The 56,384-nt window shown below is 62.6% G+C and carries 54 protein-coding genes (2 of these 54 running past the window's edge); 26 read left to right on the forward strand and 28 right to left on the reverse strand.

Going from position 1 to position 56,384, the window contains the following annotated elements; all coding sequences use genetic code 11:
- A protein-coding gene (locus AC6H4Z_RS10265; protein WP_497547028.1) for a beta-ketoacyl-[acyl-carrier-protein] synthase family protein crosses the window boundary here: on the reverse strand, window positions 1-164 show its 5' portion. Its footprint begins 1,066 nt before the window's first position; only the first 164 of its 1,230 coding nucleotides appear in the window; its start codon is at window positions 162-164; its stop codon lies beyond the left edge, outside the window.
- Between the two features lie 10 nt (window positions 165-174).
- On the reverse strand, window positions 175-426 hold the full coding sequence (locus AC6H4Z_RS10270; RefSeq protein WP_497546654.1) for an acyl carrier protein: 252 nt from the start codon (window positions 424-426) through the stop codon (window positions 175-177).
- 97 nt (window positions 427-523) lie between these two features.
- Between AC6H4Z_RS10270 and AC6H4Z_RS10275 the strand changes: the two genes are divergently transcribed.
- The 3 genes from AC6H4Z_RS10275 (at window position 524) to AC6H4Z_RS10285 (ending at window position 3,077) form a co-directional block, all read left to right on the forward strand.
- On the forward strand, window positions 524-985 hold the full coding sequence (locus AC6H4Z_RS10275; RefSeq protein ID WP_497546655.1) for a DUF2147 domain-containing protein: 462 nt from the start codon (window positions 524-526) through the stop codon (window positions 983-985).
- Window positions 970-2,235 (forward strand): MFS transporter, encoded by a 1,266-nt coding sequence (locus AC6H4Z_RS10280; protein WP_497546656.1) that lies wholly within the window; start codon window positions 970-972, stop codon window positions 2,233-2,235. The genes AC6H4Z_RS10275 and AC6H4Z_RS10280 overlap by 16 nt, the downstream gene beginning before the upstream one ends.
- A 131-nt stretch (window positions 2,236-2,366) precedes the next feature.
- Window positions 2,367-3,077 (forward strand): hypothetical protein, encoded by a 711-nt coding sequence (locus tag AC6H4Z_RS10285; RefSeq protein WP_497546657.1) that lies wholly within the window; start codon window positions 2,367-2,369, stop codon window positions 3,075-3,077.
- A gap of 114 nt (window positions 3,078-3,191) precedes the next feature.
- Here the strand turns inward: AC6H4Z_RS10285 and AC6H4Z_RS10290 are convergent, their stop codons facing one another.
- The 3 genes from AC6H4Z_RS10290 to AC6H4Z_RS10300 form a co-directional block, all read right to left on the reverse strand.
- Entirely contained in the window at window positions 3,192-5,078 is a 1,887-nt protein-coding gene (locus AC6H4Z_RS10290) for an LVIVD repeat-containing protein (RefSeq protein ID WP_497546658.1), read from the reverse strand.
- A 48-nt stretch (window positions 5,079-5,126) separates the two neighbouring features.
- The gene (locus tag AC6H4Z_RS10295) at window positions 5,127-5,747 is read right to left on the reverse strand and encodes a DUF305 domain-containing protein (RefSeq protein ID WP_497546659.1); all 621 of its coding nucleotides are present in this window, start codon (window positions 5,745-5,747) and stop codon (window positions 5,127-5,129) included.
- 348 nt (window positions 5,748-6,095) lie between these two features.
- Window positions 6,096-6,563: a hypothetical protein gene (locus AC6H4Z_RS10300; RefSeq protein ID WP_497546660.1), complete on the reverse strand. Its 468-nt coding sequence runs from the start codon at window positions 6,561-6,563 to the stop codon at window positions 6,096-6,098.
- 330 nt (window positions 6,564-6,893) lie between these two features.
- On the opposite strand from AC6H4Z_RS10300, the gene AC6H4Z_RS10305 reads away from it, so the two are divergent.
- Window positions 6,894-7,478, forward strand: coding sequence for a hypothetical protein (locus AC6H4Z_RS10305; protein ID WP_497546661.1), 585 nt, complete (start codon window positions 6,894-6,896; stop codon window positions 7,476-7,478).
- A 24-nt stretch (window positions 7,479-7,502) separates the two neighbouring features.
- Window positions 7,503-8,570, forward strand: a complete 1,068-nt coding sequence (locus tag AC6H4Z_RS10310) for a DUF4331 family protein (RefSeq protein WP_497546662.1) — start codon at window positions 7,503-7,505, stop codon at window positions 8,568-8,570.
- A gap of 25 nt (window positions 8,571-8,595) precedes the next feature.
- Here AC6H4Z_RS10310 and AC6H4Z_RS10315 read toward each other — a convergent pair whose 3' ends face one another.
- Complete coding sequence (locus AC6H4Z_RS10315) at window positions 8,596-9,780, reverse strand: serine hydrolase domain-containing protein (RefSeq protein ID WP_497546663.1); 1,185 nt, start codon at window positions 9,778-9,780, stop codon at window positions 8,596-8,598.
- 81 nt (window positions 9,781-9,861) lie between these two features.
- On the opposite strand from AC6H4Z_RS10315, the gene AC6H4Z_RS10320 reads away from it, so the two are divergent.
- Complete coding sequence (locus AC6H4Z_RS10320) at window positions 9,862-11,310, forward strand: amidohydrolase family protein (protein WP_497546664.1); 1,449 nt, start codon at window positions 9,862-9,864, stop codon at window positions 11,308-11,310.
- 10 nt (window positions 11,311-11,320) lie between these two features.
- On the opposite strand, the gene AC6H4Z_RS10325 is transcribed toward AC6H4Z_RS10320, so the two are convergent.
- A complete protein-coding gene (locus tag AC6H4Z_RS10325; RefSeq protein ID WP_497546665.1) occupies window positions 11,321-13,495 on the reverse strand; it encodes a multicopper oxidase family protein in 2,175 nt (724 codons plus the stop codon).
- 17 nt (window positions 13,496-13,512) lie between these two features.
- The gene (locus tag AC6H4Z_RS10330; protein ID WP_497546666.1) at window positions 13,513-14,055 is read right to left on the reverse strand and encodes a GNAT family N-acetyltransferase; all 543 of its coding nucleotides are present in this window, start codon (window positions 14,053-14,055) and stop codon (window positions 13,513-13,515) included.
- Between the two features lie 48 nt (window positions 14,056-14,103).
- On the opposite strand from AC6H4Z_RS10330, the gene AC6H4Z_RS10335 reads away from it, so the two are divergent.
- The 3 genes from AC6H4Z_RS10335 (at window position 14,104) to AC6H4Z_RS10345 (ending at window position 16,960) form a co-directional block, all read left to right on the forward strand.
- Complete coding sequence (locus tag AC6H4Z_RS10335; protein ID WP_497546667.1) at window positions 14,104-15,099, forward strand: DUF6242 domain-containing protein; 996 nt, start codon at window positions 14,104-14,106, stop codon at window positions 15,097-15,099.
- 123 nt (window positions 15,100-15,222) lie between these two features.
- Window positions 15,223-16,227: a PI-PLC domain-containing protein gene (locus tag AC6H4Z_RS10340; RefSeq protein ID WP_497546668.1), complete on the forward strand. Its 1,005-nt coding sequence runs from the start codon at window positions 15,223-15,225 to the stop codon at window positions 16,225-16,227.
- An 82-nt stretch (window positions 16,228-16,309) separates the two neighbouring features.
- Window positions 16,310-16,960: a YoaK family protein gene (locus AC6H4Z_RS10345; protein WP_497546669.1), complete on the forward strand. Its 651-nt coding sequence runs from the start codon at window positions 16,310-16,312 to the stop codon at window positions 16,958-16,960.
- A 12-nt stretch (window positions 16,961-16,972) separates the two neighbouring features.
- Here AC6H4Z_RS10345 and AC6H4Z_RS10350 read toward each other — a convergent pair whose 3' ends face one another.
- Together AC6H4Z_RS10350 and AC6H4Z_RS10355 are read right to left on the reverse strand one after the other, a co-directional pair.
- On the reverse strand, window positions 16,973-17,755 hold the full coding sequence (locus AC6H4Z_RS10350; protein ID WP_497546670.1) for an alpha/beta hydrolase: 783 nt from the start codon (window positions 17,753-17,755) through the stop codon (window positions 16,973-16,975).
- Window positions 17,756-17,802: 47 nt separating this feature from the next.
- Complete coding sequence (locus AC6H4Z_RS10355) at window positions 17,803-19,026, reverse strand: cupin domain-containing protein (protein ID WP_497546671.1); 1,224 nt, start codon at window positions 19,024-19,026, stop codon at window positions 17,803-17,805.
- A gap of 183 nt (window positions 19,027-19,209) precedes the next feature.
- Here AC6H4Z_RS10355 and AC6H4Z_RS10360 point away from each other — a divergent pair, with 183 nt between their 5' ends.
- Both AC6H4Z_RS10360 and AC6H4Z_RS10365 read left to right on the forward strand, forming a co-directional pair.
- Window positions 19,210-20,670, forward strand: a complete 1,461-nt coding sequence (locus AC6H4Z_RS10360) for an alkaline phosphatase family protein (RefSeq protein ID WP_497546672.1) — start codon at window positions 19,210-19,212, stop codon at window positions 20,668-20,670.
- Between the two features lie 118 nt (window positions 20,671-20,788).
- Window positions 20,789-21,112 carry a hypothetical protein gene (locus AC6H4Z_RS10365; RefSeq protein WP_497546673.1) on the forward strand — a complete coding sequence of 108 codons (324 nt, stop codon included), beginning with the start codon at window positions 20,789-20,791 and terminating at the stop codon, window positions 21,110-21,112.
- A 32-nt stretch (window positions 21,113-21,144) separates the two neighbouring features.
- Here the strand turns inward: AC6H4Z_RS10365 and AC6H4Z_RS10370 are convergent, their stop codons facing one another.
- Window positions 21,145-21,882 carry an NAD(P)H-binding protein gene (locus AC6H4Z_RS10370; protein WP_497546674.1) on the reverse strand — a complete coding sequence of 246 codons (738 nt, stop codon included), beginning with the start codon at window positions 21,880-21,882 and terminating at the stop codon, window positions 21,145-21,147.
- A 153-nt stretch (window positions 21,883-22,035) separates the two neighbouring features.
- Between AC6H4Z_RS10370 and AC6H4Z_RS10375 the strand changes: the two genes are divergently transcribed.
- The gene (locus tag AC6H4Z_RS10375) at window positions 22,036-22,740 is read left to right on the forward strand and encodes an alpha/beta fold hydrolase (RefSeq protein ID WP_497546675.1); all 705 of its coding nucleotides are present in this window, start codon (window positions 22,036-22,038) and stop codon (window positions 22,738-22,740) included.
- A gap of 20 nt (window positions 22,741-22,760) precedes the next feature.
- Here the strand turns inward: AC6H4Z_RS10375 and AC6H4Z_RS10380 are convergent, their stop codons facing one another.
- The 5 genes from AC6H4Z_RS10380 to AC6H4Z_RS10400 all read right to left on the reverse strand — a co-directional run bounded on the left by AC6H4Z_RS10380 (window position 22,761) and on the right by AC6H4Z_RS10400 (window position 27,204).
- Window positions 22,761-23,198, reverse strand: a complete 438-nt coding sequence (locus AC6H4Z_RS10380; RefSeq protein ID WP_497546676.1) for an META domain-containing protein — start codon at window positions 23,196-23,198, stop codon at window positions 22,761-22,763.
- Between the two features lie 76 nt (window positions 23,199-23,274).
- Window positions 23,275-23,916 carry a hypothetical protein gene (locus tag AC6H4Z_RS10385; RefSeq protein WP_497546677.1) on the reverse strand — a complete coding sequence of 214 codons (642 nt, stop codon included), beginning with the start codon at window positions 23,914-23,916 and terminating at the stop codon, window positions 23,275-23,277.
- 59 nt (window positions 23,917-23,975) lie between these two features.
- Entirely contained in the window at window positions 23,976-25,457 is a 1,482-nt protein-coding gene (locus AC6H4Z_RS10390) for an arylsulfatase (protein ID WP_497547029.1), read from the reverse strand.
- Between the two features lie 102 nt (window positions 25,458-25,559).
- The gene (locus AC6H4Z_RS10395; protein WP_497546678.1) at window positions 25,560-26,792 is read right to left on the reverse strand and encodes an MFS transporter; all 1,233 of its coding nucleotides are present in this window, start codon (window positions 26,790-26,792) and stop codon (window positions 25,560-25,562) included.
- Window positions 26,785-27,204 carry a MarR family winged helix-turn-helix transcriptional regulator gene (locus AC6H4Z_RS10400; protein ID WP_497546679.1) on the reverse strand — a complete coding sequence of 140 codons (420 nt, stop codon included), beginning with the start codon at window positions 27,202-27,204 and terminating at the stop codon, window positions 26,785-26,787. Before AC6H4Z_RS10400 ends, AC6H4Z_RS10395 begins: the two co-directional genes overlap by 8 nt.
- Window positions 27,205-27,320: 116 nt before the next feature.
- Here AC6H4Z_RS10400 and AC6H4Z_RS10405 point away from each other — a divergent pair, with 116 nt between their 5' ends.
- Both AC6H4Z_RS10405 and AC6H4Z_RS10410 read left to right on the forward strand, forming a co-directional pair.
- Window positions 27,321-27,857, forward strand: coding sequence for a cysteine hydrolase family protein (locus AC6H4Z_RS10405; RefSeq protein ID WP_497546680.1), 537 nt, complete (start codon window positions 27,321-27,323; stop codon window positions 27,855-27,857).
- Between the two features lie 90 nt (window positions 27,858-27,947).
- Window positions 27,948-30,401: a TonB-dependent receptor domain-containing protein gene (locus AC6H4Z_RS10410; protein WP_497546681.1), complete on the forward strand. Its 2,454-nt coding sequence runs from the start codon at window positions 27,948-27,950 to the stop codon at window positions 30,399-30,401.
- Between the two features lie 31 nt (window positions 30,402-30,432).
- Here AC6H4Z_RS10410 and AC6H4Z_RS10415 read toward each other — a convergent pair whose 3' ends face one another.
- The gene (locus AC6H4Z_RS10415; RefSeq protein ID WP_497546682.1) at window positions 30,433-30,789 is read right to left on the reverse strand and encodes a hypothetical protein; all 357 of its coding nucleotides are present in this window, start codon (window positions 30,787-30,789) and stop codon (window positions 30,433-30,435) included.
- A 120-nt stretch (window positions 30,790-30,909) separates the two neighbouring features.
- On the opposite strand from AC6H4Z_RS10415, the gene AC6H4Z_RS10420 reads away from it, so the two are divergent.
- Together AC6H4Z_RS10420 and AC6H4Z_RS10425 are read left to right on the forward strand one after the other, a co-directional pair.
- The gene (locus AC6H4Z_RS10420; protein ID WP_497546683.1) at window positions 30,910-31,377 is read left to right on the forward strand and encodes a carboxymuconolactone decarboxylase family protein; all 468 of its coding nucleotides are present in this window, start codon (window positions 30,910-30,912) and stop codon (window positions 31,375-31,377) included.
- The gene (locus tag AC6H4Z_RS10425; RefSeq protein ID WP_497546684.1) at window positions 31,374-32,258 is read left to right on the forward strand and encodes a sigma-70 family RNA polymerase sigma factor; all 885 of its coding nucleotides are present in this window, start codon (window positions 31,374-31,376) and stop codon (window positions 32,256-32,258) included. Before AC6H4Z_RS10420 ends, AC6H4Z_RS10425 begins: the two co-directional genes overlap by 4 nt.
- A 397-nt stretch (window positions 32,259-32,655) precedes the next feature.
- On the opposite strand, the gene rph is transcribed toward AC6H4Z_RS10425, so the two are convergent.
- The 5 genes from rph to AC6H4Z_RS10450 form a co-directional block, all read right to left on the reverse strand.
- A complete protein-coding gene (gene rph / locus AC6H4Z_RS10430; RefSeq protein WP_497546685.1) occupies window positions 32,656-35,178 on the reverse strand; it encodes a rifamycin-inactivating phosphotransferase in 2,523 nt (840 codons plus the stop codon).
- 180 nt (window positions 35,179-35,358) lie between these two features.
- The gene (locus AC6H4Z_RS10435; protein WP_497546686.1) at window positions 35,359-35,748 is read right to left on the reverse strand and encodes a hypothetical protein; all 390 of its coding nucleotides are present in this window, start codon (window positions 35,746-35,748) and stop codon (window positions 35,359-35,361) included.
- 41 nt (window positions 35,749-35,789) lie between these two features.
- A complete protein-coding gene (locus tag AC6H4Z_RS10440) occupies window positions 35,790-38,270 on the reverse strand; it encodes an ADOP family duplicated permease (protein WP_497546687.1) in 2,481 nt (826 codons plus the stop codon).
- 109 nt (window positions 38,271-38,379) lie between these two features.
- On the reverse strand, window positions 38,380-39,012 hold the full coding sequence (locus tag AC6H4Z_RS10445; protein WP_497546688.1) for a response regulator: 633 nt from the start codon (window positions 39,010-39,012) through the stop codon (window positions 38,380-38,382).
- Window positions 39,009-40,274 (reverse strand): sensor histidine kinase, encoded by a 1,266-nt coding sequence (locus AC6H4Z_RS10450; RefSeq protein WP_497546689.1) that lies wholly within the window; start codon window positions 40,272-40,274, stop codon window positions 39,009-39,011. The genes AC6H4Z_RS10445 and AC6H4Z_RS10450 overlap by 4 nt, the downstream gene beginning before the upstream one ends.
- Before the next feature lie 115 nt (window positions 40,275-40,389).
- Between AC6H4Z_RS10450 and AC6H4Z_RS10455 the strand changes: the two genes are divergently transcribed.
- From AC6H4Z_RS10455 to AC6H4Z_RS10465, 3 genes are all read left to right on the forward strand, one after another.
- The gene (locus AC6H4Z_RS10455; protein WP_497546690.1) at window positions 40,390-41,631 is read left to right on the forward strand and encodes an ABC transporter permease; all 1,242 of its coding nucleotides are present in this window, start codon (window positions 40,390-40,392) and stop codon (window positions 41,629-41,631) included.
- Between the two features lie 85 nt (window positions 41,632-41,716).
- Window positions 41,717-42,136, forward strand: a complete 420-nt coding sequence (locus tag AC6H4Z_RS10460; RefSeq protein ID WP_497546691.1) for a DUF3830 family protein — start codon at window positions 41,717-41,719, stop codon at window positions 42,134-42,136.
- A 74-nt stretch (window positions 42,137-42,210) separates the two neighbouring features.
- Window positions 42,211-42,579 (forward strand): hypothetical protein, encoded by a 369-nt coding sequence (locus tag AC6H4Z_RS10465; RefSeq protein WP_497546692.1) that lies wholly within the window; start codon window positions 42,211-42,213, stop codon window positions 42,577-42,579.
- A 13-nt stretch (window positions 42,580-42,592) separates the two neighbouring features.
- Here the strand turns inward: AC6H4Z_RS10465 and AC6H4Z_RS10470 are convergent, their stop codons facing one another.
- Window positions 42,593-44,341, reverse strand: coding sequence for a methyl-accepting chemotaxis protein (locus tag AC6H4Z_RS10470; protein WP_497546693.1), 1,749 nt, complete (start codon window positions 44,339-44,341; stop codon window positions 42,593-42,595).
- 179 nt (window positions 44,342-44,520) lie between these two features.
- On the opposite strand from AC6H4Z_RS10470, the gene AC6H4Z_RS10475 reads away from it, so the two are divergent.
- The 3 genes from AC6H4Z_RS10475 to AC6H4Z_RS10485 are packed head-to-tail and all read left to right on the forward strand — an operon-like array spanning window position 44,521 to window position 48,249.
- Window positions 44,521-45,981, forward strand: a complete 1,461-nt coding sequence (locus AC6H4Z_RS10475) for a PhoX family protein (protein WP_497546694.1) — start codon at window positions 44,521-44,523, stop codon at window positions 45,979-45,981.
- Window positions 45,982-45,989: 8 nt separating this feature from the next.
- Window positions 45,990-47,813, forward strand: a complete 1,824-nt coding sequence (locus AC6H4Z_RS10480) for a cytochrome c peroxidase (protein ID WP_497546695.1) — start codon at window positions 45,990-45,992, stop codon at window positions 47,811-47,813.
- A 4-nt stretch (window positions 47,814-47,817) separates the two neighbouring features.
- Window positions 47,818-48,249 (forward strand): QcrA and Rieske domain-containing protein, encoded by a 432-nt coding sequence (locus AC6H4Z_RS10485; protein ID WP_497546696.1) that lies wholly within the window; start codon window positions 47,818-47,820, stop codon window positions 48,247-48,249.
- Window positions 48,250-48,325: 76 nt separating this feature from the next.
- Here AC6H4Z_RS10485 and AC6H4Z_RS10490 read toward each other — a convergent pair whose 3' ends face one another.
- Together AC6H4Z_RS10490 and AC6H4Z_RS10495 are read right to left on the reverse strand one after the other, a co-directional pair.
- Window positions 48,326-49,948 (reverse strand): inorganic phosphate transporter, encoded by a 1,623-nt coding sequence (locus tag AC6H4Z_RS10490; protein ID WP_497546697.1) that lies wholly within the window; start codon window positions 49,946-49,948, stop codon window positions 48,326-48,328.
- Window positions 49,949-50,399: 451 nt separating this feature from the next.
- On the reverse strand, window positions 50,400-50,855 hold the full coding sequence (locus AC6H4Z_RS10495) for a hypothetical protein (RefSeq protein WP_497546698.1): 456 nt from the start codon (window positions 50,853-50,855) through the stop codon (window positions 50,400-50,402).
- A gap of 163 nt (window positions 50,856-51,018) precedes the next feature.
- Here AC6H4Z_RS10495 and AC6H4Z_RS10500 point away from each other — a divergent pair, with 163 nt between their 5' ends.
- Both AC6H4Z_RS10500 and AC6H4Z_RS10505 read left to right on the forward strand, forming a co-directional pair.
- Window positions 51,019-52,617 (forward strand): bifunctional metallophosphatase/5'-nucleotidase, encoded by a 1,599-nt coding sequence (locus AC6H4Z_RS10500; RefSeq protein WP_497546699.1) that lies wholly within the window; start codon window positions 51,019-51,021, stop codon window positions 52,615-52,617.
- 49 nt (window positions 52,618-52,666) lie between these two features.
- Window positions 52,667-53,368: a hypothetical protein gene (locus AC6H4Z_RS10505; protein WP_497546700.1), complete on the forward strand. Its 702-nt coding sequence runs from the start codon at window positions 52,667-52,669 to the stop codon at window positions 53,366-53,368.
- A 14-nt stretch (window positions 53,369-53,382) separates the two neighbouring features.
- Here the strand turns inward: AC6H4Z_RS10505 and AC6H4Z_RS10510 are convergent, their stop codons facing one another.
- The 3 genes from AC6H4Z_RS10510 to AC6H4Z_RS10520 form a co-directional block, all read right to left on the reverse strand.
- A complete protein-coding gene (locus tag AC6H4Z_RS10510; protein ID WP_497546701.1) occupies window positions 53,383-53,655 on the reverse strand; it encodes a hypothetical protein in 273 nt (90 codons plus the stop codon).
- 136 nt (window positions 53,656-53,791) lie between these two features.
- On the reverse strand, window positions 53,792-54,310 hold the full coding sequence (locus tag AC6H4Z_RS10515) for a DUF3761 domain-containing protein (RefSeq protein WP_497546702.1): 519 nt from the start codon (window positions 54,308-54,310) through the stop codon (window positions 53,792-53,794).
- A gap of 91 nt (window positions 54,311-54,401) precedes the next feature.
- Window positions 54,402-55,313 (reverse strand): diacylglycerol/lipid kinase family protein, encoded by a 912-nt coding sequence (locus tag AC6H4Z_RS10520; RefSeq protein ID WP_497546703.1) that lies wholly within the window; start codon window positions 55,311-55,313, stop codon window positions 54,402-54,404.
- A 95-nt stretch (window positions 55,314-55,408) separates the two neighbouring features.
- Between AC6H4Z_RS10520 and surE the strand changes: the two genes are divergently transcribed.
- Together surE and AC6H4Z_RS10530 are read left to right on the forward strand one after the other, a co-directional pair.
- Complete coding sequence (gene surE / locus AC6H4Z_RS10525) at window positions 55,409-56,128, forward strand: 5'/3'-nucleotidase SurE (protein WP_497546704.1); 720 nt, start codon at window positions 55,409-55,411, stop codon at window positions 56,126-56,128.
- Window positions 56,129-56,300: 172 nt separating this feature from the next.
- A protein-coding gene (locus tag AC6H4Z_RS10530) for a ferritin-like domain-containing protein (protein ID WP_497546705.1) crosses the window boundary here: on the forward strand, window positions 56,301-56,384 show its beginning. The gene runs 735 nt beyond the window's last position; the window shows 84 of its 819 coding nt (coding positions 1-84); its start codon is at window positions 56,301-56,303; its stop codon lies off the right edge, out of view.

Below are 56,384 nucleotides of genomic sequence, written 5' to 3' on the forward strand. Positions count from 1 at the left end.
TTGAAGTCGACCTGTCCGGCGACAAGTGCGCTCGGTCCGGTGTACAGGCTCGGCGATATCGGGCGAATGCCCGACCGCTCGTGGACGAGATTGTCGAAGAGCTCGTCCACGGCTTGTCCCACGGGGCTCACAACGCCCATACCTGTTACGACGACGCGCGACACAGTCTGCCAATCAGCCTTGAGCGACAGCCTTGCTGGCAATCACTCCGTCGATCGCTACTGCAAGTTCTCCGAGCGTGCGGACGGTCGCCACTGCTTCTTGCGGAATCGAAAGGCCGAACGCGTCCTCGAGTTCGAACAGAAACTCGAGAAAACCCAGTGAGTCGATTCCGAGCTTGTCGACGGGAGCGTTCTCGTCGATGTCGCCGACCTCACCGCCGAATTGTTTGGCGGCAAGTTCCTTGATGGTGAGTAGAGTATCCATGATCTCTAAATCGCGAGCGGGTAAATATTTGATGGCTCGATGGTATCATATACTCGTGCGCGCCTGCCGCGTGCCCGAGTCATGCAAAGGTCTCTTAGTGCCACCTTACGCGAAGCTTTCACGCGGATCCGTTCCTCTGCTCGTTGGTGCGCTGCTGCTCTTCTCGGCGGTAAGCGTTCGGGCGCAAGCCACGCCGGTCGGATCGTGGAAGACCATCAGCGATTCCGACGGCCGGCCGACGGCAACGGTCGAGATTCGCGAAGTCGACGGACGGTTCTTCGGCATCGTCCGCGAGTTGCTCGTACCGGCAACGCACGAAGACAGCGTCTGCGGAAAATGCTCCGATGAGCGGAAGGGACAGCGAATCATCGGAATGGAAATTCTGCGCTACATGCGCGCCGACGGCGACGAGTGGAGCGGCGGCGAGATCCTCGATCCGGAGAACGGCAAAACCTATCGAGCGAAAATGAAGCTGAGCGATGGAGGAGCGAAGCTGATCGTTCGCGGCTACATCGGCATCTCACTCCTCGGCCGATCACAGACGTGGATTCGCCGATAGAGCCGGCGACTATACCCGCAACTCCCAAAGGATCGCGTCCCACGCTTTCTCCCAAGCCGTGGCTCTTTGGACTCGCGGCAATGCCCTATGGCGCGTTCAATGGATTGATCGCCGTGGCGCTTCCGTATCTGCTGCGCCAGCACGGCCTATCCGTTGACCGGATCGCATCGATTGGCGCCATCGTGGCGTTGCCGAGCGTTTGGTATTTCCTCTGGGCGCCTGTCGTGGACGTGAGGTACCGGCGCCGGACGTGGGCGCTGTTCTTGAGTATCGCGAGTGGCGTCTGTGTCGCGCTCGCGCTGACACGGGACGTGTCGGTTAATGAGCGATCTCTCATGGTGCTGCTCGTCATCGCGTCCGTGTTCAGTCAGCCTGTGTCGAGCGCCGTTGGTGGCCTGGTCGCGGCGGTCGTGCCGAACGAAGTGCGTGGCCGCACCGGCGGCTGGTCTCAAGCCGGTATTCTTGGCGGCGGCATTCTCACGGGTGGGCTCGCAGTGTGGTTGAGTGATCGCGTCTCGACTGCGGTAGTGGGGCTCGTTGCGGGCCTGCTGATCATCGCGCCCGCATTCGCGGTGCTGACGATCAACGAACCGGTGACCTCGAGGGAACCTCTTCGCGAGCACGTCACTCGGATGCTTCGCGAAATGCGGACGATGCTCAAACGTCGAGACGTGTGGCTGGGACTCGCGTTTTTTCTGAGTCCCATCGGCGCCGGCGCGCTAATGAATCTTTTCACCGCCGTGGCGGTCGACTTCCACGCCGCGTCGACGCTCGTGATCTGGGTGATCGCACTAGCGGGGTTGTTGACACCGGTCGGCGCGCTGCTGGGTGGGGTCGTTTGCGACCGCTTCGACCGCTGGCGAGTGTATCCGATTGCCGGCCTGACGGCCGCCGCGGCGGCGGCGCTGACGATGATTGCGCCCCTAAAACCGGTCAATTTCATTGCCGGCGCGGCTGCGTATGCTCTCGCCACGGGTTTCTCGTACGCGGCGTTCATGTCGCTCGCCTTCGAACTGCTTGGCCCGGGCAGCGCGTCGAGTGGGACACAATTCACACTGTTCATGGCCGCGGTGAACGTCCCCATCGTGTACATGCTTCGGTTCGACGGGCTCGGACACGCACATTATGGGGTCCGCGGCATGCTCGCCGTGGATGCCACCGCCAATGCGGTGTTCGGGCTCGTTTTTCTTCTCGGTGTCCAGGTCTATCGAAAGCGCGAGGCAATGGGTTCGCCTGCCCGTGCGGCGTGAGCATGGCCCGCGGGGGAGCAGCGAGCCAGCCGTTCCCCGTGTTATCGTTCAGACTTCATCCCAACACACGACTGGAACCGATCTTCATGCGAATCGCGCGACTTCTTTGCTTGGCGTCTGTCGGCGCCGCTATGCTGTCAGCCTCCGTTGCCGGAGCACAGGACTCCCACGAAGTGGTGATCCGCCTGCACCGTGCGGGTGATACCGTGTCCATCCGCGGCGCGGTCGTGACAATCGATCATACAATCGAAGCTGGAAACACCGATGCCGCCGGCATTGTGCGCATTCCCGACCTCGAGGATGGTGGGCACATCATCGAAGTGGTGGCTCGCGGCTATCAGGCGTATTTCGACAACTTCATGACTGGCCCGTCGATCAAGCAGCCCATCCAGCTCGAGCTTCTCCCCGTCATGGCGGCGGACACGGCGAAGGCGAAGGGAAAAGCGACGAACTTGACGTTCGCCGGATTCGACGCTCGCCGAACCAAAGGGCAGGGCAAGTTCTTCACGCGCGCGCAGCTCGACGCGGCCTCTGGTCGTCCGCTCGCCAATTTCCTCAAGACGGATGCGGGTGCGTTTATGGCATCGGGACCGCACGGCGAGTCCCAACTTGCGTTGCGGGCGCCGGCGAGTGGGGCAGCGCCTTGCTACGCTGCGGTGGTTCGCGACGGCCTTCGACTCTATCCGTACCCGGGTGCGAGTCCGCTGGACCTCGACAAGGTCTTCGCCGAGCAGCTCGTGGGGATCGAGCTGTATGCGCGACCGGCGATTGTGCCCACGGAGCTTCGTGATGCTGCGAACTGCGGAGTGCTCGTTCTCTGGACTCGCGAAGGGAACCGCTAGCGGCGACGAAGCGCCGAAGTAGTCGAAGTACGGTCAGCGTAAACGAACGAAAGGCGCCCGGGATCCGGGCGCCTTTCGTTTTCCAGCGTAGTGCTGTCTGCGTGCTGCTTGCAGTTACTTCGAGACCGCTGCCAAGCGACGGATCTCAGAGGCCAGCGTCTTCACGCGTGCCGAGTCCTTGGCGCCGGTCGCATCCTTGTCGACTTCTGCCGCCAACTTGGTCAGCGCCGCGCCACGCGCTGCGCCGGTCTGCTTCTCGGCGGCGTCGAGCGCGCTGCTGATGGCAGTCGTGCGAGCGGCCGCGAGACCGTTGTTGCGCACGAGCTGATCGACGTACGAGCGCACCACCGGGAACGCCGCCGGCCAGACGAGCTTCGGCTGGCTCTGCGGATTGTACTCCTTCATCGTGACCAACTTGGCCGCGGCGATTTCATTCGCGGTGAGCTGGGCGCTCGGCGTCAGCTCGAAGATGTCGAAGCCGCGGTCGAGTTCCGACGAGTAAATGTGGCCGTTCCAGTAGTACGCGCCCCACGAACCGCCGATCGTACCGCGGCTTCTCGCTGGTGCTGCGCCACGTCCTGGTGCGACTGCGCCCGGCAGCTCAACGCCACGAGCGGAATCGGCCGGCGGCGGCGGATCGATCGAACCACGATCGAAGTAGCCGATTTCGGTCGGATGGCTGGCATCCGTGAAGTCCATGATGTCCACGCCGCCCTGGTACCAGCCCTGCACGTAGAGGTCGCGGCCTGGAACCGGGATAAGACCACCGTTGTGCGACACGCAGTTCTCTTCCGCGGACTGCGCGGCGGGGAGCTTGAAGTACGAGCGCTGCGTCTGCTTCTTGGCGTCGGCGCTGAGCGAAATGATGGTGTTGCCGCCGAGTTCCATGATGCTGCCGGCCTGACACATCGGACCCGTGCCGCCGCCCCACTCATCCGTCATGATGATCTTCTTGCCATCGTTGCTGAAGCCAGCGGTGTGGCGGCCCTGGAAATTGTTCGTGTCGGTCAGGGCGGACAGACGGACCGGCTTCTCGGGGTTCGAGATGTCGACCATGATGGAGTGGCTCGAGCACGCTGCTGCGAGCAGGTGCATGGCCGGGTACGCCGTCACGTCGTGACAGTTGCGCGGGCCCGTGTGGACCGGGACAGCGACTGGAGCGCTTCCGGCAGCCGGGTCGCCAGGACGTGCACCACGCGGCGGACGGCGATCGCTCGCCGGTGCGCAGAGGGTCTTGCACTCTGGTGCTGCATCGAGGCCCGTGAAGATTCGCGCGCCCGGGATCACCGCTGCCTGCTCGGGATGGTCGAGCGGAACCCGGATGATGTCGAGCTGGAAGAGCGAGTTGCTGACGTCCGCCGGATCGTCGCCGTTCTTGCAACCGGCAAGCTCCGTCTCGGGACGGGCAGCCTGCTGTCCCGACACATAGAGGTAGACGACCTTGGGGTTCGTCGGGCTCGGGATGACGGTGTGCGTGTGCGAGCCTTTGCAGGTCTGCACGTTCTTGATCAGCTTCGGCGCCTTCGGGTTGGATACGTCGAAGATGCGGATGCCGGCCATGTGGTCCTTCGGATCCTGCACGCCGCCCTTGCCGCAGTCATTGCGGTTGCCCGCGCCTTCAGCGGAGACGAACAGCAGGTTGCCAAGGATCGTCGGGTCGCCCTGCGACGTGATGCACTCCACGACCGACTGGAGCACCGGCTTCGCTGGGTTGCTCACGTCCCAAATCGTGAATCCGGCAAAGTTGCCCTGGTAGGCATAGTGGCCGTTGCCGAAAGCCACGTCGGAGTTGATGAAGGTCAGGCCGCGCACGGTGTCGAACTGCGCCGGTTTCGGCGAGAACGAGACCAGGCGCATGTTTTTCGCCGCGACTCCGGCGTCGAGCCGGCCCGGCTTGAGGTTGCTCCGCGGATCCGCGGCGCTGGGGTAGGTCTGCGCCGGCAGGATGGCCGGTGCAACGAGGAGAGCGATTAGACCGATCAGCCTGCTTGGACTGCGCATCGGGGGGGACTCCGGTGTGTGGTGTAGGGCGGGAAAATCGCGGCGGGTTTACTTCGCCGGGAGCTGCGTGAGCAACTTCTGCATGATGCCGATCTCGGTGGTTTGCGCCGTGACGACATCATTTGCGAACACGTTCACGTCCACTTCCTGTCCGGCCTGTTTCACGTTGAAAAGGTCGTCCACCATTTTCAGCGCTCCGGCGTGGTGCTGGATCATCATTTGGAGGTACGCGCGGTCGAAGGCGACTCCCTTGGCGGCGTCGAGCTCCTTGAGCTGTGCGGGCGTCAGCATGCCCGCCATCGTCATCTTGCGCCACGACGACGTATCGGGGGCGTACTGCTTGTAGCGCAGGAGCCACCCCTGCATGATGCGAATTTCTGGCACCTGCGACTGATCGATCTTGTTCGAGAGCTTCAGCACCTGGGGATTGGCGCCGTGCGACTCGGCCATCCGGGACATGACGATCGCCTGCGCATGGTGCGCGATCATGCCCTGCATGAACTCGACGTCGGCTTTGGTATACAGTGCGCCCTTCGGAATCACGATCTCGTGGCCCATGTCCATGTGGTCCATGCCTGCCATGGAGGCACCCTGGGCGTGCGCGAGCGATGGGCCGCCGATCAATGCGATAGAGAGCACGAGCGTACTGGCAACTCGTTTGGTCGTCACGATGACCTCCTTCAGTCGGTCTGCTCGACGAGAGAGTGTGTTGGATCGGCTCCAGGGGAACTGGAGGTACAATAACGCCGTGTCGGCCCCGCGCACTAGAGAAGGAGCCCCGATTCTCGTCGCGGCGATCGAGCTTTGTGCCGCGAGGCAGAAGGGGCGTGCAGGGCGGGGGACTGCGTCCGGGGGCCCGGGGCGGGAGGCTGGCCGGTTCGGCTGATCGGCCCCGGCGTGCCGACGACTCGTCGCCTGGGCCGCGGCCGTGAGCACGGCCGGCAGCCTCGACGGTCATCGGGCTGGTGTGTCTGCGGCGCCGAACGCCGCCGCCTCACTGCCACATCGACAGCGGGTTTATAAATCTCGAAGTAGTATTGTTGGAATGATGGTAATGCAGTGGTAGATGCAAATCGTGCCAATGGAGAGTGGCGGTGTGGGCGGACCGGCGGGCTCGCAACCTGCGAGGAAGCAGATCTGCCCGAAGCTGAACATGATCGATTTGCAGTCCATGCATGAACCCCCGCCGTTGCCGCCCCCGATCTGCCGTTGCCTCCGCGTACGCACGCGAATGTCGTTTCTCCCCGTTTTTTCGCGCCATGCTTCCACGGACTTCTTCAGTTTGGCGAGAGCTGCCTGTAACTCGGGCGTTGCAGAATCCGCCGCGAGGTACGCCAGGGTCAACGCCCCGAGCCTGCGGGTGAGTTGCGCAAGCTCCGCATCGCCGGGCGCCTTGCTCGCGCGCGACCGAGTGGGCTTTGCAGTGGCAGCCCGTTTGGACTTTTTGGCGGCGGTCTTCGTACCACGTTTTGAGCGGGCGGCCATGGGCACCTCCGTAGCGAACACGCCAGGTTCGCGATAGGGACGACGGCAGGATGCTACATCGAGGGAGGAATCGTGTCGCCACGTTGCAGACACGCCGGTTGGTTGCAACCCTGAGAAAATGAGAAAATCCACACAGGGGCGCCAACGTGCCTTAGCGTACTCCGCCTAAGGCGACGTGTAAATAGCACGCTAGAGAATTTGTAACCAGGACACGTCGGCAATCCTCACGATGCGCGGCAAAAACCCAACGCCGGTCCGTCCAATACCAAACGGCCACCTGCGGCAATCCGCTCGGGCGTTGCCGTCCACGCACGCACAGGAGACGCGATCATGGGAGCGCCTAACGTCTACGAACTGTTCGGCGCGCACGCCGTTCAGGAACTCGGCACCGTCCTCACCAGTCCGTCGCCCAGAGATCGACTGTTGGAGCTTGGCCTTCGCCGAACGCCACAAAGCGATTTAGGGGATCTCAACGTCGGGTCGATTACCTGGAAGCGCATCGTCGGAAAGCCGACGACGGTGCCCATGTGCAATGCGTTCAACATCGACTGCGGCATGTGGGACGATTTGGGCGTCGACCGTATCACGCGACGGAATGTGTTCGGCAAAACGCCGCACGCCGCGACATTCTGGGATGATCCGGGCGATGACGAGCACTATCGTGTCGGATTCATCATCAGACTTCCGGTAAGTCCGCCGTTCGATCCAGCCCTGCCGAAGCGTGGTGTCTACGATTTCACGCTCACCTTGAAAGACCCGCATGCCTGGCACACCGACGCGCTCTCGGAACTGCACCATGTTCGCGCAATCACACCGGGCCCGTCGTCATTCAGGGTGGATGCCGGTCAGCCGAGAAGTCTGGCCTACCATGTCGTGTCGCGAGACCGCGCGGAACTGAACGCCATCGGTCCGTGAGGACGTGCGTGTAGAGCTCGCCGCGTGAATACAGCGCGCGCTGGTCGCCGGTGGAATGGCGTGGAGTATGCCGACACCGGCGCCAACTGCGAACCCCGCGAGCAAGGAGAATCGATCGTGTCGCACCACTACTCTGGCCCCGACTTTGGCTTTCCGCATGGCGATGCCCGCTTGGACTTCACCGATTTGTACGCGTTCCCGAAGCCGGGTGACGATCGAGTGTCGATCCTGATCATGAACGTGCACCCGTCGGTTGGTGTGAAACCGGCCGGACCGACCACGGGCGACGCGTTCGCGCCCGACGCACTGTACGAACTCAAGATCGACACGGACGCGGACGCAGTCGCGAATATCGCGTATCGTGTGCGCTTCTCGCCGGGCAAAGACGGAAAACAGACGGCGACGCTGCGACGCGTCGAGGGCGCGGACGCAGCGGGGACCGGTGAGGAGGGAACGCTCATCGTCGAGAATGCACCAGTCTCAACGGGCTCACAGGCACTCGTGACGGAGGGGAAGGGCTGCCGATTCTTCGCTGGTTGGCGGAGCGATCCGTTCTTCTTCGACGTCGAAGGCGCGCTCAACAACTTGCAGTTCACTGGGAAGGACTACTTCGCGAACAAGAACGTCTGCAGCATCGCGCTCGAAGTTCCCAACACGGACTTGGGATCGAAAAAAGTCGGGCTCTGGGTTCGCACACTCGACCGGACGAGCGGGAGTTTGGTGCAGGCCGACCGCGGCGGACGACCGCAGATCGCGGTCTTTCTCCCGGGCGACCAGAGAGATGCTTACCTCGCAGCGGAACCGGCCGACGACGCGCGGTTCGTTCCGGCGTTCGCCCATTCGTTGGAGCACGCCGGTGGCTACAAGCCCGACGAAGCACGACGCGTGGCCGAGACGCTCCTTCCAGACGTTCTGACATACGAGCCGGCGCGTGCGGTGGCGTATCCTAGCAACGGACGTGCGCTCACTGATGACGTCGTCGACTACTTCTTACCGCTTCTCACGGGCGGGAAAGTAAAGGAGGACGGCGTGGGGACCCATCGCGATCTGCTCACGGAGTTTCCTTATGTAGGACCTCCGCACGCGATGTGACTGAGTACGCGGCGCTGGCCGAAGCTCAGTGAGGCGCCAGCGCCCGTACGAGTTCGCGGAAGTTCTCGAAGCTGTCGCCTGGAACAATGAAATGGTCTGTCGCCTCGACCATTCTCACCGCGACGAGGTGTTGATCGGGGTAGATCACGATGTACTGCCCGAACGAACCGTTTGCTTCATAGCCGATCATACGACCGTACTCGCGACGCTCCAGAGTTATCTGCGTGCGAGTACGGGCTTCGCCGATCGGCTCCCAGTACTTCTCGCCGAACGCCGTGCGCAGCGCAGCCTCATACGCTTCGACCGATTCGTACCGTCCTCGCGCGGTCGGGGCCCTGCGGATGAATGCCGTATCGGCTCCCGCCGCGGCGAGTGAGCGAATGCGCTCGTCATCGACGATGAACGAGGTGTGTTCCGGAATGAGCCACCAGAGCAGTCCGACGCGAGGTTCGCGTGGCGAACCACGCATGATTGCGTCGAACCACTCGGGCGCGATCAGTTGCTTTCCGTTCCAGCGTCCTCGGTTCAGCGCGAGCTGTCCCAACTTCGCCATATCCTCGGGGAGAATCTCGAGCCGCGCATACGAGTAGGGATTTCCGGCGCTGTCTCGCACCCACACAAAGTCCGTGATGCCGAGCGGGCCGAAGACGTCGCTGCGGAGGAGCGCATCCATCTTCTTGCCCGATGCTTTCTGTATAATGCCCGCGAGGAGGTTTACCGCCTTGTTGTTGTAATAGAAGTGCGTTCCCGGTTCGTCGGTCAGTTCGGCCGCGAGCGCGAGCTTCACGACGTCAGGGCTCGCCTCTACCTCGTTGGCGCCATCGCTCTGCATTCCAGAGGTATGGTCGAGTAACTGTCTGATCGTGATCGCCTGCTTTTTTCCCTGCTTCCATTCGGGGTAGTACTTCGACACCGGGTCGTCGATCGACCGGATTGCGCCGGTCGTTACGAGCCGGCCGATCGCGAGGTTGACGATGGACTTCGTGGCGGACATCGCCTCGATGCGCTTTGGCTTTTTCCCGAAGTACCAAGCCCCGGCCTTGCGGCCGTCCTTCCAGACGACGATAGCGTCGGAGTGCGCGGCTTCGGCGGCACGAAGGAGCTGTTGGAGTGCCGATGCGTCGAGGCCTGCAGAAGGACGCTGGCAGGATCCGCGAGACGCCGCAGATGGGACGAGAAGTGCGAGTGCCATCAGGCGTCGTAGATTCATGGCGGATATATTGAGCCGCGTACCGCCCGTCGCTAGAGCTGCTGTGAGCTCCAACCACCTCGTCGTCCGGGAGCAGTCGCCATGAGTAGCCTTCGAACATTCGCGCTTGGCCCTCTCGCCGGAGCGCTGGCCATCGCCGGCAGCGTCGGCGCACAACGTCCGACGATCGGTCCCAACGTTCGCCCGTATGTGAAGGTCGATACGGCGATCGTTGCGCTGACGCACGCACGTGTCATCGACGGAACAGGCGCACCAGCACGAGCCGGTCAGACGCTCATCATTCGCGACGGCAAGATCGCTGCCCTCGGCAACGACGGCTCCGTGCAGATTCCGGCCGGCGCTCTCACTATCGATCTGACTGGAAAGACACTCATTCCCGGCATCGTCGGGCTACATGAGCATTTGCTATATCCGGTCGGTCCGGTGCGCGCGTACACCGGTGAATCGTTCTCGCGACTCTACCTCGCCGGCGGCGTGACGACGATGCGAACCGCCGGCACGAATAACGGCTTCGCGGAAATCCGGCTTGGCAGCGACATCGAAGCCGGAAAGAAGCCCGGCCCGTGGATCGACGCGACCGCACCGTACCTCGACGGCAATGGTCCGCAGGCGTTGGCGCACGTGCTCCAAGGACCGGAGGACGCCGAGAAGTTCGTGAACTATTGGGCGGATGCGGGGGCGAAGTCGTTCAAAGCCTATACGACCATCTCTCGCGCGGAGTTGGCGGCGGCGATCAAGGCGGCGCACAAGCGCGGGCTCAAGCTGACGGGACACATCTGCTCCGTGACGCATCACGAAGCCGCGGAGATGGGCATCGACAACATCGAGCACAGCTTCTACGCCATCAGCGATTTCGCGGCGAACCGAGTGCCCGATCAGTGCCCGCGTGGGGCCAGCGTCGCCGACATGGACATGACGAGTGCGCCGGTCCAGGCGTTGATCAAAGAACTGGTGGCGAAGCACGTCTCGTACACGTCGACGCTTCCCGCGCCTGAGACGCTGACGCCCGGACGGCCGATGCCGAAGGGACTCGAGGTGCTCGTGCCGTCGCTCAAGGCGGATTTCGAGAACAATTATCAGCGAATGAACAGCGGCAACGGACGCCCGGGTGTGAAGGCGGCCGGCCCGAACGGAAATCTCGAGGGCACGCTGCTCGGAAAGGTGATCCAGGGCGACTTGATGTTCTATCGCGCCGGCGGCCTGCTCGTCGCGGGTACCGATCCTACGGCTGGCGGCGGCGTCATTGCCGGCTTCTCGAACCATCGCCAGTTCGAGCTCATGGTCGAAGGCGGTTTCACGCCGCTCGAGGCACTCAAAGTCATGACGCTGAACGGCGCGGTCTACATGGATCGCGATAAGCTCGTCGGCTCGATTGCCACTGGAAAGCAGGCAGACCTCGTCGTCATCGCCGGCGATCCATCTGTCCGCGCCTCGGACATCAACAACGTCGAGACCGTGTTCAAGCAGGGCGTTGGCTACGATCCGGCGAAGCTGATCGCGTCGGTCATGGGTAAGGCCGGGCTCTGGTAGCCTGGCGTAGTCAGGGCACGACGTCGAACATCATGTGCATACCGCTCTCCATGTGCTCGGCGATATGACAGTGCAGCATCCACGTGCCGGGGTTCGACATCTCGACCAGCAGATCGACTGTCGACCCGGCCGGGACCAGCGCGGTATCCTTCCATAAGAGATTGTGCATAGGGTCGCCGTCCACGGCGACGACGAGGAAGCGCTGGCCGTGAATGTGAATCGGATGCTGCATCGGATGTAGAATGCGCGCGTCGTTCACCAGCCGAATGCGAACGAGGTCGCCCGTGTGAAAGCGCCACCCGACCTTCATGTTCTCGCGACGCGTCGCGGAGTCACGTAGCACCCAACGCAGTTGGCGTGATGTCGCGAGCCAATCCATCATCGGCATCGTACCCGTCCACTCGACGGGACTTCCGGGCCAGACCTCGTTGCGCAGCACCTGCCACAGCTCGAACGGAAGCGTCTGCGCGGTATCGAGCGTCAGTTGCAGCGTGTAATCGGGCGGCGCGGCGATGCGCGATCGATACCGCTCGATGTCGCGCGCCACAGTCGTATTCTCGCGCAGACGCTCGAACGCCGCGGCCGCCGGTGCCGCCGCAGGCGCAGTCCTCGGCTTGACGGTGACGACGCCTAGCGTGTCGATCTCGTCGAAAAACGCGCCGCGATAGCGATCGACGCCCTGCACGTGATTGAGCAGCGGCGCGCGTCCGATCGAATCGAACCGCACGTCGACGATATACCGCTCCGCCGGCGCAATCACGACGCTCGATACCCATGTTTCGTGCGCGATGAGCCCATCGTCGCCGCCGACGAGCTTGAGGCGCGCGCCGGGAATCGAGACGTTGAACACGCGGGTGCTCGATGCGTTCGTGAGAAACAAGCGAACGACGTCTCCCTGCGAGACGTTGAGCGCGTATTCCGGCGACCCGTTCACCAGAAAGAGGTTGCCGAACCGGCCCATCAACGCGTGCGTTGCTGCGTCGGCGCCGTAGGGAACGGGGGCGCCTTTGCCATCGACCAGGAAGTCGTCGAGAATGAGCACTTCCTCACGGTCCGCCGGCGCGAAGAAGCCAGCGTCTGGCGATCGCACGAACAGATTGCCATAGAGGCCGAGGTCCTGCTGGCTATCCTCGCGCACGTGTGGATGGTACCAATAGATGCCGGCGTCGGGGAAGTTGATGACGTAGCGGAACGTGCCGCCCGGAGCCACCGCGGATTGCAACGTCATCGGCGTGCCGTCGTAGCGGTTGTCCAACCGTACTCCGTGCCAATGGATGCTCGTCGGCTGGTCGAGCGCGTTCGTGAAGTTGACGACGATATGAGAACGCTGATCGACGCGAATCATCGGGCCGGGGCTCTGGCCGTTGAACCCGTACATCGTCACCGGGTGGCCGGCGATCGTTCGCCGCACGAACCCGGCGACGAGCGAGATCGAATCGCCGTCTTTGAGCGTGATCACCTCACGCGGCCGCATGGCGGCGACAGTCGGGGCAGTCGTCGGCATCCATGGCGCGACGCTCGGCATGAGGCCTTCGAGCCCGGGTGCCATCTGCGGAACTTGTCGGTGCATCGGCGGCATCACCCAGCGCGCTGAGCCGGAATGTACGTCGCCATTCATCACCATTCCCCCGTGCGCCGTATCAGGCGTGATGGGTAGCGCGTCATGCGGCTGTAGCGCCCAACTCGGCGACGTTCCGTTGAGCAACGCTGGACCAGAGGGTCGGGTGACATCGAGTGAGCGCTCGGCCGTGATGGTGAGAACGAACTGATTGAGCGCGACGACACCGACCTCGGTGCGGCCATTCTTTACGGCGCCTAACTTCACTTCGTGCGCTAGATCGGGCGTCACTGCCCACGCGACGTACGTGGAGTACGGGCCGAGTGTGTTCGGCTCGGGCAGGTTGCTGAGTGTGATCACGGGCGCGAACAGCTGATGGCCACTCTCGTCCACGCTCACCGTGAACGGCGACGACGGCACACGATGAAGCTCGGCGAATCCGGTCGCGGTGCTAGTGTCTCGCGCGATCAGACGAATGCACGCCGGCGCACGTCCCGTGATCTGCGGTGCGTCGACGACGTTGGCGTCGCTGCAACCGTTCGCGGCGATGGAGTTCGGCAGCGTCCCGCGCTTGGAACACGCGAGCACAAAAGCGAGCGCGATGAAAGAGCGCCAGCTGCTATTCACTCCATACCTCGATCGCCTCATGCGGGCCGATTGCGAGCCCAGTCCTCACGACTCTGTCCCCAGAGATCGACCGTTTCATGATCGAGCGGCGGCGGCATCGTCGCTTGGCCTTGAATCGTTGAACCAAGCCGCCGTGCAAGCGCCTGCGACCGCGCGTTCTCCGGATTGATGCAGTGGATGACGGCGGTCCAGCCGAGTGAGTCGAACGCGAAGTCCATGGCGGCGACGGCGGCCTCGAGTGCGTATCCCTTGCCCGCTGCGTCGGGGTGAAGCGCCCAGCCGACCTCGCGCCCAGGCCACGCGTACGGTTGCCACGGACCCACACGACCGATCCACAGGTTGCGCGCCTTCTCGATCACCGAGAACATCGAAATGCCGGTGAGTGCCCACGCACCGCGAACCTGCGTGACCATTCGCCACGCGACTGGCTTGGGGGCGACGCCGCCGATGAAGCGCGCGGTGTCTGGGTCGGCCATCATCTCGGCCCAGCGATCGAAATCGCTCACCGTAGGTGGTCGAAGGATCAGACGTTTGGTTTCGAGGATGGGCTCTGCGGTCATTGACGATGAGGATAGCGACAGGACGTCGTTCATGACAGTTTCTGTCTAATGAGTGTAAACCGCGTCGTCATTGTCGCCGCGCTGATAGTCACTTTTGTCCGGGAAGTAGCCGGGCAATCGCCGGCGAGTGCCCGCAACGCCGCACCGTACATCTGGTCTCGTGTCACCGATGCGGCCGCGTTTGACGGTGCCTACAACTTTCCCGTCTTCGTCGTACGCGGCGAAATGTGGGCGTTTCATCCGCGCGGACACTGGTCGTCCTCCGACGGAAAGGTGTGGACGCAATCGAGTCTTCCGGCGTCGGGGCTGAATTCCGGATACCAGAAGTATGTCGCGTTCCACGACGCGGTCTATGCGCTCGGCACCATGCATGGGAACTATCTCGATCTCCATCTCACGTCGCGGATTGCGCGCACCCGCGACTTCAAGCAATGGGAAGTGCTGGCCGCGGAGTCGAACCTGCCGCCGAGAGTGTTCTATGGGGCGTTCGTCTATCGAGACAAGATGTGGCTGCTCGGCGGCTTCGATGGACACGACTACTACAACGACGTTTGGAACTCTGCCGATGGAGTGCATTGGACGCGCGTCGCCGAACACGCCGCGTGGAGTCCGCGCGACGTCGACATGACGGCGGTGTTTCAGGGCAAGATGTGGATCATCGGCGGCGGCGTCATCGACGGCCAACGCGAAATCAATCCGAACTCGAAGCGCGAAGTATGGTCGTCCACTGACGGCGTTAGTTGGACCAAGAGTCCGGACCGGTCGGGTTCTGCGTGGGGCGGATCACCCGTGGTGTTCGACGATCAACTCTGGCTGATTGCAGCGAATCGAAACTCGACGTTCGCGCCGGCAATGTTGACGACGGCCGACGGAAGCACGTGGCATGAGGCGGCTGCACCCTGGTCAGCGCGCGGCGCGCCAGCCGTGTGGGTGTTTGGCGATAAGCTCTTCATGGCCGGCGGAAAGTATTCCGTAACCGAGAACGGAGCGCAGCGATTCATTTATCGAAACGACGTTTGGGCGCTCAGTCGATCGCCGAAGTAGTCTGTCTCGATGCGGCGCGGTATGAGTGATTGTGATTGACCCGTTACTGTACGCGCGGTGCGTGGCGTCGGTGCTCACATCATCTTGTGCGATGAGACTCTCACCGCCAATGACACTCCGAGCATGAGCTTTCGCGCCAATCTCGTCGTCACCGTCGCAACGTGCATCCTCTCGAGCGCGACGCTCGCACAGCAGGGCTTCGGCCCAGGCCAGCGCGTGCTGCTCGATGCGCACAACGCATATCCGCAAAATGATCGTTGGACCGATCGCATCGATCGCGCGCTGTCGACCGGTGTGCCCGTCGCGATTGAGCAGGACCTCTATTGGGTGAAGAATCCCGGGAGCGATCGTTTCGAGATCCGCGTCGCGCACGACAAGTCGGAACTCGGCCGCGCACCGACGCTCGAAGCGTATTTCTTCGACAAGATTCGGCCGATCATGGAACGCGCGCTTGCCGAGAACAAGCGCGATACGTGGCCGCTGATCGTGCTCAACCTCGACTTCAAGCAGAACGACGCACCATTGCTCGACGCGGTGTACACGTTGCTCGGGAAATACGAGCCGTGGTTGACGACTGCGACCAGGACAGCGACGCCCGACGTGGCCGAGCCGCTCACTGTTGGGCCGTTGCTCGTTCTGTCCGGATCGAGCGAAGCGCAACGCGCACGCTTTCACGATGCCGTTCCCGTTGGACAGCGCTTGCGCGCCTTCGGTGCGATTCCGTCGGCGCCGGCGCCGGGCGCGAACGCGGATGAGCGCGCGGTGAACCTGAGTCGCATGCCCGCCGAGCAGATCATTGCGCCCGCGGCGTCCAACTACGCGCGCTGGGTGAACTTCCCGTGGGGCGTAGTGGAAGCAGGAGGGCAGACGAACGCTGGAGATTGGGACATGGCCGACAGGGCGCGGCTCGACGCCTTGGTAAAGCGGGCGCACGCGCAGCATCTGTGGATTCGCTTCTACACGCTCGACGGATTCCTGAACGGCGATGGCGACGGGCTCACAAAGTCCTACGACTTTGGAAGCGATGCCGCGGTAAAACTGCGATGGCGAGCCGCGATCGAGGCGGGCGTCGACTTCATTGCGACCGACCACTACGAACGGTTCGACAAGGCGCGTCGGGAACGATAGATGCGCTGATCGCCCCAAGGAGCCGACGTCCTGAAGGCGAAAAAATGCAACACTGCCAATCGATCGTTCGTCGAGCGTTCGCATGAGCGCGACGGCGCGCCTTGCCGCGTCGTTGGCGATGATCGCCGGGTACATCGATGCGTACGGCCTCATGACCTACAAGACATTCCTGTCGTTCATGAGCGGCAACACGACGATCACGGGCAGCAGCCTAGGGCAAGCTCACTTCGCGGATGCGTTTCCTTCTCTCGTTGCGATTGTCGGATTCGTGATCGGCTCGAGCGTCGGAACGGTTCTCGTTACGACGACGCAGCGTCAGCGACGGCCGATCGTGCTGGCACTGGTCGCCGCGCTGCTGCTGCTGACGACGCTTCTCGTGCGCATCACGGGCGTTACGGTCCTAACTCAGATAGCGACCATTGCCTTTGCGATGGGGATACTCAATACCACCGCGACGCGCATCGGCGCGCAGTCGGTAAATCTCGCGTTCGTAACCGGCACGCTTGCCAGGCTTGGCAGCCACGTTGCGCTGGCCTGGCGTCGAACACCGTTGGCCGACGCCACTGGACCGTCGGACACGCACGTGCATCGCGCCGCGGAGCTGGCGGGGATGTGGACATCGTTTCTCGTCGGCGCTCTCATTGGCGGATTGGTGACGCCGCGCCTGATGACGTGGACACTCGTGCCGCCTACCGCCGCACTGCTCGGCCTCGCGTTGGTCGATCGAAAGTGAGCGCAGTGATGGTTACGGCACCGCGTGCTGTGCCGCGTCCTTGATGACGGCCGCGACCTCCTTCGGTCGCGCTTCATAGACATCGTGGCCCACGCCTGGCACGACGGTCATGTGACTCCGGGCGCGGACGTACCACATCTTCTCGACGTCTGGATTGATGATCTTGTCGTCGCCAGCGACAATCGCCCAACTCGGCTTCGTCGTCCATGCGGCGACTGTGAGCGGAGTGCGAAATACCTTCGCCGATGCCATCACCTGCGAACGCGACGCGAACGCCGCACGATCCGGCGGGAGATCAGGCGCAAAGAGCGTGAGGAATTCTGCGGGCTTCAGAAAAGTGAATCCGTCAGGCGTCACGACCACAGCGCCTTTCGTCTTGCCAAGCACGCTCGGCATCTTTTCTTCGTCTTCGACTTCATAGTGGCCGACCGACGGCGCCGCCGCCGCGACGTACACCAAGCCGACGACGCGCGGATGTACGCCCGCCTCCGTGATCACTGAGCCGCCGTAGCTGTGCCCCACAAGGATGCAAGGTGCGGTCTGAAGATCGAGCACGCGCTTGGTCGCGGCGACATCGTCCTGAAATGACGTTTCCGGGATCTGCACGATGGTCACGTCGTAGCCGTCCTTGACGAGGATGTCGTAGACGGGCTTCCAACCCGAGCCGTCGACCCATGCGCCGTGAACGAGCACGACGCATTTCACTGGCGCGGCAGCGAGCACCGGGGCGGAAACAATAGCAAGCAACAACGCGGCGACCTTCCAACCGCGAAGCAGCGAAGCGTTCTCGATCATCGAGCGGCTCCGGAATGGTTCGGGTGTGCTTGACGCGTGCGCCGACCTCACGCTGGAACGATGCCGTGACTCTCTTTCGGCAGCGTCTCGAAATCTTCGCGGGAGAGGTTCAAGTGCTGCATGACCAGTTCAGGCGGAACGTGGCCTAACCATTGGGCCAGAGAGATCTCTTCGTATCTGGGCGCGCGAAACACGCCCACGAACTGAAGCACCTCGTTGCCGGTGTTCTCGACGTAGTGGCCGAGGTTCTTGCGCACAACGCCGACATCGCCGGCGCGGAAGTCGGTGGTAGTCGCTTTCGGTCCGGTGTTGAAGACCGTCATCCGGGCCTGGCCGCGGAGATAGTACTGCCACTCGTCGGCGTTCGGGTGCCAGTGCATCTCTCGCATGCCGCCGGGCTCAATGGTAATCAGGGCCGACGCCACGGTTTTAGAGATCGTGAAATTGCTGCTGTCGGCGAACTGAATGCGGCCGCTACGAGTCTCCTTATGCGGTTTGGAGCGCGAAAGCCGAAACACGACGGACTCCGTTCCCGGTTGAACGCCCGCCGCGGTCCTGTCGGCGGCGAGATCTCCCGGCTCCTCGCCCTGAAAGATCCAGAGGTTGTTGAGCGGAATGTTGTCGAAGAGTTCGCGAGGCGCGCCGAAGTTCTTGGCCAGGACGTCGGGTGGCGTGTGCGCGATCCAGTCGGTCACGAGTAGCGTATTGCTCTCGGACTGTTCGCCATCGTCGAACGCGAGCACGAACTCGGTGCCGTCGGGGCCGAGGCCCTGCAGCGAGTGCGGCAGGCCGGCCGGAAAATACCAGAGGTCGCCCTCCTCGACGTCCTCGACGCTGGGTCGTCCCCGAACATCGATCGTCGTGATGCGACACTTTCCGCGCGTGACGATGGCCCATTCGGCGGTCTGGTGCCAGTGCAACTCGCGGATGCCGCCGGGCGCGAGATGCATGTTGACGCCGGCGATCTCATCGGAGATAGCGAAGTCTTTCGACGTCAGCTCGCGCGCCCAACCTCCATCTTGAATTCGCTTGGGCGAGATGTTGAACGATGACCAGAAGAACGGCTGTGTGCTGATGTCAGTGGCTGGCGGGTCCATCTGCGAGGGGAACTGACTTTCAATCGCCTCGTTGTGCGGGCCGTCGCTGCGAAGACTCTCGGGATTGTCGGTGGTGTTCAGCTTGCCCTCGGGAGGCAAGTCAGGATTGCCGAAGCTCGGCGCTGGACGACTCTGATTATTTCTCGCCTTGATCGTCCGGCGGGTGTTGGGCATCGCTCGTCCTCGCGCGAAGTGGGTTCGTTCGCGTTGACGATAGACACGCACTCACGCCGTACCATTGGACCATGGTCAAGCGGCGCGATTCTCTCTACCGTTGCGCCAGACGGGGCGTCGTGTCACACAATCGTTGCGTGCTCGTGGGTTGTCTGGCGTACGGCGTACGCGCACCGTGTAGCCATGTCGACCAACACTCCAGAGCACCCGCTGAATCAGCCGATCACACGCCGCCGCTTGCTGAGCGCATCTGCGCGCGCGGCCGCAGCGTCACTTGCCGCCTCACTAATGCCCGCGAACGTTCGGCGTGCGCTCGCGCAGCCGGTACGCGGGGGCCAACTGAGCGATATCAAGCATATCGTTCTGCTGATGCAGGAGAATCGATCGTTCGATCACTACTTCGGCACGATGGCCGGCGTGCGTGGATTCAACGATCCCAACGCGCTGAAACTCGCGAATGGTCGCTCGGTCTTTCATCAGCCGGATGCAGAGCATCCGGACGGCTACATGTTGCCGTTCCACCTCAACACACGCACGACGAACGCGCAGAAGATTCCATCGACGAGCCACGCGTGGTCGGTGCAGCACGAGGCGTGGAACAACGGACGGATGGACCAATGGCTCCCGGCGCACCGTAAGGCGGATGGACCGAACGGCCCGTACGTGATGGGCTACTACACCCGCGCCGACATTCCTTTTCAGTTCGCGCTCGCCGAAGCGTTCACGATTTGCGACGCGTCGCACTGCTCGGTGTTCGGACCGACGTGGCCGAATCGCATGTACTGGATGACGGGTACGATCGATCCAGACAGCCTCGCCGGTGGTCCGCTGTTGAGCAATACGATTCCGCCCGATCGATACTTTCACTGGACGACGTATCCCGAGCGACTCGAGCAAGCCGGTGTGAGCTGGAAAGTGTATCAGCAAGCTGATAACTACGGCACGAACATGCTCGAAAACTTCGAAGCGTTTCGCACGGCTCCGCCCAAATCGGCCCTGTATCGCAAGGGCGTCGTGCGCGGGCCGGAAGGCGACTTCGAAAGCGATGCGATGAATGACCGTCTGCCGACGGTGTCGTGGATCATGCCGACGGCCGCGCAATCAGAACATCCGAACTACATGCCCGCAGACGGTGCGGCGTTTGTGGCCAGCAAGATCGACGCGATCGCCGCGAACCCCGAGGTGTGGGCGAAGACCGCGTTCATTCTCACGTACGACGAGAACGACGGCCTGTTCGATCACGTCGCTCCGCCGGTGCCGCCCGAGGGCACGCCGCAGGAATTCGTCGGCGGCCTGCCGATCGGCGCCGGCTATCGCATTCCCACGATCATCGTGTCGCCCTGGACCGCGGGCGGATGGGTGTCGAGCCAACTGTTCGACCACACATCGTCGCTTCGGCTGCTCGAACGTATCACCGGCGTGAAGGAGCCAAACATCAGTGACTGGCGGCGCGAGACGTTCGGAGACTTCACGTCGGTGTTTCGCTTTGACGACGCGAAGTCAGCGCCGCCAACATTGCCAGATACGACCGGACAGCTAGCGCTAGCGCGGCGCGAGGCGGCGTCATTGCCCAAGCCAAATCTCGCGGCGCAGCCCCAGGCCGAGCCGTCGCAGGAGAAGGGAACTCGGCGACGGTTGCGTTAAGGGCCAACGGCGACCGAGATCGCGGGGATCCCGTCCGCAGACAATTCTTAGTGACAGCTCGGTCGCCGACTCTGCGCAATGCGTGAGTGAGAACTCACACTAACCGCGGAGGAGTACCATGGGCCTGATGCCAGCGGGGGGAGCGAATCCCTTCACCAGAGTGGATGCGCGCAGCGTCGTTGGCACGTTCAGAATGGCGGACGCGCGAGATCCGGACGTGCTGCACGCGCAACTGCAGACGCTTCTTGCGCCGCCAAAGCAGCTCAAAACGCTTGCCGTGCTTCTCATCGGAATCGGCGCGTTCCTCACCGTCACGGTGGTGTTGGCCATCGCCGGAATTCCGAGCATACTCTTCGGGATCTGGGTGTGGCGATTCGGAACCAAGAACATCGCTGCTATCGAAGCTGGATACGCGGAGTATTCCGCGTCCATTCGCGGCTAGATAGTCGAATCGACGATTGCGCCGAGCGAGGTCTATACCCCTCGCAACGATCGATTCAGCGCGATCATTTCGGGGAAGTGGTAGACGTCCGATTTCGCCGGCGTGTTCAGTGACGTCGCTATCATCGCCTTCGAGATCTGCTCGACGGTGATCGATCGGTAGTTCGCCGGCGTCACGAACGAGAACAACGGAAGCACTTTCCCGAGCAGCCAGGGTGTGTGTTGCGATCCGATGATCATCGCCGGGCGAAAGATGCTCACAACGGCCGGACCAGCCGCTTTCACCGCTTCTTCGGCCTCACCCTTCACGCGAGCATAGCGCGCCATCCCCGCAGCGCCCGATCCGGTCGCTGCCGCTGTGGGATCGGCGCCCGCGGCGGACATAAACGCGAAGTGCTTCACTCGCCCGGAAGCCTTCAACGCTCGCGCAAAGGCAGCATTCAACTTCACGTCGATTGCGCGATGCTCGTCGATCGTGAGTTTCGCGGTTCCCGCTCCGATGCCCAGCACACTCAAGCCGACGACGTCGCTGTCGAGCGAGCGAATCGCATCTGCGGTCGCAGCTTCGAGACCGGGTGGATCCATTGTGGGAACGAGCGTTTCGCGCAGTTCGACGCCCGCGTTGCGTGCCATTGCGACCTGATCCGGTTGCGAACGACGCACCAGCGTCACGATGGGTTTGAAGGACCCACTGAGAATCAGTTCCTTGATCAGCGCGTTACCCACCGATCCCGAGGCGCCGAGGACAACAGCCGCGTGCTTGTTCGACATAGAGTGCCCTTGGTCGATGTGCTCATCAGCGACTACCCACTCGTTCACAAGAATAGCGCAGGCCAAAGTCCAATGCGGTCAAATCTCACAACGCACATTCATTAGGGCGAGGCGCGGAGGTATCGGCATTCATCGAAGAGGTGTATCGTGGCAATGAAGACCAAGCCAAGCATCGTGTTCGCGCACGGCCTTTGGGCAGATGGTTCGTGCTTCAACAAAGTCATTCCGGCCCTGCAGGCCGCAGGGTACGAGGTCGTTGCTGCTCAGAACAGCCTCGACACATTGCAGGGCGATGTCGCGGCGGTTCACCGCGCGCTGGGGCAGGTGAGCAGTCCCGCAATTCTTGTCGGGCACTCGTATGGTGGAACCGTCATTACCGCCGCGGGAATCGACGATCGCGTCGCCGGCCTGGTATACATCGCCGCGCTTGCACCGGACGAGGACGAGACATCGCAGAGCTTGCAGGACAAGTTTCCAAAGACGGATGTCTTCAGCCAAATCGAAGCGGTGGACGGACGGATCTGGCTGCGCGCCGAGGGGACGAAGTATTTCGCGGGAGATCTCTCGGAGTCAGACCAGAAGCTCGTTTGGGCGGTTCAGGGCGTGCCTGCAGCGGATCTCTTCAACCAGAAGGTGAAGGGCACCGCATGGAAGTCGAAACCGAGTTGGTACATCGTCGGAAAGAACGATCGAACGGTGAATCCTGAACTGGAACGCTTCGTCGCAAAGCGGATGCGCGCGACCGTCACCGAGTTGGATAGCAGTCACGTTCCGATGTTGTCCCAGCCGCAACGAGTGATCGAAGTGATCCTGGCCGCCGCGGCTGCGATTCAGAGTACGACCGCAGTCGCAGCATAAGCGAGTCTGCGCCGATCACGTCACGGCAAGGCGAACACCGCTGGCACGCCGCCTAGAACCGACGCCGTGAGTGTGGTACCGAGTACGACGCCAGTGAATGTGCGACCGCAGTCCGTTGATGGCGTCGTCTCGACGAATTGGAAGACGGTCCCTACGACGGTGTAGGGACCTGTGCACCTTACAGTTCGCGTCGAGGCGACTCCGTTCAGCGTTTGCCGAATCGTAGTGAGGTCGCCAAACGTGTGGTCCGCGTTGATGATGATCGCGCCCGAGAGCGCGTCGATTCTCAGCGCTGGGTTCGCGGAATCAATGACGACGGCGGGCGATGCTGCGCCGTTCACCGACTGTAGAACGAAGGTACCAACCAGGACATTCGGAACGACAGTCACGTCGCCGCTGTCGTTGCAGGCCGCGAGGCCAATCGTGCCGAGCAAGAGTGCGATTGCTGTGATGCGCATGGGCGCGTCCATGAAGCGTGGGGAACGCGTCAGCGGAAGTTCCGCGCCACGTAACAACGACGAGCTCGTGCGCGATCTACAGCGCGTTGATCGCTCGCGCGACGAGAACGACTACCGTGGCCAGCGAGATCACGGCCTGGATCATCGTCAGCACCTTGGCCCAGCGCGACAGGATCGGCACGTCGGTCGGCGAGAACGCGGTGCTGGTGTTGAACGAGACGAACAGATAATCGATGAAGTGCGGGCGCCAGCGTTCGTCCTGTCGCTGGGTGTCCATCATCTGCGGAAAGAGGAATGCTCCGTCGTGGCGTCCCGGTCGATGTGCCCGCGCGAGCGGACCGCCGGCGTCGAGTCGCCAATACCACAGGGCGAACGTGATGACGTTCGACGGCCAGAGAATCACCGCCGACTGGAGTAGGACAAGTGGCGGCTGGCTTTTGGCGAGCACGGCGAGAATGAGCCTGGTCACGCCTGTGATCACGCCGCCCGTGAGTAGCGTTACGATCAGATAGCCGACTCGCTGATTCAGCAGCCGGTTGTCGGTCACCGCTGCGCGGTAGGCCACCGCGGCAAGCGCGAGCACCACTCCGGCGCCGACCCACGGCGGCCCAGTGCGCATCGATGGCGGAAGCGCGAAGTGCAGGGCAACTGCCACGATGACGCCAGCCAAAGGCGGCCAACGCGGCTCGTGAAGGTCGGACGCTGGAGTTGTCGGCATACCGCGAAGCTACGCGCGCGGCTGCCACTCCGATACGATCATCGTGTTCGAATGCTCACTCAGCCGGTTTTCGGCATGAAGTGTTCGACCACGTCCCCGACGCTGAAGCTCGAAGGCTTCTGACGGATCGGGAATTCCTTCAACGACTCCAGCCACTGAGCGACGACGGCCTGCGCAGGCACGAGCAAGAACGCGCGGTCCGCCATCCACTTGTCGTAGAACAGAGAACTGTCGGTGCCTTCCTCGAACGGATCGCTCCGGAGATTGTAGAGCTTCGGCGCGCGAAGGTTGGAGAAGTCCTCGCGCCAGACATCGAGTCCCTTGGCGCGCTGCTCCATGAACACCGCTTTCCAGTTGCCAACACGAACGGCGAGCAGATCGCCGTCATCGCTCCAGTAGAGAAAGCCCGGACGCGGACTCTTGTCCACGTCGCCTCGCAGGAACGGGAGCAAATTGTAGCCGTCGAGATGGACCTTGAAGGTCTTTCCGTCGGCGGCATAGCCCTTCTTCGTTTTCTCCACGAGATCCGGTTCGCCCGCCGCGGCGGCGAACGTCGGAATCATGTCCTGGAGCGAGCACACATCATTGATGACGCGACCCGGTTCGATGACACCGGGCCAACGCATCACGAATGGCACACGCCATCCGCCTTCGCCCTGCGTGTCCTTTTCAGCATGGAACGGTGACGTTCCGCCATCCGGCCACGACATCTTCTCGGCGCCGTTGTCAGTCGTAAAGCAGACGATGGTATTGTCCACGACTTTCAGCTCCTCGAGTTTGGCGAGCAGCTGTCCGACATAGCCGTCCAACTCCACCATGCCATCCGGATACACACCGAGTCCTGTCTTGCCGACCGACGACGGTTTGAGATGTGTGAAGATGTGCATGCGAGTCGTGTTCATATAGCAGAACCAAGGTTTGCCCTCCTTGGTCTTCCGCTCCATGAAATCGAGCGCGGCGCCAACGAACTCTTCGTCCACCGTCTCCATCCGCTTCCGGGTGAGCGGGCCGGTGTTCTCGATGGTCTGCTTACCCACCTTTCCGAACTGTGCGTCGATCGTAGTGTCGTCCTTATCGATTGCTTTGCACCGGAGCACGCCGCGCGGACCGAACTTCTTCTTGAATGCGGGATCTTTCGGATAATCGGGATTCTCGGGTTCCTCTTCGGCGTTCAGATGATAGAGGTTGCCGAAAAACTCATCGAAGCCGTGCACGGTCGGCAGAAATTCGTTGCGGTCGCCAAGATGATTCTTTCCGAACTGCCCCGTGGAGTAACCGAGCTGCTTCAGGAATTGAGCGATGGTCGGATCCTCGGCGCTGAGGCCGATGGTCGCGCCCGGAAGCCCAACCTTGGTCAAACCCGTTCGAATCGGTGTCTGCCCGGTGATGAAGGCTGCGCGGCCGGCGGTGCAGCTCTGCTGGCCGTAGAAGTCCGTGAAGAGCGCGCCCTCTTTGGCTATCCGATCGATGTTCGGTGTGCGATACCCCATGATGCCGAGGTTGTACGCACTGACGTTGAACCAGCCGATGTCGTCGGCCATGATGAACAGAATGTTGGGCTTGGTCTGCGCGGCCACATGTCACTCCGGCGAAGGTGCCCGGAGTGTGCGCGTCGGTCCTCATGCGTCACATTGGACAAAGGGCTACGCGTTACTCGATATGATGTACCGGCGATTTGCCCACCAACCGATCGCCGCGGTAGCGAACGCCGCAACACCACCGAGAATCATCGGAGCGCGACCCCCGAACGTATCCGCCACCCAGCCGAGGATTGGCCCACCCACAGCCAACGGTCCGCCGATGAGCACCGTCTGCAACGCAAGCACTCGACCGTGCATTTCCGGTTTGGCTTCGACCTGAGCGATCGCCGTCGTCGCCGTCATGTAGAGAATTCCGGCCGCGCCGATGAAGAACGCGATCGGCGCAGCGAGCAGTGCCGAGGACACTGGTGCAAGCAAGAGCATCCCGACGCCGAGCAGGATGGCGCCGAGGATGATGTGGCGCATCCGAGTGAGACCGCGGTGCGCAATGAATAGCGAGCAAACGACAGCGCCAACACTCATTGTCGACGTGAGGAGCGTGTAGGTGCGCGCGCCGCCGTGTAGGACCTGCGTGACGAACAGCGGCAGCGTAACGTTGAAGTTGTACGACAGCGTGCCGAGGATCGCGAGCATCACGAAGCTGATCCAGAGCGCCGGCGTGCCGAAGACATAGCGTAGCCCGGCGCGTACGGCGCCTTTGCGCTCCATCTTCTTGCCGGAACGATGGAGTTCGTCGTCGCGCATGAGGAACAGGCAGACCAACACGGCGAGATACGACGCGGCGTCGATCGCGAAGCACCAGCCGTAGCCGACACTCACGATCAATGCGCCCGCGAGCACAGGTCCAAAAATGCGCGAGCCGTTGACGATCGTGCTGTAGAGCACGATCGCGTTCGGCAGATCCTCGGGCGCAACCATTTCGGTCACGAACGAGCGTCGTAGCGGATTGTCGAAGGCGAGGAAGATGCCGCCGGCAAGCGAGATGAAGTACAACGCGATGAGCGGCGGGCTTGGCGTGAATGCCAGAACGGCTAGACCGATGGACTGCGCCATCTCGAGGAGTTGCGTGACGATCAGCGAGCGCCGTTTGTTGAAGCGGTCGGCGACGACGCCCGCGTAGGGCGAAAGAAGCATGATCGGGCCGTACTGACATGCGGCGAGCACGCCGACACGAAGTCCGCTGCCGGTGATCTTCAGCACGAGCAACGTTATCGCAACGTTCGTCAGCCAGTTGCCGGTGTTCGACACCATCTGGCCGATGAAGTACAGGCGAAAATTGCGGTGACGAAGCGAAGAGAAGGTGCGGCCGATCACGCTGAGGCCTGGCTCAGCCATCAATCGCACCGGCGTCTGCGGATGCCAGGCGCTCGAGTAGGTCGATTGCCTTGGCGAGTGCCGCTCGTTCCTTCGCCGGTACCTGCGTGGCGATCGCGTGCATCAGCCAGGCATTGCGCGACTCGGCCACGGCATCGAACAGCTTCAGGCCGCTCTTGGTGATGCTGACGAGCGCCTTGCGACCGTCGTCGGGATCGCGCGTCGTCTTTACCAAGCGGGCGCTGCGCAGGGCGGCGACATGCTGCGCGATCGCCTGTTGGCTGACGTGCTCTGCCACCGCGAGCGTGGCAGCGGTGGTCGGCCCGTCGTCGCGCAACCGTTTGAGAATCGCGAGCTGGGAGACCGGCAGCGATTGGACGGGGGACGGCCACGTCTCTCGCAGCCGCGCACGCAGGCGCTTGACGGCGAGCACGAGACGGATCGCAAGTTCTTCCTGGGGCTTGTGTGAGGCCATACCGTAGAATCGAATACACAAGGAAGTTACACAAGTACCTTGTGTAATTAGTCGTGCCGCCTTAGACCTTCAGCATGCCAAACGACACAAGCACAACCGCCCTTCTGGTCATGGACGTGCAGCCGGGCATCATCGATCGCATCGATGACCGGGACGCCTATCTTGCGCGCGCGACCTCGGCTGTCGCTCACGCTCACACGCACGGCGTGCGCGTCATCTACGTCGTCGTGGGATTCCGTCCCGGCGCTCCCGAGGCGAGCGCATTCTTCCGTCCGTACGCCACGGCCCTGGTCGATGCGCAACCGGTGATGACGCCGCGCGAGAATGACGTCGTCGTCACGAAGCGGCGCATCAGCGCGTTCGCGGGGAGCGACCTGGAAGTGTTGCTCCGCGCGAGCGACATCCGCCATCTGGTGCTCTGCGGGATTGCGACGAGTGGCGTCGTCCTATCGACGCTCCGCGAGGCAGGCGACAAGGATTACTCGATGACGGTGCTGTCGGATCTCTGCGCAGATCAGGATCCCGAGGTCCACCGCGTGCTGCTCGAGAAGATCTTTCCGAGGCAAGCCACGGTCATCACGGCAGCGGAGTGGGCGGCGTCGGCCGATTAGCGGGGCCTGCGTCACCGAGCGGTAAGGTGCGCTCGCTAGTGTATGAAGCGTCCGTTTCGACGCTTGTACGCCTGCGCCCCCGATCAACTGATGCGCTGTTCCGCAATTCGCCGATTTCTCGACCGGCTCACCGGTCTTTTCGTTAGTCTCTTCGTTCCACTTGCCGCTCTGCACGCCCAGTCTGCCGCTGGAAGCAGTATCCGCGGTCGCGTGGTGCATGCGGCATCCAACGCGGCGATCGCCGGTGCGGCGATCGATGTAGCGAACGTTGCGACGGGAGCGCCCGCGGCTCGCGCGACCACGGCTGCCGACGGCAGTTTCCGGATATCGATCGCACGTCCTGGGCAGTACCGTGTGATTGTCCGCGCGCTGGGATTCGCACCGAAGACGCTGCCAGTCGTCGAGCTCACGGCGGCGCGGTCTGACGTCGACGTCGGTGCGATCACGCTTGCCGAAATCCCGCTGCAGCTCGAGAAGCAGGCCATCACGGCCGAACGCGACGGGGTGCAGATTCAACCCGATCGCACGACGTTCGTCGTGCGCGACATGCCGACCACCAAGGGAGGCACGGCGCTCGACGTGCTCCGCAACCTTCCGTCGGTCGACGTGGACATCGACAACAATGTCAGTCTCCGAGGAAACTCGGGCGTCGTCATTCAGATCAACGGCCGACCGAGCGCTCTCAAGGCGGCACAGCTCGGAAACTTTCTCGCGCAGTTGCCCGCCGATATGGTGGATCATGTGGAGATCATTCCCAATCCGTCGGCGCGCGACGATGCTGACGGCGTCGCCGGGATCATCAACATCGTTCTGCGGCAGAAGCCCGACGCTGGGACCACCGGCGGCCTGACGGCGGGCGCCGGTACCACGGGGCACATCGATACCGGCATCAATGGCGGCTGGCAGCGCGGCGCGCTGTCCACATATGGCAGCTACTCGCTCCTGCGCGACAATAGCCCACGCTATGACGCGATCTTCCGTCAGAATTCGTACGACACGCCGCTCACCTATCTCCGAGAGAGCGGAACACGCACGCAGATCCCACTCATCCACACCGTTACCGGCAGCGCGACATATCAGCCGAGTGACCGTGACGAACTCTCCGCCGACGCCTTGTACAGCCAGCGTCGGGAGTGGGAGACGTACGGCATCACATACCACAGCCTGGATACGTCGCTGGCCCTGACCAATCTCACGGACCGTCACTCCCGCGACGTCAATCACGAGGGCAGCGCCGAGACGGCGCTGAACTACAAGCACGACTTCGCGACGAAGGGCCACAAGTTGTCGAGCGACCTCCAGTTCGAAGAGCATTTCGAAGGCGGACCTACGGACATCCTCGACCGGGCGCTCTGGCCGACGAGCGCGTCACCAACGACGACACTGCAGCAGACCCGCACCGTGTGGACCCACTCGAGTGGCACGACGTTCAAGCTCGACTACGTGCGGCCGCTCGCCAACGGTGTGCGAGTGGAAACGGGGTACAAGGGGTACTTCCAGCGGATTCGGACGACGCAGGACGTTCAGAACTTCAATGCCTTACAGTCGGCAATGCTGACCGACACGACACAGACAAGCGACTTCTCCTACGACGAGTTGGTGCACGACGCGTACGGGATGGTCGTTGCGAGAGTCGGACGCGTGCAACTTCAAGGCGGGCTTCGTGCCGAGCATGCAGGCACCGCGTTCGATCTGCGCATTCAGGATCGGCGGTACGATAATTCGTACAACAGCCTGTTCCCGAGCGGCCTCATATCGTTTGCGGTCGACGACGCAGACCAACTCAAGTTGTCATATTCGACTCGAATCCGGCGGCCCGACGATCCGGATCTGCTCGATCCAACACCACACGCGCTCGATGCGCTGAACATCTCCGTCGGCAATCCGTTTCTCCGTCCGGAATACATTCGCGCGCTCGAGCTAGGTCTGCAGCGTACCGCCGATCGTGTGACGCTGCAGCTCACGCCCTTCTATCGGCATTCCCTCGATGCGGTGCGGAGCATTCGCACGATCGATTCGGCCGGCGTGACAACGCGCGGCTACGCCAACATTGCCACCATCGACGCCCTCGGTACCGACGCCACTATTGCGTTGCACGGCAGCCGGGTCAGCGGTTTCATTGGTGGGAGCGCATTCCACCAGCGAAGCAATGCCGGCAATCTCGATCCGACGCTGTCGGCGAGCACGTTTGGTTGGAGCGTCCGCACGAACACGGCGTTCCACATTTCGCGGAAGGTAGATGCCCAGGCGCTGGTGTCGTACGTCGGGCGCACGACGATCGAGCAGGGTTGGAACGGCGCGCGTACGCGCGTCAGCTTCGGCGTTCGCGATAAACTCGCGGCCGACCGTCTCAGTCTTACGCTACGCGTGATCGATCCCTTCAGCACGGCCTGCGAGCGATCGGGCACTCTCGATCCAGCGTTCACGCAGACCAACGAGCGCACGCGGGCGATTCGCGGCCTTCAGCTCAGCGCAACCTGGACGTTCGGTCGCCAGACCAAGAAGGGCGATGACGCGATCGATCTGAATCCCAACAGTCAGTGAGCCGTCGGTTGCGCCGAGAGTAGTCTCTCACTTACGGGCCGAACTTCGAGCAGCCCTTGTTCGCCGACCAGCCGGTGATCTTCCCATCGCGCGACACGATCAGCGATTTCACACACGGCTGCGCCTTGCGATCCGCCTTCGTCGAATCGGCAGCATGGCTCGCGTGCGCGGAGTCGTCCCAGGTGTAGACGGTCGCGCTGTCGGGTCGCACGACGGTGCGATCAGGCGTGCCCCACTGCAACTCGGCGCGTCGAATCGGTTGGCCGACGAGCGCATCGAAATCCTGGGCGTCGGTCGTGATCCCCATGCCGTTCAGCATCATCGTCGTGCACGACATCGCGGGCATCAGGACGGACGTCGACAGTACGCGAACGAGTGCTCGGTTCATCAACAACTCCCTACATATCGAGGCGGCTTCAGAGGATTCCTGAACCTAATCGCGAGTGCATGTCACACGGGTCATTTCTATCTCGTCATGGTGTCATCATCAACCATGAAGGACCTGACAATGACTGCCAGATTGAATCCTCTTGCTGCTTCCCCGGATCTCATGAAGACGTGGTTCGACGCATCGGTGAAAATCGCGTCGAGTCTCGAGCCGAGTCTTGCTGAGCTCGTTAAAATTCGCGCCTCTCAGATCAACGGCTGCGCCAACTGTATCAACATGCACACGGTATATGCGCGTGCCGAGGGCGAATCGGAGCAACGTATCTACCTTTTGTCTGCGTGGCGCGAGGCCCCATGCTACACCGATCGAGAACGCGCCGCGCTTGGCTGGACCGACGCGTTGACACGAATGTCCGAAGGACACACGCATGAGCGTGCGTACGAAGCGCTCAAAGCTCACTTCACGGACGAGGAGCAGGTGAATCTCACGCTGACGATCAACGTCATCAACGGCTGGAACCGCATCGCGGTCGGGTTCGGCGGCTTCGTCGACCCGGCAACGATCAAGGCCCGAGTAGCTGCCGCGTGATATCGAATGAAGGGGCTGACGATGCAGCGGCGGATTTCTCGCCGCTGCGTCCGATGCTCATACGCGTTGCGTATCGCATGCTCGGCTCGGTGGCCGACGCCGAGGATATCGTGCAAGAGGCGTTTCTCCGGTGGATGAAGGTGGACCGTAGTGAGGTGCGCGAGCCCGAAGCGTTCCTGCGCCGCACGGTCATGCACCTCTGTCTCGATCAGCTCAAGTCCGCACGACATCAGCGCGAGACGTACATCGGTCCGTGGCTTCCTGATCCCGTGGTGGAGGAGGAGGATGGGGAAGACGTCACGTTACCGTTGATGCTTGCCTTGGAACGCTTGTCTCCGCTCGAGCGCGCAGCGTTTCTACTGCACGACGTGTTCGGTCTTGAATTCGAGGAAGTCGCGCAGACGATTCAGCGCGATCCGGCAGCCTGCCGTCAACTCGCCGCTCGTGCGCGCGTCCATATTCGCGAGGCGAGACCTCGATTTCAGATCGAGAAACAGCGCGGGCTGGCGATCGCCGAAGCGTTTTTCGCGGCGTCGCGCGGCGGTGATATGAAGGCGCTTGGTGCGATGTTGGCGGCTGATGTCAGTGTTCACGCCGACGGCGGCGGCAGGCGTCCGGCGGCCTCGGAACCGATTCTGGGCTTCGACGCCGTCATGAAGTTCTTCACCTTCCTGGCGTCTGTTTTCCGAACCGAGCCATTCAGCCTGGTTCGTGTGGGGTTCATCAACGGCTTGCCGGGTTTCATCACGCGCGATGCCGATGGCGAGTTCTCGACCACTGCGCTGGAGATCGAGGAGGGAAGAGTCGAGGCGATTTACGTGGTGCGAAACCCCGACAAGCTGAAGCATCTTCACGCGGCTCCTGTCTCTGAGGACGTGTGACGCTGCGTGGCCCGACTGCTGCGCCTATGCGTGGGCATGTCGCGAACAATTGCCGTATTGACCGCCGCCCTGTTCGTCGCGGCCGGCTCGTGCGTAAAACACATTCCGGAAAATGCCCTCCCCGGTGTCGTGTGCACGTCGGGAGATTATCTCGAGGTCGTCAACGAAACTGGATTGCGAGTCGATGTCTACGCGTTGAGGGGCTCGAGCATGCTCTTGCTCGGGACGATTGGGGCCGGGCGTTCGACGTTCGCGCTCCCGGATAATTCCGCCTCGGGCCTCGTCTTCGCCGGCTATCGCGAAGGAACGCGAGATCCCGCCTCGCAGCCCTGGAGAGGAAATCCGTCAGGCGGGCATCTCGAGTTCAACCAGAGATGCCGGTGAGATTGCTCCGCCGTTAGCGCAAGATCTCAACGTACCCTTCCGTTCCATGCACGCGGATTCGCTGCCCATCGCGAATGAGCCGAGTGGCGTGCTCGACTCCCACGACGGCGGGCAGACCGTATTCGCGCGCGATCACTGCGCCATGTGTCATGAGGCCGCCCACCTCGGTTACCAAGCCTTTGATCGCGACGAACAGCGGCGTCCAACTCGGATCGGTGAACGTGGTGACGAGGATGTCGCCAGGCTCGAGGTCGGCCTCTGCCGTATCGAGGATGACGCGTGCACGTCCCTCGATGGTCCCGGCGGAAACCGGCAACCCGACGAACGCACCGGCTGGAAAGTCGTCGCGACGATAAGATCCCGTGATGATCTCGCCATCCGACGTGATCACGCGCGGCGGTGTGAGCGCTGCGTATGACAGGAATGCGGATTTGCGCTCGCGAATGAGCTGTTCGTCTGCCTGCTGCGTACGCACGACGTGCTGAAGCTCCTCGAATCTGAGATAGAAGATGTCTTCCTTCTCAACGAGCACACCGGCGTCGACGAGACGCTGTGCCTCGCCCATTAGAGCTTGCTTATAGACGAAGTAGCGGCTGACCATGCCGTACTTTGGGTACTCGCGGTAGCCAATGAACGTCCGAACGCGGTCGATCATTCGCTTCGTGTCTTCGGCCTTTCGCTCGCCATCGGGCAAAGCTCGCAAGCGCTCGAGCACCTCTGTCTCTTTCGTCGACGCCTCTCGCAGTCCTTGGTCGAAGTGCCGCTTAGCTGCGCCCGGGGCGAAGCTCTTGACGTTCCCGAGGAGCATGGGCAGGAGCAGGGTGGGGCGTTCAGTCCAGCGCGGTCGCGTGATGTCAATCTCGCCGACGCCACGCATGCCGAACCTGTCGAGCCAGGCTTGGATGGCATCTCGCGCCTGTCGTCCGCCCAAGAGTGACGGCAGTTCGTCGAGGAAATCGTCATGCTCGACACGCTGTAGAAACGCCACCACGTCCGGATACGGACGGATCGCGTCCGCGACGTCCATCAGCGCCAGACCCATTTCCGCCGTGACGTTGTTGGGAACGGACTGCGTGAGCGTGTCGGCCACGTTTTTCTCGCCGAGCCACGTTTGTAGGTGATCATTGAGCCACCAAGTGGCCTCCATTCCCGCCATGATCACCTGCAAGCTTCGTGGATCAAACTGGAGCCGCTTGGCCTCCTGGATGCTTTCGAGAATGAAGTCGAGGAGGGCCGATCCGGATCGCTGCCGGATTTCGCGTTTCAGCGTAGCGATCCACGCCTCGCTCTGCGCGATCGACTCAGCGGGAATGGCCGGATCGGTCTCGAGCGACGCGTGCCCGCCGCCCGGCGCCTTCCAGCCGGGCGCTGCGTCGGGAAGCGACGGGACGAAGTCACCACGGTCGACAATTGTCTGGAGCGCGTCTCCGATTAGCGGATCGGATTTTCCTAGCCCCTTCATCAGGCTATCGCGACTCGCGAGTGAGGCGAGACCCTTCGTGACGTCAACGAACAATCGACCGCCGGCCTCCGCCATCGTCGCTGGTGTCGTCAATTGCCATACGGAAAGGCCCAGCGGCTTCATCGGGTCGGTCATCATCTGCTGATGGCCGACAGAGACGTACACATGGTTCTCCGGATCGGAGGCGCCGGGGATAGGGAACAGCGTCGTGATCGGCCGGCTCTGGACGATGTGATAATCCTCATTGGCCAAACACCATTCGATATCCTGCGGACAGCCGAAGTGACCTTCAATCTGCCGGCTAAGGTGCGCGAGTCGCACGACCTGGGCGTCAGTCAGCGTCGGCGCGGAGCCAACGGTCCTGTCGACCACTTTGCTGTCGCGCACCCGATAGACGTCCGCGTTCACCGTACCGGAAACGAGCGCTTCGCCAAGGCCAAGGACGGCCTCGATAGAGCAAACCTTGCGGTTGCCAGTGAGAGGATCTGCCGTGAAGAGAATGCCGGCCACCCGCGGCGCGATCATCTGCTGTACGACCACGGCCATGCGAACCTTGCGGTGGTCGAAGCCGTTGCGAAGACGGTAGGTCACCGCTCTCTCGGTGAAGAGCGAGGCCCAGCACCGACTGACGTGTTCGAGGATCGCCGGCGCTCCCACGATATTCAGATACGAATCGTGCTGTCCCGCGAAGGAAGCCGTTGGCGAGTCCTCCGCCGTTGCACTCGATCGCACGGCATATGCGGCGTTCTCGCCCAGCCGAGCAAGCGATTCGGTGATCACGGCCACGATGTCAGCAGGGATGGTGATCCCTTCTATCGCCCGACGGACCCGCGAGCTCAGGGCGCGAATCTCATCGCGATCATCGGGCTCGAGGTGCGACAGCTGAGCGAGCAAGCCGTCGATTGGCGGCGCTTCGGCCAGGATTCGTTGAAACGTGTCCGTCGTGACGCAAAAGCCGGGCGGAACGCGGATGCCTTCTATTCGCGACACCTCGCCCAAGTGCGCGCCTTTGCCACCAACGAGTGCGACGTGCGTGTGGTCGATCGCCTGAAAACCCAAGACGTAGCTAGCCATCCGCCTCCTCCATGTGCGTTCTCTAAAGAACGCTGCAGCGCCGCATCGGTCAGGGTGTCTGGCCGAAGTCAGCCACACTACCTGAGGACCCCGGGCTTGCTGCAAGCCCACCGGCTGGCTACATATTGAAAGTGGGGAGGAAGACCGGTGATCCGCGTGTGTGCCGAGCCGCGACCGTGTCTACCTACCCGGCGCCGGCCAAAGGAAAACGCACTCGGCGATTAGGATGCGCGCCTTCGCGTTCGCGGCGAAGCGTATGCGCTGCTCGTCGCTGAGCAGTAGGTCTCGTATGCGCGCGTCACGCGACTCCACGAGTTCCTGCGCTTGCCGGCGAAATGAGCTCGTGTCCGCAGCAAGCTTGTCGCGCCGCTCTATACTCTCGCGGATCGCCTCACGAGCAACCGAGTCCTGCGTTGCTGGCAGCTGAATGCCGTCGAGCAGCGTGCGATAGATCGTCGTCTGAAGTCTCTGACGCATCTGGTCATCGCGAACGCACGTGGGGTTCGTGCCCTGAGCGGAGAGCTTGGCCGCGATCGCGACGGTGACTCCGAGGCAATAGAAGAATCTCATCGAGTAGCTCCGATAGAGACGAGTGCCTTGCACGCGGCGCACTACTCCGCGCGCAAGGCGCGCGCCGGATCGACCTTCGTTGCTTGGCGAGCGGGCAGATATGCGGAGAGCAACGCGATCAGCATCAACAGCAACGATGCAGTGGCTATCGCGAGGGGATCAACCGGGCTGACCTCGAAGAGCAACGAGACGAGAAGACGCGATCCAATGAGCGATCCAATAAGCCCCGCCACCGTTCCGGCGCCAGCGATGGTCAGCGCTTGTCGGAGTACCATGTGCCGCAACATTCCCGGCGTGGCTCCGAGTGCCATGCGCACACCGAACTCGCGCGTTTGCTGCATGACAGCGGATGCGACAATTCCATAGAGACCGATCGCGGCAAGGACCACCGCGGCCGCGGCAAAGATTGACAGCAAGAGCGCGTCGAAGCGCGGAACCGCGAGCTGCGGCGCAATGAAGTCGCTCATGGACTGGCCAGTGACGTACGCACCGCCAACTCCAGCATCCTGCACGGCCTGGCGCATTCCACGAAAGACCGAGGCCGACGGAGCGCCGCGCGTTTTCGCGATGATGTAGCCTTGCGCGTACGTCTGGCGGAACGGCCGGAAGACGGTGGGTGTCGCGTCGCGATATTCCCGAAAGTGCAGGTCCGGCGCGAGCCCCACAACGGTCACTAGCAAGGCAGGATCGCTCTCACCCGGATCGTGAAAACGCTTTCCCAGCGGATTCTGATTCGGCCAAAGCCGGCGCGCGACACCCTCCGTGATCACTGCAACGCGCGGTGTTCCCTCGCGATCCGCATCGGTGAATCCTCGTCCCTTCAGGATGGGGACGCTCAACGTGCGGAAAAATTCCGGACCTACCAGGTCATAGCCGAACCACGGGTTCGCCTTGCCCTCCGATTCTGACTGCTGTTCTGCGACAATCTTCTTGGTCCACACGTTGGTGCCAAGGAAGGGCGGTGCGCTCACTGGCGATGCGCTTTCGATGTCAGGCATGGTTCGCAGCTGCGTCATGATGCGATCGTGCCCGTCGAAACTCATTGCGTCAGCGCACGTTCCCCACCGAAGTGTGTCGGCGCGGTTGAGCACCGCTCCATTGGGGCGACAGGCCGCGGCAAACTTCTGCCACGGAAGGGACACGGAGAGGAACACGACATCGTCGGTCGCATAGCCCGTCTTCAGATTCGTGAGCCGCGAAAGACTGCGAGCCAGCAAGCCAGCACCGGCGAGCACTACGAGAGCGAGGGCGATCTGCGACGCGGCCAGCATTTGTCGAACCCGCCGCATCCTTCTACTCTCGGTGCCAGAACGCGCATCGGCGCGGAGCGGCGACGACAGATCGAGACGCAACACGGCGAGCGACGGTGCCAAGCCAAACACGACGACGGCTGTTGCAGTCACAGCTGCACCAATCGCGATGGGCGCACCACCGAGAGCGATGACATCCGAGCGAGGCAGACTACTCGGCGCGAGTCGCACCAGACTGTCGAGCGCTACTCGCGCGACCATCAGGCCGAGAATTCCTCCTGTTGTGGCGAGTACCACGCACTCGACGAGGAGTTGCATGACGATGTCGCTCGAAGTTGCGCCGATGGCGCGGCGAATCGCCAGCTCGCGCATGCGCCCTACTGCGCGGAGCAACAATAGGTTGCCAACGTTGACACACGCGAGAAGCAGCAGTAGCACGCCGGCCGCCGAGAGCGCGACGAGCGCCGGCTTGGCGTCGCCGGTCACGGTCTGCGCCATTGTATGTACCTGCGCGCCGACCGTCCCGGTTCCGAGCGACTTGATCAGATCTGGATCGTGATCGAGGAAGGCGAGGAATTCACTGCGAGCGGTTTCTGGCGTTGCTCGCGGCGACAACCGCGCCACAACGTCAGCGCCGACGTAGTTCGCGGCGAGCCAAAACTCTACGCCACGCGGATAGTCCAGTCCCGGCGGCGCCACACCGACCACGGTCAGATTCCAGCCAATCTTTGGCTCGAGCAGGCGCCGGCCGATAACGGCCGAGTCTCCGCCAAAGGCGTTTCGCCAAGCGAGATAGCTGAGCACGACGGCGGTCGTTCGATTTGTCGTCACCGCCCATTCGACGGCGTCTCCGGTCTGAAAGAGCCGCCCGAGCGCCGGTTTCGCACCGAGCACCTGAAAGAAATTGTCGGTAACGACGGCCTCGCGGAGGGGGATCTGCCGATCGCCGTCGTGAAGGACGTCGGCGACGACCCGCCAGTGGGCGAGCGCAGCGACTCCGCTCAACGTTTGGCTGGACGCGGCGAGGCGACGAATCTGCGCCGGAACCAATGGGTATTCGGTAGCGGCGCCCTGACCAACCCCAGCGAGTTCGACGATTCGATCCTGGTCGTGAACCGGAAGCGGTTTCAAGACGACAGATTCGAATACCCTAAACATCGCGCTCGTCAGGCCAATACTGAGCCCGAGAATCAGGACGACGGCAATGCTAAAGGCCGGCGTTCGGCGCAGTGCGCGGGAGGCGTAGGCGAGATCGCGCCGAAGCGTTTCCATCGCTGATTGACTCCAGTTGAGCTTCAGACGTGCAACCGGTGGTTGTGGCTAGGACACTCGATGTCGCTCGAACCCCGAGTTGCCGGCGATCACCCGCCGAAGACTCGACCTACTCAGCCGCGACCCATCCAAGCTCGCGCGCCACGCGCGCCGCCGCCGTCCGATTCTCGACGCCAAGCTTCTCGAAGATGTGCACGAGATGCGCCTTCACCGTCGGCTCCGCGATGCCGAGCGTAGAAGCGATCTGTTTGTTGCCGTCGCCGCGGGCCACGCAGCGAAGGACGTCGAGCTCCCGTCCGGTGAGCGTCATCCGTACGGGCTGCTGCCATCTGGTCATCAGCCGTTCGGTGACGACCGGCGCAAGGTATCGTTCGCCTCGTGCCACCGCCCGCAACGCCCGAAAAAGCTCCTCGTGCGGAACGTCTTTGAGCAAATAGCCTACGGCGCCGGCTTCGATGGCCCGAAGCACCTCGCCATCCGACGCGTAGGTCGTCAGCACCACGATGCGTGTCGACGGGTGCGCCGCGAGAATCGCGGCCGAGGCATCGACGCCGCCTCGAACCGGCATCCGCAGATCCATCAATACGAGATCTGGCAAGAAGCGGGACGCTGCGACAATAGCCTCGTCGCCATTCGCGGCCTCGCCAACGACGTCGAAGTCGGGCTGGCTCGCGAGTACGCTCGTGATGCCGCTGCGAACGATCGGGTGGTCGTCGACGACGAGAATGCGAACCCGGTTCATACCGGAGCCGCAGCGATCGCGGCGAGGGGAAGGGCGACGGTGATGCTCGCTCCGGCGCCGGCTTCGCTCTCGATCAAGACACGCCCGCCGAACGGGCGGACACGCTCGCGCATCCCTGCGACGCCCATCTTCCCAACACCAGCCTGCTCGGCGTCGCCAAACCCGCATCCGTCGTCTTCCACCGAGAGGAGCACGAGTCCATCGACGCAGTGCATTGCGACCGCGACGTGAGTAGCGCGCGCGTGCCGCGCCACGTTGCTCAGGGCTTCTTGGGTTGCGCGAAGAAATATCACGTCAGCATCGGGTTGGAGCGCAGGAACGCCGGCAATCGTGCAGGTTGCGGCGACGCTGTTCGCGTTGCTCCATTGGGTGACAATGCGCTCGATTGCCGCGGGCAGCGTCTGCTCGACGAGTTGCGGGGGACGCAGCGCCCAAACTAGGCGGCGAATCTCGGCCAGACTGTCTCGCGACACGGCCTGCGCGTTCGCCAGATGCGGCAGTGCGCCGCGCAGTACTTCGCTCGGTTCAACGCGTGAGGCCGCGAACGACAACTCGACTGCCTCGAGATGCTTGATGACGCTCGTGAAGCCCTGCGCGAGCGTGTCGTGAATGTCTCGCGCCAAACGCTGTCGCTCCTCCTGCGCTCCCGCTTCATGCGCCTGCGCGGCGAGGTCGCGCTGCGCTTCCTCGAGTTGGCGCAACAGCCGTGAGCGGATGGCCGAGTCACGATTCGAGCGATGGATGTACAGCATGACGGTGCCGATCATCGTGCCCATCGCCAGCACGCTGACGACGCGGGCGACCATCAGGTTCATCGTTTGCGGCGCGGGCCGCATGACGATCGCCGCCGCCGTGAACAGTATGACCGCCGCGAGCGTCACGATGCCCCACGTGAAGGGCAGGAAGATGAATCCCTGCAAGATCGCGCCGAGGATCAGGACGCTGAACCCACCGTGCACGGTGGTTGCCCCCACTATCATTGCCCAGCCGAGCGGAACGAACAGGAAAACGGCCCAGGGACGCTGCATCATCCATCCGTGGGCGCGAAAGCCGATCACGTGATAGGCGACGAGCAACACGATCGCGACCAGCGATCGGAACGTTGTGGGCGAGGCGATGAACGCGCGGATGCCGCCCGCCGCGTCGATCAGCCCATAGCACGCAACGATCAGTGCCACCGTTTGCGTCACGGCCCACACGCGAAGCCATAGCCGCTCGTTGTACGCGAAGAGCGGTTCGATCGGTGGTCGGTCAGCGGCCATGGTCATCCCGGTCATCTTGGCACGTCGGCGTTCGGCGCGCATCCATCGAAAGTTGTACGATGCCGCCGTCCTCTGGATGATATCGGCGCGCTGCTGGCGGGCATAAGGTGTAACCATGAACTTCGTGACCCGGGCGTCGCTTGCTGAAGGACTCGCTGCAATGGCGGTCAATCCGCTGCGAACTGTGCTCTCGACGACCGGGGTCGTCATGGGCATTGCGTCGGTGATCGGCACGCTTGCTCTCGCCGACGGCCTCGAGGAGTACGCGCGCCGCCAGGTCGCCGCGCAGACGGATGTCCAGTCGATCGTCGTCGCGTCGAGAACTCAGGAAATTCGCGAAGGGTTTGCGTTTCCGAATAGCACGTACCCTGTCTTCGCGCTCCGTGATGCCGACGACTTGCAATCGTTTCTCGGTCCGAAGGTAGACGTGACGATGACCGTCGGCGGCTCGGCCGTCGTCAGCACACCGACGTCGGCGGCTCACGCCGCGTCCGTGACCGCGACGCTCGCGAACTACCTCGTATTCGGCCTCCGTGACGTGTTAGCCGGCCGGTATTTCACGGATGTGGAAGTCACACACAACGCGCCCGTCGTCGTTCTCTCGTACAAGCTCGCCAGCGAGCTGTCGCCGGACGGCGATGCGCGGACCATGATCGGCCGAGAAGTGCGGGTCCGTGGCCGTGCGATGACGACAGTCGGTGTCATGCCGGCATTCCTCGGCGAGACGACCTACCAAATCTTCATTCCACTACGCGCCGCCGCGACCGCGCTCGGGGTGCATCAATCGCTCACGCCAACGCTGTTCGTCCGCGCTGCGAGCATCGAGTCGGTCGACGAAACGAAGGAGAGTGTGATCGAGTGGTTGGCGACGCGCTATCGCGATTGGGAACGACAAGTGCAGGTCACCACTTCGCTGGCCCGACTCGAACAACTGCGCGCCGTGATGATCGTTCTCAAGCTGGTGCTCGGCGCGTTCGCGAGCATCGCGCTCGCCGTGGGTGGTGTTGGGATCATGAACGTGCTGCTTGCTAGCGTCACCGAGCGCACGCGAGAGATCGGCGTGCGAAAGGCGCTCGGCGCCAGCCGCCGGGATATTCTCCATCAGTTCCTGGTCGAATCAGTCGCGATCGCGAGCGTCGGGAGTGGGCTGGGAACGATGATCGGTTTCGCACTCGCGTTCTCTGTGGCCGCGCTGGTTCGTTGGCAGGTGCCAGGCGCTCAACTTCATGCGGCGATCACACCTTCGACGATCGCGATATCGGTCGCCTCCGCGGCGAGCGTGGGGCTCGTGTTCGGAACGTTTCCCGCATTGCGCGCCGCGAGGCTGTCTCCGATCGATGCGATCCGGCACGAATAGTCGGCGTACCTGCGGCCGAGCGAGCGACGGCATCTTGCGAACCGCTTTAGGCTAAGGGGCGTCTCCTACCGTCACCGTCACTCAAATGCCCGATTTGATCAGGATCACCGTCGCGAAGACGTTCGTATTCACGGCGAAGCTTCTCACCGATCGCGCGCCGAAGACCTGCGCGGCATTCACGGCGCTGCTTCCGTATCATCAGCGCCTTATCCATGTCCGGTGGAGCGGTGAAGCATGTTGGATCCCGCTCGGCGACTATCAGCTCGGCGTCGACTTCGAGAACCATACGAGTCATCCTTCGCGCGGCGACGTGCTCTGGTATCCCGGCGGAATGAGCGAGACGGAGCTGCTATTCGCATATGGCTCGTCGCGCTTCGCAAGCAAAGTTGGTCAGCTTGCCGGAAATCACTTTCTCGAGACGATCGAAGGTGGCGACCGGCTCGAGGAGATGGGACGCTACGTGTTGTATCACGGCGCGCAGGACATCGTGTTCGAGAGGGCGTAACATCACGCGACGCGTAGCCGGAACGTCGAGCCGAGCCCGCCTAAGGATTCTCAAGGCGCGGGGAGTGTCGCGGCATGACGACTGCCTTTGTGAGAGTCGTTGACGCATTCAGGAGTTGTCAGGTGCAGCGCAGTCTTCGAGTTCGGGTCGCGCTCGGTTTCGCCGTCGCGAGTGTGGCGTGCGGTCATGGAAAGAACGAAAACAGCGCGGCAGGAAACGTCGCCACGCCGCCCTCCACGCAGCCCAATGTGGTGCCTAGCACGCCCTACGGTGCGCCCGTGACGGGTGCAGACACGGCGGCCGACACCACGGCGAAGCATCACAGCAAGCTTGGAGGCGCAGCCGCCGGTGCTGCGGCCGGCCACATGCTCGGTGGTCACGCGGTTGTCGGCGCGGCTGCGGGCGCACTCTTGCAACACGAGCGAAACAAGCACAAGAAGTGACCACGCGGCACGATCAGGCGGTGAAGCCTTCGAGCGAGCTTCCGAGTTGATTCGCCACCGAGGCTAGTCGCAGCGTCGACTCGTGCAGGGTCGACGCAACGACACGCTGTGACGCCGCGAGCGTCGATACCTGCTCGGCAGACGTTGCGTTGTCGCTCGCAGCCGAAGCGATGCTCGCGACGTGCGACGCGACGACGGCGGCATGTTGCTGTTGTCGCGCCGCTTGATCGGCGATCGTGTGCGTGGCATCACGCGTGGCATCGATCGACGCAACGATTCGTTCAAGCGCGTGCGACGCCGTCTCCACCACAGCGATGCCGGCGACGACGCGCGTGTCGACCTCACGCATGCCTGCCGCTGTTCGGCGTGACACCGCTTCGATCTCACCAGAGAGGCGGCGAATCAACTCGAGGGCCGCGTCGGTCGCAACGGACAGCCGGCGCACTTCATCCGCCACGACTCCAAAACCACGACCGTGCTCGCCGGCGCGTGCGGCTTCGATGGCCGCATTGAGCGAGAGCAAGTTCGCCTGATCGGCGAGTTGACTGATCGTGTGGGCGATGGTTCGAATCTGCTGCGATTTCGCCTCGAGCTCCGCTACGGCGGGGAGCGTGGCTGCTGCCACGACACCGATTTCGCGCATGGCGCCGCGCGCAGTCATCGCCTCGTTGGCGACGCTCCGCGTCGTGCCGCTGATCTCGTCGGCGGCAGCGCGCGCGCGTCCGGCCGCATCGGCCACGATCGACGCTTGGTCGGCGGCCGTTCTTGCGAGATCAGTGATCGAGTCGATACTCGAGCGCTGGACGTCGCTGGCGCGTGCGATCGCCGCGGCCGCGCCGGCGACGTCGTCGCTGATTTCACTCAGCCGCGTCGACCCAGAGGCAACGTCGTCGGCTGCCGACGACACCTCGGAAGCACCGCCGGAGGCATCGCGCAGAACGGTGCGAAGATTGTTCGCGAGTTCGGACAGCGCCGATGCAATGACGCCAAGTTCGTCGCGCCCGGTGAGGGACATATCGACGCGAAGATCACCGGCGGCAAGGAGACGGGCACGCGACGCAAGCGACTCGATGCGACGCGTCAGACCTCGAGCGATGCCGAGCGCGACCAACACCGCGACGGCGACGGCGGCGACAGGATAGACCATCAGGCTTCGCACGATGCTCGATGCTTCAGCCATGACGGTGGCGCGAGAGGACGTGGCCACGACCAGCGCGACAGGGATCGTCCCGTCGAAGATCGGTGTTGCGGCGACGAGGCGGTCGTTTTCGACGAACCACCAGCGTGAGGCGTTGCCGCCGCCAACATTCTCGAGACTGTCGGTGAGTCCCGCCGGCGGAGTCCATGCTACTGCACGTGGCCGGGGCATCAACGGCCACGCCGCATCCGCAACGACGCTGAACTCTCGGCGTTTGAAGGCGACGATGGCGAACGATTCGTGCGACGAGGCGGAAAGCGTTTCACCTCGGCGCCAGTCGAATTGTCGAAGCATTTGGCGCGCGACGATGTACGGAACGGCCGCGTTGCTGTCGCGCACCATGACCCGGACAGAGTCCGCTGGAATCGCGACGCTGGCGCCTTGAGCGGCAGCTGAAAGACGCTCTCGATAGATGTCCAGCGACCTCCCGCGACTCAATAGAAGGAGAGGCGCCAGCATGATCGCGACCGTCGCGATGACGAGTCCCGTGCAGGCAAGAACCAGCCGGATGCGATACGGCGTTGTCGCCGCGGCGTCCGCGGAGTTTCGAGTGATGATCGGCATTGGCCTCACATCGTAGGGACGCAATACGCCGGAATGCAGAGCCCGCTGGTCACGACCCTGTCACTTCGCGAAACACGTTGTCGCGGGAGCGTTACCGCACCGAAACACGCCGAACTGAACCGCGTGATGGGCACAAAGAAAAATTCACACTACCCACCCACGTTAGGAGCAGTTCGACAATGCGTCGTTCATTTCTCACCGTCGGCGCCGCATCGGCGGCGCTGACTGCGGTCGCGATTTCCTGCAGCGACTCGAAGAGTCCGACCGAGGCCGGCCCTCAGCCATCCCAGGTCGTTCTTCAGAACCGATCGGTTACACCATCGCTCGTCAAGAACGTTCTGTCTGGCGTCAGCGTCTACTCGCTGCTCTCCAGTGACGATGTTCTTCCACAGTCGCCGGCGTATGTGTTTGGCGGCGCGGCCGACGGCGCGGGCCTGCTGCACAACGCCGACGGAACGTATACGCTGATCGTGAACAACGAAGACAACTTCGCCGTCTCGCGCATAACGCTCGACAAGACGTTTGCGCCGCAGAAGGGCGAATATCTCGTGAATTCCAACGGCGCGCTCTGGCGTCTTTGCTCGGCAACGCTGGCAACCGTCGAAGAACACGGGTTCGGACCGCTCTTTCTCACCGCCGGCGAGTCGAACAGCGAATCGATGATCTCATCGCTCAACCCGTTTGCTGCGGCTCCGGTCGCGCTCACCAATCTTCCGGCGCTCGGCAGATGGAGCGCGGAGCAGGCGTTGCCGCTGCCGAAGACTGCCTACCCAAACAAGACGGTGATCGTCGTGAGCGATGACGATTCCGGCGCCGATGGCGGACAGGTCGCGCTGTACGTCTCGAATACCGTCGGCGATCTCAATGGCGGAAAGACGTATGTGCTCGTTCGCGATGATGGAAACATCAAAGAGACGGACATGGCCGTCGGCACGTCGTATCCGGTGACGTTCAAGGAGATTCCGGCGATCGGCTCGATGACCGGCGCGCAGGTCAACGCGCAATCGACGACGCTCAAGGCGATTCGCTTTGGTCGTGTCGAGGACTCCGACTATTCACGGAGCGGCGCGAACAAGGGACGCGACGTGTATTTCACGGTCACTGGCCAGGCGACGACCGGCGTCAATGCCGACAAGTCGCGCACGAAGTACGGCCGCATCTACCGCCTCACTCTCGATGCGAGCGATCCGACCAAGGGCACGCTCAACGTGCTGCTCGACGGCGACGATCGCGCCGGTCCGGCGAAGATGTTCCAGGACCCGGACAACATCGTTGTGACGGAGAACTATGTCTACTTCATGGAGGATCCGAACGCGTACGGCGACGAGACGCACGACGGATACCTCTATCAGTACAACATTGCGACGAAGGAACTCAAAGTCGTCTTCGAGCTCGATCATCGGCGAACGGCCACTGACGCCTCGAAGTACAACGTCGGCGGAGCATCCGTACTCGGTAGCTGGGAAGCATCGGGAATGATCGACATCTCGACGCAAACGGGCGTGTCAGGACTGTTTTTGATCGGTGTTCAATCGCACACGTGGACGGGTACGAAGTACGCCGGTGTAGACGGCGGCACGTTGCGTGGGACGTTCAACGAAGCGAGCCAGCTGCTCCTGCTCTCCGGGCTGCCCCGCTGACGACGAAAATGCATCGCGTCGCGGGCGCTCTCGCGCTCGCGACGTGCCTGAACTGCCAGCGCCCACCGATCGACACCGCCGAAACCGCAAAGCCGGTGTGGTTGGGCGCGTTCGCCTCCTTCGACAGCGCACTTGTTGGGCTGTCGGAGGCTGCGAGTACCGGCGACTCGACGCGTATGCGCGCGGCGTTCGCGAGTTCGCGCGATCAGTTCAAGCGTGCCGAGGGCATACTCGAGTACTTCGCTCCGACGGCGGCGCGCCGAATCAATGGACCGCCGCTCGAGAGGTTCGACGACGATGCGCCGAACCTCAGTCTTCCGCCCGAAGGACTTCAGGTCGTGGAGGCGTTGCTGTATCCCGAGATCGGCGACAGCGCCACGGTCGTGATTCCGAGACTCGCCGTTCGCATGCGCGGCCATCTTGCACGCGCGAGACAGGTTCTCGAATCGTGGCCCGTGACTCCGGCGCAAGCGTGGGATATGTCGCGGCTGGAGGTGACGCGCCTCTCATCACTGACACTCGGCGGAGTCGATTCGCCGGCAGCCGAGCGTACGGCGATTGAAACGACGCGCGCGATCGAAGGCGTGTACGCCGCGCTGCGACCATGGACGATGCTGGTCGAGCGGCGCGATCCGGCGAGGGGCGCAGCTCTTCGTGCAGCGTTCGACTCGGCAAGAGTCGCCGGCGCGCGCGCGTCGCGCGAGGGAGCCGGTTTCGATCGGCTGGCACTTCTGACGGACGGACTCATTCCACTCGCGCACGCACTTAGTGAGGCGCGCGCGGCGCTGGGTGTGCCGACAATCGCAACGCGATCGCTATTGCGATCCGAGGCTGCGTCACCGTACGACGCAGGTGCAATGGATCCGGGCAGCTTTCGCTCAGGGCCTGCGTCGCCAACTGACGGCGCGTTGGCCGCGCTGGGTGCAAGCCTGTTCGCGTCGACGGACCTTTCACGCGACGGCTCGCGCAGTTGCGCAACGTGCCACATGTCGTCTCTCGCGTTTTCGGACGGGCGTGCGAGAAGCCTGCCTTTGCGCGGAAGCACCGCGCAATTGCGCAATGCGCCGTCGCTCATCAATGCGTCGCTACAAGCCGCTCAGTTTCTCGACGGGCGAGTGACCTATCTCGAAGATCAGGTGTCGGCGGTCGTCAGCAATCGCGATGAGATGCACGGGAGTCTCGACGCCGCCGCAGCACGGTTCGCGCGAGACGCGTCATGGGGCAGCGCGACCAAGGCGGCGTTTCCAAAAGACTCAACGAGCACGCTCACTGGCGCACAGCTCAGGGCGGCGCTCGCCGAATTCGTCCGATCGCTGGTTGCACTCGACTCGCCGTTCGATCGATACGTGCGAGGCGATCGCAGCGCGCTGTCGGTCGAACAGCATCGCGGCTTCAACGTCTTCATGGGCCGCGGCAAGTGCGGAACCTGCCACTTCCCACCTTTGTTCAACGGCACCGTTCCGCCAGCATTCGCCGACCAGGAGTATGAGGTCATCGGCGTGCCTGACGCCGCCGGCTCGCATCGCGTCGACTCAGATCGTGGACGGGAGCTAGTGACACGATCACCGCTGCAGCGCTTTGGTTTTCGTACGACGACGGTGCGCAACGTAACGGTCACCGCACCCTATATGCACAACGGAGCGTTTCGAACGATCGATGAGGTGATCGAGTTCTACGAGCGCGGTGGGAGCTCAGGACTTGGCCGCCGTCTCGAAAATCAGACGCTGCCGTTTGATCGGCTCAATCTCAGCGCGCGCGACAAAGCCGATCTGCGCGAGTTCCTCGGTGCGCTCACCGATACGATAGTGGTGGCGCCGGCAACGAGGCGATAGTCGGATGCCGTCGCGTCGGGACGTCATCCGCTGTATTACAAGCGCGCTCGCAGCGGCGGCGTGTGGCGGACGGAGCACAACGGAGTCGGACGATTCATCGACCGGCGTCGAGATCGCGGGCAATACCGTGACGGTGTCTTTGACGTCCGTGCCCGCGCTTGCGACGATCGGCGGCCATCTCTTTGTACCGCCGGCACAGATGGCGATCGTGCATCCGTCCGCGACGTCGTTCCGCGCGTTTACCAACGTGTGTACGCACGCTGGTTGCGGCATCACACAGTACGACCGCGGTCGCTTGATCTGTCGCTGTCACGGCTCCGAGTTCGACGGCGAGGGGATCAATGTTGCTGGCCCCGCGCCGTCGCCGCTCGCCGAGTACGTCGTGCAACATGATGCTGTGATGCAACGACTGATCATCGGTACAGCGGCCCACTAACGTTTCGCTGGCCATCGAGCGGAGTAGCGCGTTGACGCCTGCGTTCGCGCTACTCCGCAATTCGAAGTGTACGTTGCTAGAAGATCTGAGTGAACAGCCAGTAGAGGCTACCCGATAGTACGATGGCGACTGGGAGAGTCAGAACCCACGCCATCAGAAGATTGCGAACAGTCGACCACTGTAGACCGGATCGGTTGGCGACCATTGTCCCCGCGACGCCAGATGACAGCACGTGCGTCGTTGACACCGGCATACCGAACATGTCCGCCGCGCCGATCGTTGCCATGGCGACCAATTCTGCGGAAGCACCTTGTGCGTACGTGAGGTGCGTCTTACCAATCTTCTCACCAACGGTGCGGACGATGCGCTTCCAGCCGACCATGGTTCCGAGGCCGAGCGCGATCGCGACGGCGACTTTCACCCACAGCGGGATGAACTTGGTCGCGGCATCGATCTCCTTCTTGAACTCGGCAAGATTCTTCTTCGCGTCGGGGTCGAATGGGACCTTGGCCTTGGTCAGCGCGTTGATGCTCTCCGACGTGAGGTACATGTCGTTGCGGACGTTCTTTACCGCTCCCGCCGGCACCTTGGACAGCGAGCCGTAGACCTTGACCTGTTGGCCGATATCGCCGACGAGCGCAGCGACTGCCGGCACGACGCTGTCGTTCATCGTCTTCGTCCGCACGTATTCGGTCAGCAATCGGCGCGGATCGGCCGGCGCTGCGACGGTCGTCGACTGTGCGAGTGACTGCTGTGTGACCGCAGCAACCGCGGAGAAGCGCGTCACTTCGCTCACGGGCATGGCGCGATTGAGTCCGTAGGTTAGCGGTACCGTGCCGACCAGAATCAGCATGATGAGGCCCATGCCCTTTTGCCCATCATTCGAACCATGCGCGAACGACACGCCAGTGCAGGTCAGCACGAGAATGCCGCGAATCCACCACGGTGGCGGCGCATCCGTCTTTGGTTCCTGATACAGTTCGGGATTCTTGACGGTCAGTTTAAGCAGGAGCATCAAGAGTGCAGAAACCCCGAATCCAACGAGCGGCGATAGCATGAGCGTGTAGCCTACGCGCGTCGCCTGCGCCCAGTCGACTCCCGCGGTTCCAGAGCGACCGTGCATCAACGCGTTGGCGATGCCGACGCCGATGATCGAACCGGTCAGCGTATGCGTGGACGAGGCTGGCAACCCGAGCCACCACGTGCCGAGATTCCAAACGACGGCGGCGATGAGGAGCGCGAACACCATGGCGAACCCGGCGCTGCTCCCAACCTGAAGAATCAGTTCGACTGGCAGCAATGAGACAACACTAAAGGCGACGGCGCCGCTCGATACCAGAACGCCGAAAAAGTTGAATACGCCCGACCAGACCACTGCGAAGTTCGGCGGCAGCGAGTGCGTGTAGATGACCGTCGCGACGGCGTTGGCCGTGTCGTGAAAGCCGTTGACGAACTCGAAGCCGAGGGCGATGAGCAGGGCAATGCCGAGGAGGGCGAAGGGCAGCTGTTTGGACGGATCGATACCCGATGCGTTGACATCAGCCACCAGGCTATAGCCGATGTAGATCAAACCGCCGAGGAGCAAGCCGATGAAGATGGCGATTGTCGTGATCGACGGTTTGCTGTCGAGGCGCGGCCGACTGTCTTGGGGCGTGGGCGGCGCATACGACGGTGCTACATGCCGCGTCGTTGTTTCCATTGTGTCTCCGGAGACCTGCAGATGGCGAGGGGCGAGCGACCGAAGGTCCGGATCGCCGAATCCGCCAGCAAGTGCGCCGGGAGAATCGCTACCGTGTGAATGGAGACCCGTGAAGAAACAGATACCGCACCGTTACGCCGCAGCGTCAGGGCGAACGGTGCGCGCCGGCGCGATATGAGAGATTGCTAATAGGAAAGGGAGGCCGAGCAGGCAGCTCGCGGTGGCCGGCGGCGGCTCGTCGGCAGCCGAACGGCGACCGCTCGCCTCGGCCGACCCAGGGAGGAAGTATGGATTTGACGCGCAGCGTTGAACCCGTGGGGTTTACCCCCGTTCCTGCCTCGACAAGCGGTCTAAACCGCATACCTTGGGGGCGCATGGCGAACTCTACTTGGGACAGGACGCCCGCCGTACCATTCCTTCTTACGAGCCCTTGGGGATGAAGGCCCAGAGTTCAGTGGGTCGCAGTCGCGCTTGTTCGCCGAGCCTGCACCAGCCTGACGGGTATCATGGCAAGACCGCCGACGAGGGTCGCACCGCTTGCAACGCCGCTAATGGCTGCCAACCCCAACACCACAGGCGCCGTGACGAGCGGTCGACCACCAGCTCCGAGCGAATCGACAAGTGCACGGATTGTTGGGAGACGTTCGATGGCGAATACCACGAGCGTGGATCCGACAAATCCAATCAGCCCCACGACAAATGCGGCGATGAGTGTCGTGAGCATGCCGCGCCAGATGCGGCGAGGAGCGGCATTGGCGTCCTTCGTCACAATCAAGAATGCCGCAGCGCCCGCGATGACGGGCCAGATAAACGGATATGCCCCACAATTCGGGATCGTCACGTGCACCAAGAACGCCATGCCACCCACGATCCCGCACCGCACCGCAACGCCTCGAACGTCGTGCATTCTTATCCCCTGCGTGAATGCTCGTGCCCGACGCGAATCACGTACCAGCAGCATAATCTGCTTTCAATCAGGCGCTGTGCGTCAAATCCATACTTCTCGCCCAGGGCGATATGTTCGTGGGGGCACTGAGGTTAGGTCATTGAATCCACGCTGGAGACTATGAATGGTGCGTAAAGCGTGGCTTGCGGGCGTGATGGCGATCGGACTGAGTGCTTCCGTCGTTCCCGGCAGACATGCAACTGGTAGAGGTTCCGGGCCCGCATCGGGAACGTTCACGATCCTGCATACCAATGACATCCACGGCGACCTACAGGAATTCGTCGTCGATACCGGCGACGCGACATCTCAGACCGGCGATCCAGGTCGTTCGTATCAGGAGTATCCGCGCCGCGGGATGATTGGCGGCTTCGCGCGGCTCGCGACGGCCGTCAATCTCGTGCGACGGGCGCGTCCAGCTGGCAGCGTGATTCTCGTCGATGCAGGTGATACGTTCGGCGACGGACTCCTCGCCAACCTCACGCGCGGTGAAGCGACTGTGCGGTTGATGAACGCGTTGGGCTATGCCTTCATGGCCCTCGGCAATCACGACTTCGAGTACACAGCGGACCGCACGCGCGAGCTACAGTCCCTGGCGCAGTTCCCCATGCGCGCCGCGAACGCGGTCGCCACCACAACGGGAGCGCCGTTCCTCGGCGACCCGACTCTAGTCGTTGATGCTGGCGGAGTACGCGTCGGATTGCTCGCTCTCGGTTATCACAACACCGACCAGACTGGCAACAAGGACAACACGCGCGGGTTGTCGTTCATCAGCGGCATCCAAACCGCGCGGGAGCTCGTTCCCAAACTGCGTGCGCGTGCTGACGTCATCGTCGTCGTGTCGCATCAAGGGACCACGGTGGACAGTGTGTTGGCGGTTCAGGTGCCTGGAATCGACGTCATCGTCGGGGGGCACTCGCACGATCGCCTGACACCGCCCAAGCGTGTGGCCAGCAGTTGGATTGTTCAGGCGCTGTCCGACGCTTCCGCACTCGGCGAACTGACGATCACCGTGTCCGATGGTCGTGTGACGACGGTATCAGGAACCGTCCGAGAGCTCTACGCCGACGCCTACGCACCCGATCCACGATTTGCGCAATTGCTCGACAGCATGCGTCGTCCTTTTCGCGATACTTTGCAAGCGGTGGTCGGGACAGCTGCGACGCGATTGGGGCGGCAATACAAATCGGAGAGTCCCGTCGACGTCCTCGCGGCGGACATCCTCCGACAGGCTGGGGAAGCTGATGTCGCGTTTCTGCCGGGCCTCGGTTTCGGTGTCACCATTCAACCCGGTCCGATCACGCGCGAGATGCTCGTTGGCCTGTTCCCGCATCCAACAAGCGTCATTCACGAACGCCTGTCGGGCCGCCAGATCCTCGCCATTCTGGAGCAGAGCGCAACGAACCTTCGACCGCTCAATGATCTGGACCGAGTAGGCGGTCTTATCCAAACTTCAGGCCTGCGCTGGAAAGTCGACTTGACGCAACCTGTCGGTCATCGCGTGAGCGACGTCCGCGTAGGTGAACGTATTATCGATCAGAACGCGCAGTATCGTGTCATGACGAACGGCGGACTCCTGCAGGGGACCCATCGTCAAACTACGTTTGCAGAAGGAAGCGACATCGTGCGCGACGCACGGCCGTTCGCCGTCGTATTGGAAGAGGGTGTGCGAATGCGCGGGACAATTCACGCTCCAGCGCTTGGGGCGGTGACGCTGGTGAAATGACACACGTACCGATGGCGCGATTACGCAGGTTCCCCACGGAGCATCGGCAATGACGAAACACGCAGACGATCGGCAGCCTTCCTCGGCGCGACGCGGATTTCTCGGACGTCTTCTTGGCGGCGCCGCAGGCATCACACTCCTAGCCGCAACGCCAGAGCGTTTGCTCGCGAGCGACGGACTCGAGACTCGCGGTGGGTTTGGTCCAGGTGACGACTGGATGCAAGAGCTCACCGGAAAACATCGTACCGTTTTCGATCTCGCCGCGCACCGAAACGGGAAGCCGTTGACGCAGGCGAAAAACTATCTTGACGCGTGGCGCGACGCGTTCAAGGTACCCGATAGCGATCTGAACCTCGTTCTCGGTGTACATGGCGACGCCATCCCGGTCATTCTCAACGATTCGCTCTGGGCGCGCTACAAGCTCGGCGAGCAGTACGAGGTCCTCGATGGTGGCACCAAAGCCGCAGCCGTCCGAAACGTTTTCAGCGCGCCCCATTCCACCGATGGCGGACTCGTGACGCCCGACCAGTCGGTCGAGGGTCTTCAGAAGCGCGGAGTACGCTTTCTCATTTGCATGAACTCCATCGCTGGCGCGACGAAGAAGCTGTCTGCGGCGGGACTTGGCGGAGCCGAGGAGGTTCGCGCCGCTCTCCTGGCCGGTTTGCTTCCTGGAGTCATCATCGTGCCGGCCATGGTCGTCGCGCTGACGCAGCTGCAAGAGCGCGGGGTCAAGTACGTGAAAGTCGCCTGATTATCGAGATCGCTTCAACTCGTACCGCCGAGGGATCGCTTCGCCGCGTATTCGCGAACGACATGCTTCGGAATGATGTGATAGCCGTTATTCGGCTTGTGCCGCGTGACGTCGTCGGTCGGTTCGAGGTGAACGAAGTAGCCGTCCACATGAGCAATCTCCAAACAGTCGTCCACGTCGAAGAGATCGTCGGTGTGGACTGACTGCGCACCGCGGAGGAGTGCGTCTTTGGCGCGCACCTTCACGGTGCGCTCGTCCGGCGCAACGAGGATCGTGTTGGCGTGCAATTACGTGAACTCGCCGGGACGATACCCACCGAGGTTGATGAAGTAGAGTTTCTCGATACGTGGATGAATGAGAACGGCCTCGAAGTGATCGAGGCCGTTCGTGTCCTGTGGAACCATCCTCACTGCAACGGTTGCGTCATTTCAGAAACTTCGCAACGCCGCCGTGCTTCGAGCAGGCGCCTTGATGCGTCTTGGCGTGCGAGTACGTCCCATCCTTGCACTGCGCGGTCGCGTCGGTCGCATCCGTGTTGCCACCTTTGGCAACCGATGATTTTGGTGCGGTCTTGGTGGGAGCAGCGGCGGCCGGCGCAGCGGCTGCCGGGGTAGCAGCGGCCGGCTTAGCCGCGGACGTCGCTGCGAGGGGAGCCGGTTTGGCCGCCTGCGTTACAGCGCCCTTGATACCGCCGTGACCGGAGCACGCGCCGCGGCCCGACTTGCTGGATGATCCGTCGGCGCATGTTACTGAGGTAGACGCCTGCTTCGCGGCGGCCGTTGCCTTGGCGTCGACACCGCCGTGACCCGAGCAGGCGCCCTTACCCGTGGCGGCGGACGTCGTGCCGTCGGTGCAGACGCTCGACGAAGCCTGGGCCTGAGCGGACGGAGCGAACGCGATTGCTGCGAAGATGCCGAGCGATGCGAGTATACGTGCGCGCATGGAGTCTCCTGGGGATGGGGTTCAACCAATGACGCAACTTTCCGCGCGGCGTCACGCATCTTAACGGCCGGAGAGTCGACTGTGGCGAACGCTATGCCGGGACAAGCAAGCGCGCGGCACCTCGTAGACTGATCGATGCCCGGCGAGACTGACAGGGCATCGCGGTGCCCGCGCGCTCATCGTCGATGTGCACGTTTTCATGCGGCCAGTCCAGCTCGACGTGTCGCACGCGGTGCGTTCGAACAGGGAGCGGTGAAGTCATTGGCGTACGCGACTCGATAGCGTCGGCTAGCGCGATTTGTTGGTCGCGAGTCACGAGCACGAGGTCGAGCCATCCATCACCCGCGTCGGCATCTGGCGCGAGCACGATGCGCGGACCCACGGCTTGAATGTTCATCATCTCTACGGTGACGTAGTCGCCGGAAAGATCCTCGCCATCTGCCGTAATCGCGAGCGAATGCACCGGTTGTTCGCGCAACAGAGTGGCGACGTATCGCGCGGTGCTATCCCAATGATCTGCACCACGAGCAAGCGCTCCGCGAACGCGCCGCCACAAGCGGCCGACGGTTTCGCCTTCACGATCGAGCATTGCACCGATCACACCGATCCCAGCAGCCTCGACGAAGCCCTGCTCGCGGTCGACGCAGGCTATCTGCCACACATCGAGTTGCGTCGATCGCGCGCCCGAGAGATATGGGAGAAGACTTGGGATACTTCGTTCGCCGATGCCGAAACTCGACGCAATGTTGTTCGATGTTCCGGACGGGAGAATGAACAGCGGTGTATCGGAACCACAGAGCGCGAGCGCCGCACTCGCGACCGTTCCGTCGCCTCCAGAGACGACGATCACATCGGGGCGGCCATTCATGGCCGCGAGAAGCCCCTCGGAGCTGAGTCCAGACACACTCACCGAATGTCCGAGCCGACGAAGCATCTGGACGAGATCATCGACCGAATGCGCTTCGTCGCCAGCGGCTTCGTTGTGAATCAGAGTGATTTGCAAACGAGACTCGTGGCCAGACGGCTCAGTCAGCCGCAAACGTCGGGCGTTTGGTGCAGGAGTTGCCCCGCTCGACGCGCTCTGAACAAGCAAAACCTATGCGGATACTTCTCGCGAACGACGATGGGATTTACAGCCCGGGTTTGGCCGCTCTCGCGTCAGTCGCGTCGACGTTTGGGGAAATCCACATCGTCGCGCCAGACGTCGAGCAGTCGTCGATGGGCGCCGCGATCACGCACTCACGTCCGATCTCGATTCGCCGCACGCCGATCGGTGGCTTCGACGCGCATCGCGTCAATGGCACTCCAGCCGACTGTGTTGCGCTCGGGGTGGACCTGTTCAAGAACATCGACGTGGTGCTCTCCGGCATAAACCTCGGACCGAACATCGGCAGCGCGATCTGGCATTCTGGAACGCTCGCCGCCGCCAAACAGGGCACGCTGCTGGGGCTACGCGGCATCGCTCTCAGCACGCCGATGGGCGAAACCGAACCCGACTTCGCGCGACTCAGTCCGTGGGTGTCGAAGGTGCTCGAGCTTTTACTTGCGTCGAACGTTCGTCTCGCGAACGTCAACTTTCCACCAGATCCGATCGGAGTGCGCTGGACGCGTCAGGCCGTATCTCACTATGACGGGAGAGTAATGCCTCTCACCGATCCCTATGGGCGCTCAGTGTTCTGGTTGACCGTGCGGCGAGTAGAAGAGCTCGAAGAGGGAACCGATCGCTGGGCCATGCGAAATGGCTTCGTGTCGATTACTCCACTCAGAATCGATCTCACCGACGAAGTCGCGTTGGCGGAAATGACAGCGCGGCAGTAACGCCACAGGCCGGCAAGACGTGAATCTGAGAATGCTCAAGCGTCATATGGCTCGCATTCTGCGAGACCGCGCGGCCGACATGCGCTTAGCACTCGTCAGTGCGGCAGTCGTTGCGTGACTCTTGGCCGGAGGGCGCGCGCGCTCACCCCGGCCAAATGCGAGGGACGTACAGATGCGCGAGAAGAGCAAAACACTCCTCATCGACCGGCCTGATCAGCTCTACGAACTTTCGACACGTCGAAAATTCCTCAAGCTG

The organism is Leucogemmata humicola, from assembly GCF_055379415.1.

Coding starts and splice junctions, on each gene's coding strand:
- AC6H4Z_RS10270 (WP_497546654.1), bottom strand. CDS start 426: ATGGATACTCTACTCACCATCAAGGAACTTGCCGCCAAACAATTCGGC.
- AC6H4Z_RS10285 (WP_497546657.1), top strand. CDS start 2,367: ATGCTGTCAGCCTCCGTTGCCGGAGCACAGGACTCCCACGAAGTGGTG.
- AC6H4Z_RS10290 (WP_497546658.1), bottom strand. CDS start 5,078: ATGCGCAGTCCAAGCAGGCTGATCGGTCTAATCGCTCTCCTCGTTGCA.
- AC6H4Z_RS10300 (WP_497546660.1), bottom strand. CDS start 6,563: ATGGCCGCCCGCTCAAAACGTGGTACGAAGACCGCCGCCAAAAAGTCC.
- AC6H4Z_RS10305 (WP_497546661.1), top strand. CDS start 6,894: ATGGGAGCGCCTAACGTCTACGAACTGTTCGGCGCGCACGCCGTTCAG.
- AC6H4Z_RS10315 (WP_497546663.1), bottom strand. CDS start 9,780: ATGAATCTACGACGCCTGATGGCACTCGCACTTCTCGTCCCATCTGCG.
- AC6H4Z_RS10320 (WP_497546664.1), top strand. CDS start 9,862: ATGAGTAGCCTTCGAACATTCGCGCTTGGCCCTCTCGCCGGAGCGCTG.
- AC6H4Z_RS10330 (WP_497546666.1), bottom strand. CDS start 14,055: ATGACCGCAGAGCCCATCCTCGAAACCAAACGTCTGATCCTTCGACCA.
- AC6H4Z_RS10335 (WP_497546667.1), top strand. CDS start 14,104: ATGAGTGTAAACCGCGTCGTCATTGTCGCCGCGCTGATAGTCACTTTT.
- AC6H4Z_RS10340 (WP_497546668.1), top strand. CDS start 15,223: ATGAGCTTTCGCGCCAATCTCGTCGTCACCGTCGCAACGTGCATCCTC.
- AC6H4Z_RS10345 (WP_497546669.1), top strand. CDS start 16,310: ATGAGCGCGACGGCGCGCCTTGCCGCGTCGTTGGCGATGATCGCCGGG.
- AC6H4Z_RS10350 (WP_497546670.1), bottom strand. CDS start 17,755: ATGATCGAGAACGCTTCGCTGCTTCGCGGTTGGAAGGTCGCCGCGTTG.
- AC6H4Z_RS10355 (WP_497546671.1), bottom strand. CDS start 19,026: ATGCCCAACACCCGCCGGACGATCAAGGCGAGAAATAATCAGAGTCGT.
- AC6H4Z_RS10360 (WP_497546672.1), top strand. CDS start 19,210: ATGTCGACCAACACTCCAGAGCACCCGCTGAATCAGCCGATCACACGC.
- AC6H4Z_RS10365 (WP_497546673.1), top strand. CDS start 20,789: ATGGGCCTGATGCCAGCGGGGGGAGCGAATCCCTTCACCAGAGTGGAT.
- AC6H4Z_RS10370 (WP_497546674.1), bottom strand. CDS start 21,882: ATGTCGAACAAGCACGCGGCTGTTGTCCTCGGCGCCTCGGGATCGGTG.
- AC6H4Z_RS10375 (WP_497546675.1), top strand. CDS start 22,036: ATGAAGACCAAGCCAAGCATCGTGTTCGCGCACGGCCTTTGGGCAGAT.
- AC6H4Z_RS10380 (WP_497546676.1), bottom strand. CDS start 23,198: ATGCGCATCACAGCAATCGCACTCTTGCTCGGCACGATTGGCCTCGCG.
- AC6H4Z_RS10385 (WP_497546677.1), bottom strand. CDS start 23,916: ATGCCGACAACTCCAGCGTCCGACCTTCACGAGCCGCGTTGGCCGCCT.
- AC6H4Z_RS10390 (WP_497547029.1), bottom strand. CDS start 25,457: ATGGCCGACGACATCGGCTGGTTCAACGTCAGTGCGTACAACCTCGGC.
- AC6H4Z_RS10395 (WP_497546678.1), bottom strand. CDS start 26,792: ATGGCTGAGCCAGGCCTCAGCGTGATCGGCCGCACCTTCTCTTCGCTT.
- AC6H4Z_RS10405 (WP_497546680.1), top strand. CDS start 27,321: ATGCCAAACGACACAAGCACAACCGCCCTTCTGGTCATGGACGTGCAG.
- AC6H4Z_RS10410 (WP_497546681.1), top strand. CDS start 27,948: ATGCGCTGTTCCGCAATTCGCCGATTTCTCGACCGGCTCACCGGTCTT.
- AC6H4Z_RS10415 (WP_497546682.1), bottom strand. CDS start 30,789: ATGAACCGAGCACTCGTTCGCGTACTGTCGACGTCCGTCCTGATGCCC.
- AC6H4Z_RS10420 (WP_497546683.1), top strand. CDS start 30,910: ATGACTGCCAGATTGAATCCTCTTGCTGCTTCCCCGGATCTCATGAAG.
- rph (WP_497546685.1), bottom strand. CDS start 35,178: ATGGCTAGCTACGTCTTGGGTTTTCAGGCGATCGACCACACGCACGTC.
- AC6H4Z_RS10435 (WP_497546686.1), bottom strand. CDS start 35,748: ATGAGATTCTTCTATTGCCTCGGAGTCACCGTCGCGATCGCGGCCAAG.
- AC6H4Z_RS10440 (WP_497546687.1), bottom strand. CDS start 38,270: ATGGAAACGCTTCGGCGCGATCTCGCCTACGCCTCCCGCGCACTGCGC.
- AC6H4Z_RS10445 (WP_497546688.1), bottom strand. CDS start 39,012: ATGAACCGGGTTCGCATTCTCGTCGTCGACGACCACCCGATCGTTCGC.
- AC6H4Z_RS10450 (WP_497546689.1), bottom strand. CDS start 40,274: ATGGCCGCTGACCGACCACCGATCGAACCGCTCTTCGCGTACAACGAG.
- AC6H4Z_RS10455 (WP_497546690.1), top strand. CDS start 40,390: ATGAACTTCGTGACCCGGGCGTCGCTTGCTGAAGGACTCGCTGCAATG.
- AC6H4Z_RS10460 (WP_497546691.1), top strand. CDS start 41,717: ATGCCCGATTTGATCAGGATCACCGTCGCGAAGACGTTCGTATTCACG.
- AC6H4Z_RS10465 (WP_497546692.1), top strand. CDS start 42,211: ATGACGACTGCCTTTGTGAGAGTCGTTGACGCATTCAGGAGTTGTCAG.
- AC6H4Z_RS10470 (WP_497546693.1), bottom strand. CDS start 44,341: ATGCCGATCATCACTCGAAACTCCGCGGACGCCGCGGCGACAACGCCG.
- AC6H4Z_RS10475 (WP_497546694.1), top strand. CDS start 44,521: ATGCGTCGTTCATTTCTCACCGTCGGCGCCGCATCGGCGGCGCTGACT.
- AC6H4Z_RS10480 (WP_497546695.1), top strand. CDS start 45,990: ATGCATCGCGTCGCGGGCGCTCTCGCGCTCGCGACGTGCCTGAACTGC.
- AC6H4Z_RS10485 (WP_497546696.1), top strand. CDS start 47,818: ATGCCGTCGCGTCGGGACGTCATCCGCTGTATTACAAGCGCGCTCGCA.
- AC6H4Z_RS10490 (WP_497546697.1), bottom strand. CDS start 49,948: ATGGAAACAACGACGCGGCATGTAGCACCGTCGTATGCGCCGCCCACG.
- AC6H4Z_RS10495 (WP_497546698.1), bottom strand. CDS start 50,855: ATGCACGACGTTCGAGGCGTTGCGGTGCGGTGCGGGATCGTGGGTGGC.
- AC6H4Z_RS10500 (WP_497546699.1), top strand. CDS start 51,019: ATGGTGCGTAAAGCGTGGCTTGCGGGCGTGATGGCGATCGGACTGAGT.
- AC6H4Z_RS10505 (WP_497546700.1), top strand. CDS start 52,667: ATGACGAAACACGCAGACGATCGGCAGCCTTCCTCGGCGCGACGCGGA.
- AC6H4Z_RS10515 (WP_497546702.1), bottom strand. CDS start 54,310: ATGCGCGCACGTATACTCGCATCGCTCGGCATCTTCGCAGCAATCGCG.
- surE (WP_497546704.1), top strand. CDS start 55,409: ATGCGGATACTTCTCGCGAACGACGATGGGATTTACAGCCCGGGTTTG.